The following is a 56490-nucleotide window of genomic DNA, read 5'->3' on the forward strand; positions in this document are numbered from 1 at the left end:
GCACGACCGACTCGTGGGTGCTCTGGAACCTGACCGGCGGGCTCGAGGGCGGCGTGCACGCGACCGACGTCACCAACGCCAGCCGCACCATGTTCATGGACCTGGAGACCCTCCAGTGGGACGACGACATCCTCGCCGCGTTCGACGTGCCCCGCTCGATGCTGCCCGAGATCCGCTCCTCCTCCGAGGTCTACGGCATCGTCAATGAGCACAGTCTGCTCCGCGAGGTGCCGATCGCGGGCATCCTCGGTGACCAGCAGGCCGCGACCTTCGGCCAGGCCGCATTCGACCAGGGCGAGGCGAAGAACACCTACGGCACCGGTAACTTCCTCATCTTCAACACCGGCACCGAGATCGTGCACTCCAAGAACGGCCTGCTCACCACGGTCGGCTACAAGCTCGGCGACGCGGAAACCCACTATGCGCTGGAGGGATCGATCGCCGTCACCGGGGCACTCGTGCAGTGGCTGCGCGACAACCTCGGCATCGTCGGCTCGGCCGCCGAGGTCGAGGCGCTTGCGCTCTCGGTCAAGGACAACGGCGGCGCCTACTTCGTGCCCGCGTTCTCCGGCCTGTTCGCGCCGTACTGGCGCTCGGATGCCCGCGGCGCCCTGGTCGGCCTGACCCGCTTCGTGAATAAGGGCCACATCGCCCGTGCCGCGCTCGAGGCGATCGCCTATCAGACCCGAGAGGTGCTGGACGCGGTCAACGCCGACTCCGGGGTTCCGCTGACCGAGCTCAAGGTCGACGGCGGTGCCTCGGCCAACGGCCTGCTGATGCAGTTCCAGGCCGACATCCTCGGCGTATCCGTCGTGCGGCCGGTCGTGGCGGAGACCACCGCACTCGGCGCCGCCTACGCGGCCGGCCTCGCGGTCGGCTTCTGGAGCAGCCTCGACGAGCTCCGCGCCAACTGGCAGGAGGACTCCCGCTGGGAGCCGCAGATGGATGTTGCCGAGCGCGACCGCCTGCTGCGCAACTGGAAGAAGGCCGTCACCAAGTCCCTCGACTGGGTCGACGAAGACGTCGTCTAGTCCACCACCTGCACCACCTGCACCACCTGCACCACCTGCACCACCTGCACCACCTGCACCACCTGCACCACCTGCACCACCTGCACCACCTGCACCACCTGCACCACCTGCACCACCTGCTTTGCGGAAACCCGGCGCCCACCTCAGGCCGCCGGGTTTTCGTCATCCGCCCCCGCCGCTGCTCCACCATGGCCTCTCGACCTCTGTGGCTAACTCAGGAGATCCCGCTCAGCGGCGTCAACCTGGCGCGAACCAGTGCGACGGGGGTGGGTCCTGAGCCGCCGTTCTCCTGAGTTAGCCACCGCGCTGCGCTCGATTGCTGTTGTGCACATTTCCCGCGGATCTGTATTGTCCACAGTTTGCGTTCCCGCAGGGTGGCGGCTCGCTGGGTCTACGACACTTCCCGCCATGACCTGGACCGACTACTTCCGTGAGAACGACGTGCGTATCGCCGAGACGAAGGCGCTGGTGGCAGCCGGGGCAAATTGGCGCGCTCTGCGCGCTGCCACGGGGAGCGGTTCGCTGGTCCGAGCGAGGCGGGGGCACTATGCCTTGCCAGACATTGACCGGCACATCCTCGCAGCCGTGCGCCTGGGAGGACGGCTCGCGTGTGTCTCCGCTGCCGCTCAGTGCGGGGCCTTCGTGCTCGACAACACTTTCACCCACATCGTTCTTGTCCCGAACGCGTCGAGGCTGCGTGCGCCGCACAACCGATTCCAGTTGCTCAACGACCAGAACCGCGACGGTGCGCAACTGCATTGGGGCAAGTTGATCGAGCCGGATTCCGGCACTGAGTACAGCATCGGTCTGGCCGATGCGTTGGTGCAGATCGTCCGGTGCCAGGAACCTCGATTCGCGCTCGCGTCCATTGACAACGCGTTGCACCAACGGCTCATCAAACCGGAGGCCGTTCCAGCGATCTTCGCGGCGTTGCCCGCAAGCATCCAATACCTGCGTCCGCTCATTGACCGGCGCAGTGAGTCAGGACAGGAGACTGTGCTTCGGTTCATCGTGCAGAAGGCCGGATACGACGTCGAGATCCAGGTGACGGTTGACGGTGTCGGCCGCGTCGATATGGTCGTGGAGGGATGCCTCGTCGTCGAGGCGGACAGCCGACGATTCCACGAGGGGTGGGAGGCGCAGGCGCGCGACCGTACACGAGATTGCGACCTGGCGATGAGGGGTTACCTGAGTCTCCGCGTCCTCTACCGCGACATCATGTACCGTCCGGACCGTGTCGTGGCGGCCATTGGCGGCCTACTTGCGGCAAGTAGCCGGTATCGTACGGTCATCCTCTGACCGGTCACCGGCCAGAGGGGCCGAGGTCGGGCTCCGGGAGCGGGGTAACTCAGGAGATCCAGCCCAAGGCGACTTTCGGCGTCCAGCAGTTCTGCGGTTCGCCCGAGTGGGGGGCTCGCGTCTCCTGAGTTAGCCACCACGCGCGAGGAGGGTGCGGGAGGTGAGGGCGGCGGGCAGCCCGGCCAGGCCGGTGATCCGGAGCACGCCGAGACGGGCGGCGTCGGCGGCATCCGCCGGGTCCACCGCGGCGTCCCGCCGGTCGAGCCAGATCGCGGTGAGGCCGGCGGCCGCCGCTCCAATCGCGTCGGTCCGGAGTCGGTCGCCGACATAGGCCGCCTCGCCGGGCCTGACCCCGAAGACCGTGCAGGCGTGCTCGAAGATGCGGCGGTCGGGTTTGGCCACGCCGAACGCAGCTGAGGTGATGACCCGTTCCAGCCGGCCGTCGAGGCCCGTGCGCTCGAGCTTGGGCTGCTGGTGCGAGCCCTCACCATTGGTGATCAGCCCGAAACGGATGCCCGGGAACTCACCCTCGAGGGTTGCCAGACAGGGCAGGACGTCATCGTGCAGCCGCCAACTCGCCCGGTAGTGCTCGAAGTAGGTGCCGAACCAGTCCGCCGCCTCCTGGTCGGTCAGGGGAACCCCGTGCGCCGCAGCGAAGTCACGGGCCCGCTCCCGCCGCTGGCCGGGGAAGTCCAGTCGCCCGGCGAGGTAGGAGTGGTAGTGCCTCTCCTCCAGCTCCTGCCAGAGCGCGACCGCGCGGGCCGTGTCGACGCCGTCGAACGGGCCACCCAGGGCCGCAAGATACCGCAGGATTCCGTCGGCGACCGCGCCGCGATGCGCGAACAGCGTGTCGTCCAGGTCGAAGAGGACGACGGAGGGCGCGACGGATGGGGTGACCGAGGGGATGCTCCTGGGCGCGGCCATGACTCAGCCGGCAACCACGTCGGCGGGCCAGCCGGCCTTCGGCTGACGGTCGTCGGCGGAGCGGAGGCGCCCGGTCCAGGCCGAGGGAAACGACCCGTCGCGGTGCGGGTGGTCGGCGGGCGCCTCACCGAGGAAACTGAAGCCCGTCTTCCGGGCGGTGCGCGCCGAGGCGATGTTCCCCGGAACGCACTGCCAGTTGATGGCGTCGACGACGCCGGTGGAGAACGCCCAGTCAGCGACGAGTCGCTGCGCCTCCGGGAGGTAACCGTGGCCGCGGTGTGGTGTGCCCAGCCAGTAGCCGATGGAGGCGGTGGGGATGCGAAGCCCGATCACCCCGATCAACGCGGGGGATTCCGGTACGCGAACCGCCCAGGCATATTCCTGATCCGATGCCCACGCCGCCGGCACATACTCCGAAATGAATGAATCCGCGTACTCGCGACGGTACGGCCACGGCACGGTGAGATACCGCTCGAACACAGGGTCCTGACAGTACTCGAACACAGCCTCGGCGTCATCGGCGGTCGGCTGGTCCAACCGCACCAGCGGTGACGACAGTCCGATCGGGTTCATGATCAGGCGCGGGGGATGAGTCCGACGCGGTCGAACGCGCGGGCGAGGGTGACGTTGGCGACACCGGCGGCGCGGTCGGCGTTGTGGGCGAGCAGGCGGTCGAGTTCGGCCGGGTCGCCCAGCAGCTCGAGCACGCGCGCCCGGATCGGGCCGAAGGTGCCCGTGACGACCTCGGCGAGCCCCTTCTTGAGGTCCCCGTAACCGCGGCCGGCATACTCGTCTTCGAGGGACTGGATCGAGCGCTCGGCCATGGTCGAGTAAATCGTGAGGAGGTTGGTGACCCCCGGCTTGTTCTCCCGGTCGAAGACGACGCCGCCGTCGGCGTCCGTCACCGCCCGCATGATCTTCTTCGCCGTGACCGACGGTTCGTCCAGCAACCAGATCACCCCGGCGTGCGACTCGGCCGACTTCGACATCTTTGCGGTGGGGTTCTGCAGGTCGAAGATCTTCGCCGTCTCCTTCTGGATGTCTGCCTCCGGAATCACGAAGGTATCGCCGAAGCGCGAGTTGAACCGCGCCGCGATGTCGCGGGTGAGCTCGACGTGTTGGCGCTGGTCCTCGCCGACGGGCACGACGACCGTGTCGTAGAGCAGGATGTCCGCGGCCATCAGGATCGGGTAGGCGAACAGCCCGACCGTGGTGCCGTCGGAGCCCTGCTTGGCGGACTTGTCCTTGAACTGGGTCATCCGGCTGGCCTCGCCGAACCCGGTGATGGTGTTGAGCACCCAGGCCAGCTGGGCGTGCGCGGCAACATGCGACTGCACGTACAGGGTCGCCGCTGACGGGTCGATCCCGCTCGCAATGTACTGCGCCGCGGTGCGCCGGGTGTTCTCGCGCAGCTTCACCGGGTCCTGAGCCACGGTGAGGGCGTGCAGGTCGACGATCGAGAAGTATGCGTCGTGGGTCTGCTGCAGCGCCTTCCAGCTCAGCAGGGCGCCGATGTAGTTTCCGATCTGGAGGGAGTCCGCGGAGGGCTGCATTCCGGAATAGAGGCGGGGCTTGTTCATGGGATCTTTCGTGGCGTGGGGCCGCCGGGGGTGCCGGCGGCGCAGGAGAAGAAGGTGGGTTAGACGAGGTAGTCGACGACAACCGGCGTGTGGTCCGACCAGCGCTGGTCATAGGCGTCGGCCCGGTCGACGGCGTAGCTGGTGACGGATGCGGCGAGGGTCGGCGTCGCGAGCTGGTAGTCGATGCGCCACCCGGTGTCATTGTCGAAGGCCTGCCCCCGCCACGACCACCAGGTGAACGGCCCGTCGACCTCGCCGGCAAACTTGCGGCCCACGTCGACCCAGCCGAGGCCGGCGCCGTCGTTGTAGCCCGGTGCGTCCTCTGCGCCGAGGATCCGGTCGAAATAGGCGCGTTCCTCGGGGAGGAAGCCGGCGCGCTTCACGTTGCCGCGCCAGTTCTTGATGTCGAGCCTGCGGTGGCCCACATTCAGGTCGCCGAGCACGACGGCCCGCTCGCTGTGGGCGGCCAGCTCGGGTAGCCGGTCGAGCATCGCGTCCAGGAAGCGGTACTTCTCGACCTGCTTCGGGGTGTCGACCTCGCCGGAGTGCACGTAGGTGCTCACGACCGTGACGATCTTGCCATTGACCTCATAGTCGGCCTCGAGCCAGCGGCCGGCGCTGTCGAAGTCGGGCGCGCCGAGCTCGACCCGATGGATGGACGCCGTGGAGCGGCTGGCCAGCGCCACGCCGGCCCGCCCCTTCATGCTCGCCGCGTCGTGCAGGATGCTCCACTCCGGCCCGAGCAGGTTCTCGAGGTCTTCGGTCGACGCGCGCACCTCCTGGATGGCGAGGATGTCGACGTCCCGCTGGGCGAGCCACTCACCCATCCCCTTGCGGAAGGCGGCACGCACCCCGTTCGTGTTGATGCTGGCGATGCGAAGCGGCTGGGCCGGGGAGGGGGAATCAGGCGTGGACGGCATGGTCCAAGTCTAGGTTGGGCGGGCGGCTTCTCCCGCTGGCCTGGCGGTTTCGTACCGTGAGGCCGCCCGCTCAGCGTTGCGCAGCCGGCGCGCGACCGTCCACCGGTGCCGCCAGTGGGCGTGGTCAAGGGCATTGCGGGCATCACGCAGCTCCGCCAGCGCGGCAATCCGGCGGGCCTCTTCCTCCCGCTCCGCCTGTTCGACTGCGGCCCGCTTCGTGTCGATCGGCACCGGCGGGATACCGGCGTCTTCCATGCCGACCGAGATCCAGGAGGCCGTGAGCAGGATCACAGTGTTCATCAGGTTGAACCAGATCAGGAGCCCGATGATCACGGCGAAGGTGGCCAGCAGCGGGTTCGATCCGGTCCGGCCGAGCAGCGTTCCGCCGAGCACCTTGAGGGCACCCAGAGCGATCCCGCCGAGGGTGGCCCCGAGGATCAGCTCCCGGCGCGGGATGTACACCCGCGAGAGCACCCTGAACAGGGTCGCGAGGGTGGCCGTGTCGATCACCAGAACGACGAACAGCCCGATCGTGCGCGCGCCGGCGTTGAACCAGAAGGACTCCCGGGAGACGCCGAGCAGGCCCAGGATCGCGCCGAGCGCCTCCGTGCTGGCCAGGGAGATCAGCGCCGACACGATCAAGGCGACGCCGAAGAGGATGCCGAGGCCCAGTTCCCGAAGCTTGACGAGCACGAAAAAGGTGGCGTCCCTGGGCATCCGGAAGATGGTGCGCACGGCCTGGGTGGTTGTGGAGAGCCAGCCCAGGGTGGTCCAGAGCAGGCCGACGAGGGCCACGGCGCCGGTCCAGGTCAGCACGCCGGCACCGGCGAGCTGCTGAGGGTCGATCACGCCGGCAGTGCCGATGAGACCAGGGACGGACTGGTTGATGATGTCGATCAGGGCGCTCCTGACCTGCTCGTTCGAGCCCAGCACGAGCCCGGCGATGGAGAACACCACCCAGATTGCCGCGAAGATCGCGAAGATCGCCTGGTAGGTCATGCCGGCGGCGAGGATGCCCCCGCCGGTCTCGGCGAAGTGGGTGACGGCGCGCACCGGCCGCCAGGCCATGGCGCGCCGGGCCAGGAGGGTTACCTGCTTCACGGGGGCGTGGCTCTTCACGGCTCCAGCCTAACCACTGCCCCACGGCCGGTCGCGCACCCCCTGTTCGGGGTGCAATCTCAAAATGAGGCGCTCTCAGGTCTTGCGACCTGGGCCCACGGTCTGGCACTATTTCAGTGTTGACCCAAACAGAGTCGGCCATCCACCACCCGAGGCTGGATGGCGAGCGCGCCACCCGCGGTGCAGGTGGACCCAGGCGCAGACGGGCGGGCAGCGTGCGATGGCAGGACGGTTCCGTCCTCGGTCGAAACGGCCGGGCGAGACCTCACCCAGCCGGTGGCGTCGAAACCCGAGTCGATGCCACCGGCTACCTCGATCTGCGTGTTACTTGAGGCCGCGCACCATGGCCTGTTTGACCTCGGAAATGGCCTGGGTGACCTGGATTCCACGCGGGCACGCCTCGGTGCAGTTGAAGGTGGTGCGGCAGCGCCACACCCCCTCCTTGTCGTTGAGGATGTCGAGGCGGACCGCTGCGTTGTCGTCGCGCGAGTCGAAGATGAAACGGTGCGCGTTGACGATCGCGGCCGGTCCGAAGTACTGCCCGTCGGTCCAGAACACGGGGCAGCTCGACGTGCAGGCCGCGCAGAGGATGCACTTGGTGGTGTCGTCGAAGCGTGCGCGTTCGGCGACGGTCTGGATGCGCTCCTTGCCGTCCTTCGGCTTCTGCTGGGAGACCAGGAAGGGTTGCACGGCCCGGAACGACTCGAAGAACGGCTCCATGTCCACGATCAGGTCCTTCTCGAGCGGCAGACCCTTGATCGCCTCCACGTATACCGGCTTGGTGATGTCGAGGTCCTTGATCAGCGTCTTGCAGGCGAGACGGTTGCGGCCGTTGATGCGCATGGCATCCGAGCCGCAGACGCCGTGCGCGCAGGAACGGCGGAAGCTGAGGCTGCCGTCCTGCTCCCACTTGATCTTGTGCAGCGCGTCGAGCACCCGGTCGGTCGGGTACATCTGCACGTCGAAGTCATCCCAGTGCGGCTCGTCGTCGACCTCCGGGTTGAACCGGCGGATGATCAGCGTGACGGTGAAGGACTGGATCTCCTCGGGCACAGCGGGTGGGGTTGCCGTTGCGGTACTCACTCAGTACTTCCTTTCCATCGGCTGGTAGCGCGTAATGGTGACGGGCTTCCAGTCGAGCGCAATGTGGTCGGCCGCGTCGGCCGAGAGAGGGTCACCGGTGAGGTACGCCATGGTGTGCACGAGGTAGTTCTCGTCGTCGCGCAGTGGGAAGTCGTCGCGCATGTGGCCGCCGCGGCTCTCTTTCCGGTTGCGGGCCGAGTAGACGACCACCTCGGCCAGGTCGAGCAGGAAGCCGAGTTCGACGGCCTCGAGCAGGTCGGTGTTGAACCGGCGGCCTTTGTCCTGCACGCCGATGTTCTTGTAGCGCTCGCGCAGGCCGTGGATGACGTTGGTGACGTCGGAGAGCGACTCGTCGGTGCGGAAGACCTGCGCCTTCGCGTCCATGGTCTCCTGCAGTTCCCTGCGGAGCACCGCGATGCGCTCGGTCCCGGTCGACGAACGGATGCCCTCGAGCAGCCCGCGCACGGCCTTCGCCGGGTCGGCGGGCAGCGGCACGAACTCGGCCGTCTTGACGTACTCGACCGCGTTGTTCCCGGCGCGCTTGCCGAACACGTTGATGTCCAGCAGCGAGTTGGTGCCGAGCCGGTTGGAGCCGTGCACGGACACGCAGGCACATTCGCCGGCCGCGTAGAGGCCGGGCACGACGGTGGTGTTGTTGCGCAACACCTCCGCGTTGACGTTGGTCGGGATGCCGCCCATCGCGTAGTGTGCGGTCGGCATCACCGGAACCGGCTCGGTGACCGGGTCGACGCCGAGGTAGGTGCGGGCGAACTCGGTGATGTCGGGGAGCTTGGTCTCCAGGACCTCGGCGCCCAGGTGGGTGCAGTCGAGGTACAGGTAGTCCTTGTTCGGTCCGGCGCCGCGGCCCTCCGCGACCTCCTTGACCATGCAGCGCGCGATGATGTCGCGCGGGGCGAGGTCCTTGATCGTCGGGGCGTAGCGTTCCATGAACCGTTCGCCGGCGGCGTTGCGGAGGATGGCACCCTCGCCGCGGGCGCCCTCGGTCAGCAGGATGCCGAGCCCGGCGAGGCCGGTCGGGTGGAACTGGAAGAACTCCATGTCCTCGAGCGGCAGGCCCTTGCGCCAGATGATGCCGACGCCGTCACCGGTGAGGGTGTGGGCGTTCGAGGTGGTCTTGTAGATCTTGCCGAACCCGCCGGTGGCGAAGATGAACGCCTTCGCCTGGAAGACGTGCAGCTCGCCGCTGGAGAGATCGTAGGCGACGACGCCGGAGGGCTGGTCGACGCCGTCCACCTCGGTCATCACAAGGTCGAGCACGTAGAACTCGTTGAAGAAGTTGATGCCCAGCTTGACACAGTTCTGGTAAAGGGTCTGCAGGATCATGTGGCCGGTGCGGTCGGCGGCGTAGCAGGCCCGGCGAACGGGCGCCTTGCCGTGGTCGCTGGTGTGGCCGCCGAAACGGCGCTGGTCGATCTTGCCCTCCGGCGTGCGGTTGAAGGGCAGGCCCATGTTCTCCAGGTCGATGACCGCGTCGATGGCTTCCTTGGCGAGGATCTCTGCCGCGTCCTGGTCGACGAGGTAGTCACCGCCCTTGACGGTGTCGAACGTGTGCCATTCCCAGTTGTCTTCTTCGACGTTGGCGAGGGCCGCGGCCATCCCGCCCTGTGCCGCGCCCGTGTGGGAGCGGGTCGGGTAGAGCTTGGAGATCACGGCGGTGCTGGCGCCGGGGCCGGCTTCGATGGCGGCGCGCATGCCTGCCCCACCCGCTCCCACGATCACGATGTCGAACTGGTGGTAGTGAACGCCATCAACGATGGTGGACTCCGTGGGTGCTGTTGTGGGTGCATCCGTCATGGTGTGTGTGTGCAGCTCCTAGTTGGCCGAGCAGAACGAGGGAAGAAGGTTGGCCGGTGATCCGGCCGGGCAGGCGTCGAAGGTATAGATGACGAGCGTGCCGAGCACGATCAGGATGACCACGGCGGCGAGGATCGACGACTTGAGGATGCCGCGGGTCAGCTGCGTCGTCGCATAATCGTTGACCAGGGTGCGCATGCCGTTGCCGCCGTGGATCAGGGCGAGCCAGAGCATCAGCACGTCCCAGGTCTGCCAGAACGGGTTCGCGAGCTTGCCGGCGACGAAGGCGAAGTTGAGGGCGTCGACGCCCTTGCCGATCATCAGGTTGACGAAGAGATGGCCGAAGATGAGCACGACCAGCACGACGCCGGAGACGCGCATGTAGATCCAGCCCCACTTCTCCCAGTTGACGCCGCGTTTCTGCGGCGAACGGGAGTACGGGCTGCGGGGAGCGTCGATGGTGGATGTCATGAGAGTCTCCCGCCTATTTGTTGAACACGTTGTAGAGGTGGCGAGGTACGAAGCCCAGCATCGTGACGACCCAGAGGCCGATCACGACGTAGAACATGACCTTCTGGTACTTCGCGTTCCAAAAGTCGATCAGGATGATCCGGATCCCGTTGAACGCGTGGAACACGATCGCCGCGACGAGCGCGGTCTCACCGAGGCCCATGATCGGGGTCTGGTAGCTGGAGATCACCCCGTTGTAGGCCTCCGGGCTGACGCGCACGAGCGCGGTGTCCAGAATGTGGACCAGCAGAAAGAAGAAGATCGCCACACCGGTGATGCGGTGCAGGACCCATGACCACATGCCCTCGCGGCCCCGGTACAGGGTGCCGGCGGGGCGAAGTGATGTCGTCTTCTGCTGGGATGCAAGTGTCGCTGCCGATTGCTGTGGCATGACCAACCCTCCCTGGCTGATAGCGGCCACGACGATGTCAGGCCGACGGTGCGCAGAACGCATGTGAGACCATCCTAAGTCTCTCTGCGCCGAGATATTATCCCCGCGGACGGCTAACGCTGCATTGACAGCGGAACCGACACCGTGGCCCGCACCGCGGAGCGTTCGTCGACGACCTGATCGTAGTAATCGAGCAGGGTTCCGCACACGTTCTCCCAGGATCGGCCGAGCACGCCGCGGCGTCCGGCCTCGCCCATCCGGTGGCGCAGCTGCGCGTCTGCGGCGAGCCGGGAGACGCAGCGGCGCAGGTCCCGTTCGTCGTCCGGGGTGAACAGGAGGCCGTTCTCGCCGTGCTCCACCAGGTCGATCGGACCGCCGGCGTGCGGGGCTACGACGGGCAGGCCGGCGGCGTGCGCCTCCTGGATGGTCTGGCCGAAGGTTTCCTCGGTGCCGGCGTGGACAAAAATGTCAAAGCTCGCGTAGGCCGCGGCCAGCTCCGGCCCGGCGAGCCTGCCCAGCCAGGTCACCGGCATCCCGGCGAGTTCCCGTCGGATCGACGGCACGGACGGCCCGTCGCCGACCAGGGCCAGGCGGATGCCGGGCACGCCGCGCAGCGCCCGGAACCGTTCGACCTGCTTCTCCGGCGCCATCCGGCCGACGTAGCCGACGACGACCTCGCCGTTCGGGGCCAGCCGCCGGCGCAGGGCGGCGACCGCCGGGTCGCCGCGGCGATTCGGGTGGTAACCGACCAGGTCCACTCCGCGGGTCCAGCGGGCCAGCCGCCGCACGCCCACCCGGCGGAGGTCGTGCATCGACGCCGTCGACGGCACCAGGGTGAGGTCGGCACCCTCGTGCACCCACTTCACGAAACGCCAGGCCGCGTTGGCCGCCTGGCCGAGCTTGTTCCGGCGGGCGTAGCCGGCCACATCCGTCTGGAACACGGCGACGCTGGGGATGCCCTGGCGGTTCGCCGCGGCGATACCCTGAGCGCCGAGCAGGAACGGTGACGCGGCGTGCAACACGTCAGGGCCGAACTCCGCGAGCAGCCGGTGCACGTGCGGGCTGGGCATCCCCACCGGAAACTGACGGTAGGACAGGGCCGGCACGCTGTGCACGGGGAAGCCCGCATACTCCGCGGGGGCGCCGGAGGGGGCGATCAGCATGGCCTCGTGGCCGGTGCGCGCCAGGTGCTCGAGCACCTTGCAGACGCTGGTGGTGACTCCGCTGACGGTGGGCAGGAAACTTTCGGTGATGAGCGCAACCCTCATGCCGCGAGCGTAGGCAGCCGCGGCGTCCGGCCGGTGAATGCACGGTGAACGGCAACGTGCGGGCGGTAGTCTGGCCGGATGCCAGCTACTTCGGACGCCCTCGCTCGTTTCTACAGCGTGATCCCGGCGGGCGGGATCGGCTCGCGCTTGTGGCCGCTGTCGCGCGCCGACGCCCCCAAGTTCCTGCACGATCTGACCGGGTCAGGGCAGACCCTGCTGCGCGACACCTGGGACCGGCTGGCGCCGCTCTCCGGCGACCAGCGAATCATGGTGGTGACCGGACGCGCCCATCGCGCCGCCGTCGAGGCCCAGCTCCCCGAGCTGGCCGACCACAATGTGGTGCTGGAAAGCGAGCCGCGGGAGTCCACCGCTGCGATCGGCCTGGCCGCCGCGATCCTCGAGAAGCGCGAGCCCGGCGTGATCATCGGCTCCTTCGCCGCCGACCACGTGATCAAGGGCCCAATCCTGTTCCGCCAGGCCGTTGCCGAGGCCGTCGCCGCCGCGGATGCCGGCTACATCGTCACCATCGGCATCCGTCCCACCGAACCCGCCATCGGCTTCGGCTATATCAAGACCTCCGGTGCGCTCGAGATCGTGGGCGCCGACAGTGCGCTGTCGGTTGATTCCTTCGTGGAGAAGCCCGATCTGGCCACCGCTCGCGGATACCTGAAGAACGGGCATTACCTCTGGAATGCCGGAATGTTCATCGCGCGGGCCGATCGCCTGCTCGAGGAAATCGGCGCCGCCGAGCCTGAGCTGCTCGCCGGCCTGCTCGAACTCGCCGAGGTCTGGGACACCCCGCGCCGCGGCGCGATCGTCGACCGGGTCTGGCCACGGCTGAAGAAGATCGCGATCGACTACTCGGTCGCCGAGCCCGTCGCGGCCAGAGGCAAGCTCGCAGTGATCCCCGGCCAGTTCGACTGGGACGACGTGGGTGACTTCGCCTCGATCGCGAAGATCCACGCGAACGGCCGCAAGCGCGACCTCGCCATCCTCGGCGAGGGAGCCCGCGTGCTCGCCGACTCGTCGAGCGGAATCGTCGTCAGCCACACCGGGCGCATGATCGCCCTGATCGGAGTGGAGGACATCGTCGTGGTCGACACGCCGGACGCCCTGCTTGTGACGACCAGCGCGAACGCGCAGAAGGTCAAGGCCGTCGTCGACGCATTGAAGCTCTCCGGAAGCACCGACGTCCTCTGACCGGGACCCGGTGGTGAGGTCGGCGAACGCTGGATAATACTCCCGATGCGACACTCATTCGCGCCGCGGCGGCTGCACGAATGTCGCGGCTTGGTAACCATTCGGTTGCAGCCTGATTTTGCTCATCTGAGCAGTGAAACATTCGGTAACGTGTAGTCCAACACAGCCCCTGCGGACCCGCGCCGGGCGACCATAGGAGGTCAATCTTGACAATCACGAAACGTAGGGCCGCTCTTAGCGGTCTTGCCACGCTCGGCGTTGTGGCCCTGCTCGCGGCCTGCGCCCCGGCACCGACCGGCGGCGGATCTTCCGGCTCGGCCGCGGCGTCCAACTATCGGCCGTGCATCGTCTCCGACTTCGGCGGGTTCGACGACAAGTCATTCAACCAGTCCAGCTTCGACGGGATGACCCAGGCCGCCGACGAGCTCGGGATTAAGTTCAAGCAGGCCGAGTCCAAGTCGGAAGACCAGTACGCCAGCAACACCAGCAGCATGGTCGACCAGGGCTGCAACTTTGTGCTCACCGTCGGCTTCGCCCTCGCCAACGCCACCCGCGACGCGGCCAAGACGAGCCCCAAGACCCACTTCGCCCTGATTGACTCCGCCCTCTCGAACGATGACTTCAGTCCGCTCAAGCTTGACAACGTGAAGCCGGTCCTCTACGACACCGCGCAGGCCGCGTTCCTGGCCGGCTACCTCGCCGCCGGCACCAGCAAGAGCGGAATCGTCGGAACCTACGGCGGACTCCAGTTCCCGTCCGTCACCATCTTCATGGACGGCTTCGCCGACGGCGTCAAATACTACAACGACCAGAAGGGCAAGGCCGTCAAGGTTCTCGGCTGGGACAAGGCCGCGCAGACCGGTCTCTTCGCCGGCAGCTTCGACGACATCAACCAGGGCAAGGCGCTCAGCACCGGTCTGATCGACCAGGGCGCCGACATCATCCTGCCGGTTGCGGGACCGCTGTTCCAGGGTACCGCGCAGGCCATCCAGGACTCAGGCAAGGACGTCGCCATCATCGGCGTCGACAGCGACCTGTTCGAGACCACGCCCGAATTCAAGGCCCTGTACCTCACCTCGGTGCTCAAGCAGATGGCCGCCGCCACCAAGCAGATCGTCGTCGACGACTCGAAGGGTGACTTCACGGCCGCCCCGTACGTGGGCACGCTCGAGAACAAGGGCGTCGACATCGCCCCGTTGCACGACTGGGAATCCAAGGTTGACCCCGCGCTCGTGAAAGAGGTCGACGCTCTCAAGGCCGACATCATCAGCGGCAAGCTCAAGGTCGAGTCGCCCTCCACCCCGAAATAACACCACCAGCACCACGATGCGGGGAGGCCAGCGACACGCTGGCCTCCCCGTTTCGCTTGAAAAGCGCCGATCAATTACTCAGACGAGCAGACCGGGCCAACATATGAGCAAATCGGTTTGGAAACACCATCATTCGCGCAGGTGCCATCTCAGATGCACGCCCACTCAATAGAATCGGGATCATGAAGCTCGAACTTCGCGGCATTACGAAGAAATTCGGTGCCCTGGTCGCGAACGACCACATCAACCTCACCGTCGAGGCCGGCGAAATCCATGCGCTGTTGGGCGAGAACGGCGCTGGCAAGTCAACCCTCATGAACGTGCTCTACGGGCTGTACCGAGCCGAAGAGGGCGAGATTCTGCTTGACGACGTCGTTCAGCACTTTGCTGGGCCAGGCGACGCGATGGCCGCGGGGATCGGCATGGTGCACCAGCACTTCATGCTCATCCCGGTGTTCACCGTCGCCGAAAACGTCATGCTCGGACACGAAGACACCAAGACCGGCGGGCGCCTCGATCTGGTGGCGGCCCGCAAGCGCGTCCGCGAGATCTCCGACCGGTTCGGCTTCGACGTCGACCCCGACGCCCTCGTCGAAGACCTCCCCGTGGGAGTGCAGCAGCGGGTCGAGATCATCAAAGCCGTCTCTCGCGACGCGAAGGTGCTCGTCTTCGACGAGCCGACCGCTGTGCTCACCCCGCAAGAGACCGACGAGCTCATGGTCATCATGAGGCAGCTCAAGGACGCCGGCACCTCCATCGTCTTCATCACGCACAAACTGCGGGAGGTGCGCGCCGTCGCCGACCGGATCACCGTCATCCGCCTCGGCGCCGTGGTCGGCGAAGCGTCCCCGACGGCGACAAACGTGGAACTGGCCACCATGATGGTGGGCCGCGCGGTCGACCTCACCGTGGACAAAGCCCCGGCAATTCCCGGTGACGCCGCCCTCGTCGTGGCGAACCTCAACGTGCTCGACGCGCACGGCCAGGTCCTGGTCAACAACGTCAGCTTCGAAGTACACAAGGGCGAGATCCTCGCCATCGCGGGGGTCCAAGGCAACGGCCAGACCGAACTCACCGAGGCGCTGATGGGCCTGCAGCCGCGGGTCTCCGGAGAGATCACCCTCGACGGCAAGTCGCTGCGCGGCCACTCCGTGCGCCAGGTGCTCGAGGCCGGAGTCGGCTTCGTCCCCGAGGACCGCACCGAGGACGGGCTGGTCGGCGAGTTCACCATCGCCGAGAACCTCATGCTCGACCGTTCCAACGACGAACCATTCGTAAGGCGGTGGAACGTGCAGCGCGCACTTCTCGCGAAGTTCGCGGTGGAGAAGGTCAAGGAATTCGACGTGCGTTCACAGGGCATCGAGACTCCCGTGGGGCGCCTGTCCGGCGGCAACCAGCAGAAGGTCGTCCTCGCCCGGGAGCTCAGCCGCGACCTGCGCCTCTTCGTCGCGGCACAGCCCACCCGCGGCCTCGACGTCGGGTCGATCGAATTCGTGCACGAACGCATCGTGGCAACCCGGGATTCCGGCACGCCGGTGGTCGTGATCTCGACCGAACTCGATGAGGTCGCGGCCCTCGCCGACCGGATCATGGTCATGTACCGCGGGCGCATCGTCGGCATCGTGCCCGGCGACACCCCTCGCGCCGTCCTGGGATTGATGATGGCGGGCGAAGCACCCGCCGGAGAAGGAGCCGCAGCGTGAGCACCACACAGGGTCAGGGGACCGCTACCGACACGGCAACCTCGCCGGCCGGCCAGCCCTCCCGCTGGGACCGGATGTTCCGTGAGATCACCACCGGCAGCGCCATCATCTCCGTGTTGGCCGTCGTGCTGGCGCTGGTCGTCGGCGCGGTCATGATCGCCTTCACCAACAAGGATGTCCAGGCGAGCGCCGGTTACTTCTTCTCCAGGCCCGGCGACACGCTGGCCGCGATCTGGAACGCGGTGTCCGGGGCGTACTCGGCACTCTTCCAGGGTTCGGTCTACAACTTCCGTCGACCGAGTTTCGCCGCAGGGATCAAGCCCCTCACCGAGACGCTCACCTTCGCGACCCCGCTGATCATGGCCGGCCTCGGCGTGGCGCTCGGCTTCCGGGTGGGCATGTTCAATATCGGCGGGCGCGGCCAGATGCTGATCGCGGCCGCGCTCGGCGGCTGGGTCGGCTTCGCTGTCGACCTGCCCTACGGGCTGCACTTGATCGTCGCACTCGTCGTCGGCATCCTCGGGGGTGCCCTCTGGGGTGGCGTCGTGGGCCTGCTCAAGGCCCGCACCGGTGCCCATGAGGTGATCACAACCATCATGCTCAACTACGTGGCGTTCTACCTCGTCAGCTACCTGCTCCGCGACGGCTTCCTGCAGACCCCAGGGTCGAACAACCCGAAGAGCCCGGCCACCAAGGTGACGGCGGTCTTCCCCGACCTGCTCGGCCCGAACTACATCCTGCACTTCGGCTTCATCCTGGCCATCCTCGCCACGATCTTCACCTGGTGGCTGCTCGCGCGCTCCAACCTCGGCTTCCAGTTCCGGGCCGTGGGGCTCAATCCGCACGCGGCCAAGGTGGCGGGCATCAGCGTCAAGCGCATGTATGTCTACGCGATGATGCTCTCGGGTGGGCTGGTCGGCCTGGCCGGGATCAACCAGGTCCTGGGCACGACCACCAGCGGCTTCGGCGCCGGGCTCGACTCCGGCATCGGCTTCGACGCCATCACGGTGGCGCTGCTCGGCCGGTCCAAGCCCTGGGGGGTCTTCTGGGCCGGCATCCTGTTCGGCGCCTTCAAGGCCGGCGGGTTCTCGATGCAGGCCGCAGAGGGCGTGCCGATCGACATCGTGCTCGTCGTGCAGTCCCTGATCGTGCTCTTCATCGCCGCCCCGCCGCTCGTCCGGGCGATCTTCCGCCTGCCGGTGCCGGGCACCACCCGTCGCAAGACCCAGGTCAACGTTTCCCAGGAGGTGGCAGCGAAATGAGCACCGTCGCTCCGGTCGTCCAGCCCGCACAACCCACCACGCCGGAAGGCCCCGATTTCGAGTTCGTGAAGAGCTGGAAGGTGACGATCTCCCTGTCGATCTTCACCGTGCTCGGATTCCTGCTCCTGGTGGTCTTCGGCCGGGACGGCACCAGCATCATGCGGTTGTCCACGTCGAGCGACCTGATCCAGCTGCCCGACGTCGAACTGCCCACCCGGCTGACCGGCATTGTGATCTCCGTCCTGCTGCTCCTGATCACCGCTGTGAGCGTCTGGCTGGTGCGGGCCAAGGCCAGGGCGCCGATCTGGCTCATCTGCGTCTACGCCGTGCTCGTCCTGATCGGCTTCCTGGCCTGGGCCGCGGCCGACAAATCCATCCCGGTGCCGGGGCTGCTGTTCGGGTCGCTCAGCCTGGCGGTTCCCCTCATCTTCGGCGCCCTCGGCGGCGTGATCTCCGAGCGGGTCGGCGTGGTCAACATCGCCATCGAGGGCCAGCTGCTGGCCGGTGCGTTCACCTCAGCGATGGTCGCATCGCTCACCCACCAGCCGCTCCTCGGTCTCCTGGCCGCGATGCTGGCCGGCGTGCTCGTGTCCATGGTGCTGGCCGCGTTCGCGATCAAGTATTTCGTCGACCAGGTCATCGTCGGCGTCGTGCTCAACGTGCTCGTGATCGGCCTGACCGGTTTCCTTTACTCGCAAGTGATGGCGCCGAACGCGGCCCTCCTGAACCAGCCACCCCGGTTCGAACGGATCAACATTCCGCTCCTGAGCGAGATCCCGATCATCGGTCCGGTGTTCTTCCGGCAGACGCTGATCGTCTACATCATGTATGTGGCCGTCGCCGTGGTCTATTACGGGATCTTCCACACGAAGTGGGGACTGCGCCTGCGAAGCGTCGGTGAGCACCCGCAGGCGGCCGACACCGTTGGCATCAACGTCGCCTCGACGAGGTTCTGGAACGTGTCCATCGCCGGCGCGATCGTCGGCCTCGGCGGCGCATACTTCACCCTCGGCTCGGTCGGCGCGTTCGGCAAGGAAATGACAGCCGGGGCCGGGTTCATTGCGCTGGCCGCCGTGATCTTCGGCCGGTGGGACCCGATCCGGGCCACCCTCGCCGCCCTGCTGTTCGGTTTCGCCAGCAACCTGCAGAACGTACTCAGCATCATCGGATCCCCGGTGCCGAGCGAGTTCATGCTCATGCTGCCCTACCTCGTCACGATCTTCGCCGTCGCCGGCCTGGTCGGCCAGTCCAGGGGGCCTGCCGCCAGCGGCAAGCCCTACATCAAGTCGTGACCGGGTCCGCAGCGGCCCAGCAGCCCTTTACCGGCGACGTCGATTGGGGTGTTCTCCGTGAGGCCGCGGTTGAGGCAATGGGCAGCGCCTACGCGCCGTACTCGCACTTCCCGGTCGGCGCCGCTGCGCTCGTCAGCGACGGTCGGGTGATCACCGGCTGCAACGTCGAGAACGCGTCCTACGGCCTCACCCTCTGTGCGGAGTGTGCGCTCGTCTCCATGCTGCACCTCACCGGCGGTGGGCAGCTCGTGGCCTTCACCTGCGTCGACGGTGCCGGCGGCACCCTGATGCCCTGCGGCCGGTGCCGCCAGCTGCTCTACGAACACTCGGCCCCCGGCATGCTGCTGGACACCGTGTCGGGTGTGCGAACCATTGATGAGGTGCTGCCGGACGCCTTCGGGCCCAGGCAGCTCGCCGACTACCGGGAAGAGTGATCGTGAGCAACAGCCAGACCAGCATCGAGGCCTTCGACGCCGTGGACCTGATCCACACCAAGCGCGACCTCGGCGAGCTCAGCACCGCCCAGATCGACTGGCTGGTCGACGCGTACACGCGCGGCTATGTCGGTGACGAGCAGATGGCCGCGATGACCATGGCGATCTTCCTCAACGGAATGAACCGCCGGGAGATCAAAGACCTCACGATGGCGATGATCAACAGCGGTGAGCGGATGAGCTTCACCGGCCTCGGCAAGCCGACCACCGACAAGCACTCCACCGGCGGTGTCGGCGACAAGATCACCCTGCCGCTGATGCCGCTCGTCGCCGTGTTCGGCGCGGCCGTTCCCCAGCTCTCCGGTCGCGGTCTCGGCCACACCGGCGGAACCCTGGACAAGCTCGAGTCGATCCCGGGTTGGCGCGCCAGCCTGACCAACGAGGAGATGTTCGCGCAACTGCGGGACCACGGCGGCGTGATCTGCGCCGCAGGGCGCGGCCTGGCCCCGGCGGACGGCAAGCTCTACGCGCTCCGCGACATCACCGGCACGGTCGAGGCGATCCCCCTGATCGCATCCTCGATCATGTCGAAGAAGATCGCCGAGGGCACGAGCGCACTCGTGCTCGACGTGAAGTTCGGCTCCGGCGCCTTCCTCAAGGACATCGACCGGTCCCGCGAACTCGCCCGCACCATGGTGGCCCTCGGTGAAGACGCGGGCGTGGCGATGTCGGCGCTGCTCACCAACATGAACGTGCCGCTCGGTCACGCCATCGGCAACGCCAACGAGGTCCGCGAATCGGTGGAGGTGCTCGCCGGCGCCGGGCCGGCGGACGTCGTCGAACTCACCGTCGCCCTTGCCAGAGAGATGCTCGACCTGGTCGGGATCACCGGCGTCGATGTCGAGGCCGCGCTGAAGGACGGCCGCGCCATGGACAAGTGGCGGGAGGTCATCCGCGCCCAGGGCGGCGACCCGGATGCGACCCTGCCGGTCGCACGGGAGACCCATGTCGTCACCGCCGAACGAGACGGTGTTCTCGTGGAGCAACAGGCGTTGCCGTTCGGAATCGGCGCCTGGCGTCTCGGCGCCGGTCGCGCCCGCAAGCAGGATCCGGTGCAACACGCCGCCGGGATCGACCTGCACGCCAAGCCGGGCGACACCGTGCGGGCCGGCCAGCCCCTGTTCACGCTCAGCGCCGACGAGCCTGAGCGTTTCGCCCGTGCCCTCGAGGCCGTGGAAGGCGCCTACCGGATCGGCGACCCCGGCGAGCCCATCCAGGACGGCGGCCCCCTGATCGCCGAGCGCATCGGTCGCTGACCTGCCCCGCTCCGCCCCGCTCCGCCCCGCTCCGCCCTGTGCATGGCTCCTGCAGTTTCTGTTCCCGCGCGTCGGCTGCCTTGATTTTCCGGGGTCCCGGCAAATTGGCGCGGGAAATTGGCGCGGGAAATTGCAGGAGTCATGCGCGGGCCGGTTCGATCCACGGACTGTCAATCGGCCGGGGTTGACGAATCGAGGAGACTCCCAGCGTCGTGGCCGGTAGATTGGGAACGTGAACACGAGCCCAGAGGATTACCTGCTGCCCGGCGGCACCAGCATCAACGCGCTGCCGAAGATCTCCCTGCACGACCACCTCGACGGTGGGCTGCGCCCGGGCACCATCATCGAGCTGGCCGAGGCGATCGGGTTCACCCTGCCGACAACGGATGAGTCCGACCTCGGCAAGTGGTTCGCCGACCAGGCCAACTCCGGCTCCCTGGTCGAATACCTCAAGACTTTCGACATCACCTGCGCCGTCATGCAGACCGAGGAGGGCCTGACCAGGGTGGCCCGGGAATTCGTGGAGGACCTCGTCGCCGACGGCGTCATCTACGGCGAGGTGCGTTGGGCCCCCGAGCAGCACCTGACCCGGGGCCTCACCCTGGACCAGACGGTGCAGGCCGTGCAGGCCGGCATCGAGGCGGGCATCGCCGCCGCCGCCGAGGCAGGCCACAGCGTCAAGATCGGCCAGCTGATCACCGCCATGCGCCACGCCGACCGCAGCCTCGAAATTGCCGAATTGGCCGTACGCCAGCGCACCGCGGGCGTCGTCGGTTTTGACATCGCCGGCGCCGAACTGGGGTTCCCGGCCCACAACCACCGTGACGCGTTCGACTTCCTCGCCACGGCATTCATGCCGGTCACCGTGCACGCCGGCGAGGCCGACGGCCTGGAGAGCATCCGCGGCGCCCTCTTCGACGGACGCGCACTGCGGCTCGGCCACGGCGTTCGCATCGCCGAAGACATCGTCGTCGGCCGTCAGGACGCCGACGACAACACCTACGTGACCCTCGGCCCGGTGGCCCAGTGGGTGCGCGACCGGGAGATCGCCCTCGAGCTCAGCCCATCGTCAAACCTGCAGACCGGCGCGATCGCCGCCTGGGGCGACGACCTGCTCGACCACCCGTTCGACCTGCTGTACCAGCTCGGCTTCCGGGTTACCGTGAACACCGACAACCGGCTGATGAGCGCCACAACCCTGAGCAGGGAACTGGCCATGCTCAGCGACGCATTCGGCTACGACATCGACGACCTCGAGGTCTTCCAACTCAACGCCGCGCAGGCCACGTTCCTCCCGCTCGAGGAGCGCGAAGAGCTGGCCGACGCCATCGTCGCCGGCTTCGAAGGCGTCTGAAACACTAATGTCCACCAGATCGATACCGTGAAAGCTCCCATGCCACTGCCACCCCTTCCCGCCGACGCAATCGCGATCGGCGTCCACGTCGAGGACTGGCGAGGTGCGGTGGCCGCGGCCGGTGACGCCCTCGAACTGTCAGGGTCGACCTCGCCCGAGTACACGAAGCGCATGATCGGAGTGATCGACGAGTTCGGCGCCTACGTCGTCATCGCGCCGGGCCTCGCGCTGGCGCATGCCCGGCCCGGACCCGACGTTCACACCGAGGGACTGAGCGTCGTCACCCTGGCCGAGCCGGTGGCGTTCGGCCACCCGCACAACGACCCGGTCAGCGTCGTGCTCGGCCTGGCCGTCACCAGCGGCGACGAGCACGTGCTGCTCGTAGCCGAACTGGCCAACGTGTTCAACGACCCCCGAATCATCCCGGCGCTGGCGGCGGCGACGGATGTCGACAGCATCCGCGCCCTGCTCGGCGTCACCGCACCACCCGAGGAGCAGTAATGAAGATCGTCGCCCTGTGCGGAGTCGGAATCGGCACGTCCGCGATCCTCAAGGTCAACGCCGAGCGGGCCCTGGCGCGGCTGGACATCGAGGCGGATGTGACGGCCACGGACATCGCCGGTGTGCAGAGCGTCGGTTTGGACGCCCAAGTGATCCTCACCTCGTCGGAGCTGGTCGACGCCATCGGCAAGACCAACGCCGACATCGTCGTGATTGACAATTACTTCGACGTGGACGAGCTCACCGCGAAGCTGGAGACGGCGCTGGGCTGACCGGTTCCGGCAATCCTGAGCCGGGCGACACCGATACCCGAACCCGGAGGGCGGATTCCTGTCCAGGGAGTTCCCCGCCCAGGGTTCTGCCGGGCTAGCTGATCAGTTCGCGCATGCCCTGGTCGAGTTCGGCGAGGGCCGCCTCGGCGGCGGCCTTCCGCTCGGCGACGGTGCCGTCGGTGCTGCTCGTGTCCAGGTACACCTTCAGCTTGGGCTCGGTGCCGCTCGGGCGAACCATCACGCGGGAGCCGTCGACGAGCCTGATCCGGAGCACATCGCTCGGCGGCAGCCCGTTGGAGCCGGCCGACAGGTCGTCGACACGGTCGACCCGGATGCTGCCCACCGCTGACGGCGGGCTCTGGCGCAGGCGGGTCATCACGCGTTCGATCTCCGTGAGGTCGGTCACCCGCACCGAGATCTGGCCGGACGCGAAGTGGCCGAACCTGGCGCTGAACCGGTCGAGGTGGTCGGCGAGGGTGAGCCCGTCGGCCTTGAGGTCGCTGACCAGCGAGAGCATGGCCACGGCGGCGGAGATGCCGTCCTTGTCCCGCACGGTGCCGGGGTTGACGAGGTAGCCGAGGGCCTCCTCGTAGCCGAAGATCAGGTCGGGCGCGCGAGAGACCCACTTGAAGCCGGTGAGGGTGTCGGCGAACTTCAGCCCGTAGGCCGCGGCGACCGCCTGCAGGGCAGGAGAGGACACGATCGAGCAGGCGAGGGTGCCGTTGGCCCCGCCGTCGCCGGCCGCGTTCGTCGCGAGCTCGGCGGCGCGCCAGCCGAGGATGGCGCCGACCTCGTTCCCGCTCAGCCGGCGGTAGCCGGTGTCGGAGGACGGGTCGGGGATCGCGATCGCGAGCCGGTCGGCGTCGGGGTCGTTGGCGATGATGAGTTCGGCGCCGGCCTCCCGGGCGGTCTCGTAGGACAGGTCGAGGGCACCCGGCTCCTCCGGGTTCGGGAACACCACGGTGGGGAAATGGCCGTCAGGGGCGATCTGGGCGTCGACGAGCGTGGGCAGGTCGAAGCCCGCGGCCTCCAGCACGCGCCGGGTCGTGTCCCAGCCGACTCCGTGCAGGGCCGTGTACACCGTGTTCACCTGTGCGCGCGGGCGGTGGGCGAGGTCGGCGGTGGCGTCGATGTACGCCTGCACGACGGATTCGGGCGCCGTCTCGTAGGCGGCCCGGGGGAGGTCGGGCACGCGCTGCTCGGTCGCCACCCGCAGGATCTCGGCCGCGATGCGTGCGTCGTCGGGGGAGACGATCTGCGAGCCGTTGTCCGCACCGCCGAGGTAGACCTTGTAGCCGTTGTCGTTGGCCGGGTTGTGCGACGCGGTGACCATCACGCCGGCACTCGCGTCAAGGTGCCGCACCGCGAAGGCGAGCACGGGGGTGGGCAGCAGGCGGGGGAGCAGGATGGCCCGAACGCCGGCACCGGCCAGGATCGCCGCAGTGTCGGTGGCGAAGACATGGGAGTTCTTGCGTCCGTCGTAGCCGATCACGACCGACGGGGTCGATCCCGGCGACGCGGCGCCCCGGAGGTACGCGGCGAGGCCGGCGGCGGCCTGGGACACGAGCACGCGGTTCATCCGGTTCGAGCCGGCCGCGATGACGCCCCGGAGACCGGCCGTGCCGAAGGCGAGCCGTTCGTCGAAGCGGGTGTGCAACTCCCTGATCGCCGCCCCATCCCCATCGCCGGCGGCGCGCACCAGCAGGCGCAGCTCGGCCTGGGTTTCGGGGTCGGGGTCCTGGCTGAGCCAGTCGTTCGCCGTGTGAATGAGGATGGTGGCGGCGTCCGGGGCCGGTGGATCCGGATCGATGGTGTCGAGCACCATCGTGTCTGGGAGCACCGGTTCACGGGCTTCTCCGTCGACGCCGTGCCGGCCGCGGGCCTCGGGCGGCACCGCGGTGCCGCCCGGGCCGGAGGAGTCCCTGGTGTCGTCGAGGCTCACAGCGCGGCCACGATCCGGGCGAGCAACGCGCTGATCACGGGTTCGGCCAGCCGGCCGGCCTCGAGCACCTCGCCGTGGCTGAGCGGCTCCTTCTGGATCCCCGCAGCAAGGTTCGTGATCAGGGACAGCCCGAGAATCTCCATCCCGGACTGGCGCGCCGCGATCGCCTCGAGCGCGGTGGACATGCCGACGATGTGGCCGCCGATCGCCTTCGCCATCTGTACCTCGGCGGGGGTCTCGTAGTGCGGGCCGCGGAACTGGCAGTACACGCCCTCGTCGAGGGTGGGGTCGATCGTGCGGGCCAGGGCTCGCAGCCGGGCGGAATACAGGTCGGTGAGGTCGACGAACGTCGCGCCCTCGAGCGGCGAATCGGCGGTGAGGTTGATGTGGTCGCTGATCAGCACCGGGCTGCCCGGCGTCCAGGTCTCGCGGATGCCGCCGGCCCCGTTGGTGAGGATCATGGTCGACGCGCCCGTGGCGGCCGCGGTGCGCACGCTGTGCACGACCCGGCGCACGCCGTGGCCCTCGTAGTAGTGTGTGCGGGCGCCGATGATGAGGGCGCGCCTGCCGCTGGGCAGCAGCACCGAGCGCAGCATGCCGGCGTGGCCGGCCAGGGCAGGGGCGCTGAAGCCCGTGATCTCCTGCGCGGGGATCGTGTGCGTGGTTTCGCCGATCAGGTCGGCGGCCTTGCCCCAGCCGCTGCCCAGGGTGAGTGCGATGTCGTGCCGGGCGACACCGGTGCGGGCGGCGATCTCATCGGCCGCTCTGCGCGCGACGTCGAACGGATCGGTTTCTGGCGCGTCAAGCGGGTTGTCATCCATCTTCAGCATGCCACCACTCTAATTGCCCGGGCATTTCTGCGGCGATTGCCCATTCGATTTGGGGCCGATTTCGCTCTTCAGCGCACGCATCGGGCCGGCGTCCGAGTTTCGGGCCGGAATGTCGGCGAATTCGTGTTGCGGGGCGGACGACCGGGTTGGCGCGGGCCCAGGACGCGGTTTGGCAGCGGCGCCCGGGCGCGGGAGAATGAGAGAATGGCATACGATTTTGAACGAAAGCATCGCATCGCTATCCTCGGCGGAGGTCCCGGCGGTTATGAAGCGGCGCTGGCCGGCGCCCAGCAGGGTGCCGAGGTCACCCTCGTCGAGCGTGTCGGCGTCGGCGGCTCCGCCGTGATCACGGATGTCGTCCCCTCCAAGTCCCTCATCGCCACGGCCGAGGCCACCAATTCGATCGGCGACGCCACCGACCTGGGCGTGCAGTTGTTTGTGCGCGGCGACACGGGCAGGCCTGCCCGCCCCGAGGTGGCCATCAACCTGGCCGCCGTGAACAAGCGGCTGCTCGCCCTCGCCCGGCAGCAGTCCGAGGACATGAAGGCAACCCTGATGCGCGCCGGCGTGCATCTCGTCAGCGGACACGGCCGCCTCGACGGCACGAGCGGGGTCATCGTCTCCACCGCCGAGGACGGCTCCGGCACCGACTTCGACCGGATCGACGCCGACACGATCGTCGTCTCCGTCGGGGCGACCCCGCGCATCCTGCCCACCGCGGTCCCCGACGGCGAGCGCATCCTCAGCTGGACGGAGCTCTACAACCTGCGGGCCGTGCCGGAACACCTCATCGTGGTCGGCTCCGGTGTGACCGGCGCCGAGTTCGCCTCCGCCTACCGCGCCCTGGGCGCGAAGGTCACCCTGATCTCCAGCCGCGACCAGGTGCTTCCCGGCGAGGACGCCGACGCGGCGGCCGTGATCGAGAACGTGTTCAAGCGCAACGGGATGGTCGTGCTGAACAAGTCGCGCGCCTCGTCCGTCGTGCGCACGGACACCGGCGTGCTGGCCACCCTGGCCGACGGCCGAACCGTCGAGGGCAGCCACTGCCTGATCGCGGTCGGCTCGGTGCCGAACACCGCGGGGATCGGCCTCGAGGAGGCCGGCGTGCAACTCTCCGAATCCGGCCACATCCGGGTGAACCGGGTGGCGCGCACCTCCGTCCCGAACATCTACGCGGCCGGCGACTGCACGACCGAGCTGCCGCTGGCATCCGTCGCCTCGATGATGGGCCGCACCGCGGTCTTCCACGCGATGGGCGACGCGGTCAACCCGATCGAGATCCGCAACGTCGCGGCGAACATCTTCACCCAGCCGGAGATCGCCACGGTCGGCTGGACCCAGAAGCAGATCGAGGACGGCCTCACCCGCGGGAGCATCTACAAGCTGCCGCTCTCGTCGAACCCGCGGGCAAAGATGATGGGCATCAAGGACGGCTTCGTGAAGCTGTTCGCGACCACCACCACCGGCACCGTCATCGGCGGAGTGATCGTGGCGCCCAAGGCAAGCGAGCTCATCTTCCCACTTGCCCTCGCCGTCGAGCACCGGCTCACGGTCGACGAGGTGGCCCGCGCATTCCCGGTCTACCCGTCGCTGACGGGTTCGATCACGGATGCCGCCCGCGCCATGCACATCGTGCTCTAGCAGTCGCCGCGTACCTCCGGCGCAACCGCGTTCAGTTGCGGGAGAAGCACCCTCGTTTTCGCGGTTGAGGTGTTTTTTCCGTTATTCAGGCGGGGTGGTCGGTGACGGCCATCAGCAGGGAGCCGGAGGCGACCGTGGTGCCGACGAGCGCGTCGATGCTGCCGACCACTCCGTCCTTGTGGGCGGTGAGTGGTTGTTCCATCTTCATCGCCTCGAGCACGAGCAGCAGGTCACCCTTGACGACGACATCACCCTCGGCGACGGCCAGCTTGACCACGGTCGCCTGCATCGGCGCGTGCACGGCGTCACCGGTCGCGGTGCTCACGGCGTGGGCCCCGCTCCGCCGGCGCGGGGCCGGCCCCGCCGTGTTCTCGGACGCCGAGCCGGGGAGCAGACGCACGGGCAGGCTGACCTCGATCCGGCGGCCCTCGACCTCGACCACGACGTTGTGCCGTTTCGCCGGGCCGGTGGTCTCCTCGAGCGAACCGTTCCAGGGGTCGATGTCGTTGTCGAACTCGGTCTCGATCCAGCGGGTATAGATGGAGAAGGGCTCGCCGTTCAGCGGGGCGAACGCAGGGTCGCGCACGATCCGGCGATGGAAGGGGAGCACGGTGGGCAGCCCGGCAACTTCGAACTCGTCGAGGGCGCGGCGGGAGCGTTCGAGGGCCTCCTCGCGGGTGGCGCCGGTGATGATGAGTTTCGCGAGCAGGGAGTCGAACGAGCCGGAGATCACGTCGCCGGCCTGCACGCCGCTGTCGACGCGCACGCCGGGGCCGCCCGCGGGCTTGAACACGTGCACCGGGCCGGGTGCGGGCATGAAGCCACGGCCGGCATCCTCGCCGTTGATCCGGAACTCGAAGGAGTGGCCGGTGGGTACGGGGTCTGGGTAGTCCAGGGTTCCGCCCTCGGCGAGGCGGAACTGCTCGCGGACGAGGTCGATTCCGGTCACTTCCTCCGATACGGGGTGCTCGACCTGAAGCCGCGTGTTCACCTCGAGAAAGGAGACGGTGCCGTCCTGGCCGATCAGGAACTCGCAGGTTCCGGCGCCGACATAGCCGACCTCGGCGAGGATGGCCTTGGAGGCGCGATACATCTCGGTCTGCTGGGCGTCGGTCAGGAACGGTGCCGGCGCTTCCTCGACCAGCTTCTGGTGCCGGCGCTGGAGCGAGCAGTCGCGGGTGGAGATGACGACGACGTTGCCGTGGGCATCGGCGAGGCACTGGGTTTCCACATGGCGGGGCTTGTCCAGGTACTTCTCGACGAAGCACTCGCCGCGGCCGAACGCAGCGACGGCCTCTCGGGTGGCCGACTCGAAGAGTTCGGGCACCTCTTCACGGGTGCGGGCGACCTTGAGGCCGCGCCCGCCACCGCCGAAGGCGGCCTTGATCGCGACGGGCAGGCCGTGCAGGTCGACGAACTCGAGCACCTCGGCGGCGTCGACAACCGGGTTCAGGGTGCCGGGCGCCATCGGGGCGTTGACCTTCTCCGCGACATGGCGGGCGGAGACCTTGTCGCCGAGCTTGTCGATCGCCTCCGGTGACGGGCCGATCCAGATCAGCCCCGCGTTGATCACCGCCCGGGCGAAGTCGGCGTTCTCCGCGAGGAAACCGTAGCCGGGGTGCACGGCGTCGGCGCCGGACCGCCTGGCCACGGAGAGGATCTTCTCGATGACGAGATAGGTGTCCGCGCTGGTGGTGCCGTCGAGGCCGTAGGCCTCGTCGGCAAGGTGCGCGTGCACCGAATCACGATCCTGATCGGCGTAGACGGCAACCGAGAGAATGCCGCTGTCTTTCGCGGCTCGGATAACCCGGACGGCGATCTCGCCCCGGTTGGCGATGAGGACCTTCGTTATTCGCGACACAGTGCCCTAGCTTATGGTGCCCGCGCCACGGTCTTTTGGTTCTGTTCCACAAAAAGAACAGGGAGAAAGGTGCGGATGCCTACAATCCGGTCCGTGACAGGGGCACCGAGTCAGCTCGCCGGGCCGCGATTCCACAGGCTCGGCCAGGAATGGCCCAGCCGGGAGACGAGCCGGCGCAGGGTCGGCAGGGAGAGACCGACCACCGTGGACGGGTCACCGTCGATGTGCGTGATGAACGGCGCGCCGAGGCTGTCGATGGTGAACGCACCGGCGACGAACAGCGGTTCGCCGGTGGCGATGTACGCGTCGAGCTCCTCGTCGCCGATGTCATCGGCGAAGGTGACGTCAGCGACGGCGACGGCACCGACCGCCCGGCCGGGCAGCCCGTTCGAGTGCTCGATCAGCCAGTGGCCCGAATAGAGCTGCCCGGTGCGTCCGCGCTGCAGCTGCCAGCGCTGCCTGGCCTTCTCAGGGGTGTGCGGCTTGCCGTAGATGACCTCGTCGATCACGAACACCGAATCGCCGCCGAGAATGAGCCCGTCGCCGCCCGGCCCGGTCCGGCACAGGGCGGCCGAGACCGCCTCCGCCTTGGCGCGGGCGAGCAACTCGACCACCCGGTGCGGGGTGAGGGGCGCACCCTCCCGGTGAGCTGCCTCAGCGGCGACGGCATCCTCGTCGACGTCGGGGGCGATCGTGATCGGTTCGATCCCCGAGGAGCGCAGCAGCGCCAGGCGGGCCGGCGAGGTGGAGGCCAGATAGAGGCGCATGGTTCCTTCGTGCGACGGTAGAAGCGATGTGGGATGCTCGTGGGATGGGCACCAGCAATGAAAACCAGTCGATTCCGGGCGAGCAGTCCGTCGCAGTCGGCAGCGAACTCGAACTCGACGTCACCAACGTAGCCCATGGCGGTATCTTCGTCGCGCGGCACGAGGGCCGCGTGGTCTTCGTCAGCGACACCCTCCCGGGTGAGCGGGTGCGCGCCCGGCTGACCTCGGCCAGCCACAAGAGCTTCTGGCGTGCCGAGACCGTCGAAGTCCTGGACGCCGCCCCGGAGCGCCAGCCGCACATCTGGGCGTCCGCCGCCCTCGAGCGCGACCCGGACGATCGCGCCGGTGGCGCCGAGTTCGGGCACATCGAACTGGGACACCAGCGCGAACTGAAGCGACAGGTCCTCGCCGACGCCCTCAAACGCATGGCGGGGGTCGAGACGGATGTCACGGTCGAGCCGGTCCCGGTCGGCCCCAACGCTTCCCCGGGCGACGCCGCCGACGGCACCGGGTGGCGCACCCGGGTGCGCCTGCACATCGCCGAGGACGGCTCGGTCGGCCCGTACGCGGCCAGGAGCCACCGCGTCATCCCGGTCGGGGATCTGCCTCTCGCCGACCGACTGCTGGAGGCGGCCGCGCCGCTGGACCAGCTCTTCCGCGGGGCCGCATCCGTCGACGTCGTCGCGCCGAGCCTCGGCACCGTGCAAGTTCTCGTCGCCGAGCAGGACGCACAGGGCCGACGCCGACCCACGCCCCGCAACCTGATCCGCGAGGTCGTCGGCGAACGCGAGTTCAGACTCGATGCCGCCGGTTTCTGGCAGGTGCACGCGCGCGCGGCGGAGACCCTGTATAGCACGGTCCAGGACACCATCGACGCGGACTCGTTCGACCCGAAGGCCGCGAACCTCGACCTCTATGGCGGCGTCGGATTGCTCGCCGCGGCCGTCGGCGACCGATTCGGCAGCTCGGTGCGGATCACGTCGGTCGAGAGCGACGCCCAGGCCACCGATTTCGCCGCCGAGAACCTTGCTGAGTGGGTCGGCGCGAGCGTGCAGACGTCCAGGGTCGACCGGTTCCTGGCCGGCCTCGTGCGCGACTCGAGCGCCGCCGACCGGTCCAGGCAGCAGGCGGCCACGGTGGTGCTCGATCCGCCGCGCGCCGGGGCGGGCAAGGAAGTCATCGACCAGCTCGGCGCCCTCGGACCGCGCCAGATCGTCTACGTGGCGTGCGACCCGGTTGCGCTCGCGCGGGACATCGCCCTGCTTGCCGGGCACGGCTACGAACTCCGCGGGCTGCGGGCGTTCGACCTGTTCCCGAATACCCACCATGTCGAAGCCGTCGCGCTGCTCACCAGGTAGCTATCGTTGACCTGTACGACAAAGTGAGGACGTAGAAGCCCGTGACAGACCCGATTGCACCGCTGGAATCACCTGCCGGCCAGGACGCCGGCGTGCGCACGACCCTCGACCATCCGGTGCGGGTGGGCATCGCCGATGACCATGAGTCGGTCCGACTCGGCATCCAGGCCGCGTGTGAGAACGCCGGTTACGACGTGGTCTTCGCGGCTGCCACGGTGCAGGCGCTCGTGGACGGCATCGCAGGCCGGGCCGTCGACGTCATCGTGCTCGACCTGTCGCTCGGCGACGGCTCACTCGTCACGGACAACGTTCACAACGCCCAGAGCACCGGTGCCTCGGTGCTCGTGCACAGCATTGCCGACCGGGTCGCCCTGGTCAGGGAAGCACTCGCCGCCGGAGCCGCCGGAGTGATCCCGAAGTCCTCGCCGACGACGACCGTGATGGCGGCCGTCGCATCCGTCGCCCGTGGCGACGTGCTCAACAACCTCGAATGGGCGACTGCGATCGACGCCGACCGCGACTTCGCCAAGGCCCAGCTGGGCCGCCGGGAGCGGGACGTACTCCATCTCTACGCGTCTGGGCTGCCGCTCAAGATGGTCGCGATGCAGCTCGGCATCGCGCATTCCACCGCGCGGGAGTACCTCGACCGGATCCGGGTGAAGTACGTCGAGGTGGGCCGACCGGCGCCCACGAAGGTAGATCTGTTGCGCCGTGCGGTCGAAGACGGCATCCTTCCTGGGTTGGACCAGGACGGCGGGGATGGCCGCGGCTAAGTCCGCGGCCGCGCCTCCGCTCCGGTTTCCCCGGGCGGAACGCGGCAACCCGGACAAGAACGGGAGCGGCGGCACCGAGCCCCTGGGCCTCGATTCCGACCTCATCGCCGGACCCAAACAACCCCGCAATCCGATCAGCCGCACCCGGATCGAAACCGTCGTCTCCCGGTCCGTCGCCGGGGTCGGCGTGATCTTCTCGCTGCAGGCGCTTCCGATCATGCTCGCCCAGGTGCACCTGCGACTGCCGATCATGGCCATCGCCATGCCGCTTGCCCTGGCCGTGGGCATCGGTGCCGTCGTGATCGCGGCAGTCGCCAAGGTGGGCGTGCGCGCGACCACCGGCACGGTGGCCCTGGTCTACCTGGCCGCCCTCGTCAGCTGGCCGTTCCTGATGGTCGACCCCTCGGCCGTGCTCGACGGCAAACCGTGGCTGTGGTACATGTGCACCGTCGCAACCTCCTGTGCGGCCGTGGCGTTCCCGCTGGTCTGGGCCGTCATCTACACCTTCCTCGCCCCGATCGCCTACGGCATCGTGCGCACGCAGCCGTCCGGCGGCGGCGCAGACGTGCTCCTCGGCTCGCTCGACACCGCCTACGCGACCATCCTCGGCCAGGTCATCCTGATCATCATCTTCACGCTGCGCCAGACGGCGGCGGCGGTAGACGCCGCCCAGACCAATGCGCTGCACCAGTACGCGACGGCCGTCAGGCAGCACGCCACGGAGGTCGAGCGAGTGCAGGTCGACTCGATCGTGCACGACAGCGTCCTCGCCACCTTCCTCGCGGCCGCGGCGGCCGGCAGCCCCAAGGCGGCCCAGCTGGCCTCCGGGATGGCTTCCGACGCGCTCACCCGTCTCAACGATGCGGCCATGGTCCCTGCCGGGGACGACAGCCTGGTGCCGTTAAACGCCCTCACCGTGCGCATCCGCGAGGCCGCCGACAAGTTCACCGCGCCATTCACCTTCGTCGAATGTGAGATGGACACGCTCAGCCTGCCGGTGCACGCGAGCGACGCACTGTTTGCGGCGAGCGTGCAGGCCATGGTCAACAGCGTCCAGCACGCCGGCGATGGCATCGTCGAACCAAGCCGCACTCTCAGCATGCGGGCGAACGCCCAGGGCGGTTGCACCATCGAGATCGCGGATACCGGAGTCGGCTTCGACCCGGAGCAGGTGCCGAGCGAACGGCTGGGCCTGCGGATCTCGATCCAGGAACGGGTCGCCAGTGCGGGCGGTTCGGCGCGGATCTACTCCGAGATCGGCCGGGGGACCACGATCACCATCGAGTGGCCGGCCGACGAGTGGCCGGCCGACAACGCGGAGGTGCCCGTGTGATCACCGTGCCCCGCGGCCTCGTGCTCGCCCTCGCCGCCCTGTTCTCCACCTACCACGTGGTGCTCGGCTTCTACTCGCTCAACCAGCCGCGCACGCCCGGCCCGGCCATCCTCGCGATCGCCGCGTACATCGTGGCGACGGTGTTCAGCCTGTGGCCCACCAGCCCGATGCGGATGCCGCTCTGGCTTGCCTTCTTCAACGTCGCCGTCTGCGTGGCCCTGCCCCTGCTTGTCGGCAGCCAGCTCGACGGTTCGGTCTTCAACGATTACGCCACCTGGGATGTCGCCGCCGTCGGCACGCTGATGACGATCACGGCCACGCGGCGCCGACCGGCGCTCGCCTGGATCGGAACCGCGGCCCTGATCGTGCACACCATCGTCTGGGCCGGCCCGGCCGCCCTCGGCTCGATGGGCGTGATCGGCAGCGCCGTCTGGGTGGCCATCGCGGTCATCCTCGCCCGCGCCCTCGCCAAGGCCGGGCGGGACGCCAGACAGTACGCTCTGGCCGAACGCGAGGCCACCGACTGGCAGGCGGCCCAGGAGGCACACCTCTACGAGCGTCAGGTCCGGCTGGCGCAGACGATCCGCCTGGCGGCGCCCATGCTGCGCCGGATCATCGTCCGGGGCGGTGTGCTCAACGTCGAGGAGCGGCAGGAATGCCGTTACCTCGAGGCGGCGGTGCGGGACGAGATCCGCGGGCGCAAGCTGCTCAACGAGGCGGTTCGTGAGCAGGTCATGGCGGCCAGACGGCGTGGGGCGATCGTGACCCTGCTCGACGAAGGCGGCATCGACGACCTCCGCGGCCCGGAACTGGAAACCGTGCTCAACACGCTCGCGGCCGCGATCGGCACCACCACCGCTGACTCGATCATCGCGCGAACGGCCGGGGATGGTTCGGCGACGGCGGTGACCGTGGTCGGCCTCAGCAGCGCCGACGCCCGGCTCAGCGCGCTCGGTCAGGAATCCCCGGAGCCCGAGGTCGACCTGTGGCTCGAGATCCCGCGCAGTCCGGTGCCGGCCGACGCTCCGGCGGCCCGCTGACGGGTTCGCCTCGGTGATAGAGCTTGTCGCGGTGATTGAGCTTGTCGAAATCAGGCCACCCGGACATGCGGAAGGGGACCAACCGTGAGGCTGGTCCCCTTCCGACTTTCGTGCCAGGGCGACAACCCGAATGTCACCCTGACTCGCCGCCAAAATTCGCCTGCTTACCCTAGTCGACGAATTTTGGTGGTGCAACTCTGTGAGCGACACCTAGCAATTTCTATACTCATCGACCCGGTTCGATTAGAAAAGTCGGCATTTAGGGGGACCGGCCTTACGGGGGGTCTTCCCGGTCAGGCCGAGAAACCCCGCCACTCGCCCTGTCCGGCGTGCACGGCCGACCGGATGGCCCGCTGGCTGACCTGCCAGGCGCTCTGGCTGCCCTCAGGAGCCCGGCGCAGGTTGTCCGTCTCCTCGCGCAGCAGACCGCGGAGCACGGCCGATACGGCGGCCGCCTCGGTGGGGGTGACGCCCCGGGTGAGGAACAGGAGTTCCTCGGCCGGGTCTGGGGTGGGTGTCGTGGTCTTGGTCATGGCGCCGCCTACAGCGGGATGTTCCCGTGCTTCTTGGGCGGCAGGCTGGCGCGCTTGGTGCGCAGCGCGCGCAGGGCCTTCGTGATGGCAACCCTGGTCGTCGCCGGCTCGATGATGCCGTCCAGCTCGCCGCGCTCGGCCGCGAGGAACGGGCTGGCGACGTTGTAGGTGTATTCGTTGGCCAGCCGGGTGCGCACGGCCGCGACATCCTCATCGGCGGCCTCCGCCTTCTTGATCTCGGCCCGGTAGAGGATGTTCACGGCGCCCTGGCCGCCCATCACGGCGATCTCGGCGGTCGGCCAGGCGAGGTTGATGTCCGCGCCGAGCTGCTTGGAGCCCATCACGATGTAGGCGCCGCCGTAGGCCTTCCGCAGGATGACCGTGACCAGCGGGACGGTCGCCTCGGCGTAGGCGTAGAGCAGCTTGGCGCCGCGGCGGATGATGCCGGTCCACTCCTGGTCGGTGCCCGGCAGGAAGCCGGGCACGTCGACCAGCGTGAGGATCGGGATCGAGAACGCGTCGCAGAAGCGCACGAACCGGGCGGCCTTCTCGCCGGCCGGGATGTTGAGCGTGCCGGCCATGGCGCTGGGCTGGTTGGCGACGATGCCGATCGAACGCCCCTCGACCCGGGCGAAACCGACGACGATGTTCGGGGCGAACAGCGGCTGCGTCTCCAGGAAGTCGCCGTGATCGACGATGTACTCGATCACTGTCTTGACGTCGTAGGGCTGGTTGGGAGAGTCGGGGATGATCGTGTTCAGCTTCAGGTCGGCATCCGTCGTCTCCAGCTCGATATCGCTGTCGAAGACGGGCAGTTCGGCCAGGTTGTTGTCCGGCAGGAAGCTCAGCAGGGTGCGGGCGTAGTCGAGCGCGTCGGGTTCGTCGCTGGCCAGATAGTGCGCCACCCCGGAGACCGTGTTGTGGGTGAGCGCGCCGCCGAGTTCCTCCATGCCGACGTCTTCGCCGGTGACGGTTTTGATCACGTCGGGGCCGGTGACGAACATCTGGCTGGTCTTGTCGACCATGATCACGAAGTCGGTCAGGGCGGGGGAGTACACGGCGCCGCCGGCCGCCGGGCCGCAGATGATCGAGATCTGGGGGATGACGCCGGACGCGGCCGTGTTGCGGCGGAAGATCTCGCCGTACTTGCCGAGGGCCACGACGCCCTCCTGGATGCGGGCCCCGCCGGAGTCGAGGATGCCGATGATCGGCACGCCGGTCTTCAGGGCGAGGTCCATCACCTTGATGATCTTCTCGCCGGCAACCTCGCCGAGCGAACCGCCGAAGATGGTGAAGTCCTGCGAGTAGACGCAGACCTGGCGCCCGTGGATGGTGCCGGTTCCGGTGACGACGGCGTCGCCGTACGGCCGTTTCTTCTCCATGCCGAAGGCGTGCGTGCGGTGCCGTACGAATTCGTCGAGTTCGACGAACGAGCCCTGGTCGAGCAGCAGGTCGATTCGTTCCCGGGCCGTCATCTTGCCCTTGGCGTGCTGTTTTTCGATCGCCGCCTCTCCGCTGGCGGTCACGGCTTCGTGATAACGCACCTTGAGGTCGGCGAGCTTTCCAGCCGTCGTGTACAGGTCGGGGCCCGCGAGGGGCGAGTTCTCAGTCACCGGTTCACTCTACCGGCCAACGGTTGTCCTCGACCGTTGACGAATCTGTACAAAGATGGGCCGGTTAGCTGGTTGGTTCCGCCCTCTTCCACTGGCATAACTCCTGCAAATCGGCCCCAAACCCGCCGAAATAGTCAATTCCGGCCGGATTCGGGAGAATTGCAGGAGTTATGCACGGGAAGAGGTTCGCATGGAGTTTCCGCTCAGCCGGGTCACCGGGGCACGGTTCGAGTATCTGGCCCAGGCCGGCTCGACCAACGATGTGCTCGTCGCCCACGCGACAGGGGCGGATGCCGCGGCCTGGCCCGACCTGTCGGTGGTCGTCACCGACAACCAGACCCGGGGACGCGGCCGATTGGGGCGCACCTGGCTCGCCCCCACCGGCAAGTCGCTGGCCATCTCCGTGCTGCTCCGCCCGGTGCACGACGGGGCCCCGCTCCCGGTCGACCACTTCGGTTGGTTCCCGCTGCTCGCCGGCACCGCGATGACCCGCGCCGTGCGCGAGGTGGTCGATGCGAGCGTGCCGGTCGCCGCGCCCGATCCCGACGACGGGAGCCCGGTGCACGAGGTCACCCTGAAATGGCCCAACGACGTGCTGATCGACGGCTACAAGGTGTCCGGCATCCTGTCCGAACTGCTGCCCGACGCCAGGGGGCTCGTCATCGGTACCGGCCTGAACGTGTCCCTCGACGAGCACGACCTGCCCACGCTCACATCCACCTCCCTGATGCTGGTCACCGGGTCGGCTCCCGACCCCGACGCCGTGCTCGCGCGGTACCTGACCGAGCTATGGGCTCTCACCGAGGCGTTCGTGACCGCGGGAGGTGACCCGGTGCGGAGCGGACTGCTCGCGGCCGTGCGGGAGGTTTGCGGAACGCTGGGTTCCCGGGTGCGCGTGCAACTGCCCGGCGGGGACGACCTGGTTGGAACCGCCATCGACCTCGATCGGGACGGCCGCCTCATCGTCGAGAACCAGGCAAACGGAGAGCTGCAGGCTGTCGCCGCCGGCGATGTGACCCACCTGAGGTATTAATGGGGTATGACGAAAGCAGCGGTGAACGGCCAGGACGAGGCGCCGAACTCGATCGAGCGCGTCGTCGCCGGGCTCCGGCCGCATGCCAGGGTCCTGTTCTGGCCGACCGTCGTGCTCGTCACGGTCTTCGGTGCCACCGGCTATTTCTACGGGTCGATGCCCGAGCCGTGGCAGAACACGGCCCTCGCCGCCGGTGCCGTCGCCGTTGTCGTCCTGCTCTGGCTGTTGCCGCTGGCAACCTGGCTGAACCGGCGCTACACGATCACCACTCGACGGATCATCTTCCGCCGGGGATTCTTCGTGCGCACCCGTCAGGAACTGCTGCACAGCCGCGGTTACGACGTGACCGTGCGCAAAACCTGGCTGCAGTCGCTCAGCGGGTCAGGCGACGTGCTCATCAACGCCGGTCTGGAGCATCCGCTCGTGCTCGCGGATGTGCCGAACGCCGACCTGGTCCAGCAGGTGTTGCATGACCTGATGGAGCAGTCTCAGACCCTGATCGGGTCGAGGCGGCAAGTGCAGTCAGCGCTCGCTGACCAGGCGCCCGTGTGGCACGGTCGCTAGGCTGCCGGTGACGGGTGCGGGCACCGGGCTGCGGCGATGCGGGGCGAAGACCCAGTACCGGTAGAGCACGAACCGGAAGATCGCGCCGAGCAGCAGACCGATCACGTTCGAGGAGATGTTGTCGGCGACGACGCTGGTGTGGCCGAGAATGTAATGGCTGAGCCAGAGGCAGGCCAGCCCGATGCCCATGCCGACCAGGCTGACGGCGAAGAACTCGATCCCCTCGCGCAGGGTCTGCTCCTGCCGGTTCTTGCCGAAGGTCCAATACCGGTTGCCGACCCAGTTGGCGAAGATGGCCAGGATGGTGGAGACAACCTTGGCGTAGATCGGCCCGGCATGCACGAGCTGCGGGTCGAACACCGTGGTGCGGAGCAGATTGAAAACGGTCACATCGACGGCGAAGCCGACGAGTCCGACCGCGCCGAACTTGCCGACCTGGACCATGAAGGCCATCAGTCGTGCTGGATTCGTCGTTGTTGTCGGCATACGTCCGTCCGCTCGATGGGTGAGGATAGAAGGGCAGGATTAGAAGTCTACGGCGCAGCCCAGCCCCCAGCCTGAGAGAAGCCGTATCGAAGAATGAACGCTCGCACAGGAATTGGTGAACAGATGAATACGACTGTCGGCGTTATCGGCGGCGGCCAGCTGGCCAGGATGATGATTCCGGCAGCGGTCAATCTCGGCATCGACATCCGGGTGCTGGCCGAGAACGAGGGGATGTCTGCCGGGCTGGCCGCGTTCGCGGTCGGCGACTACCGCGACCGAGAGGTCGTCCTCGCCTTCGCCGAGACCGTCGACGTGGTCACCTTCGACCACGAACACGTTCCGCAGGAGATCCTCCGCGAACTCGTTGCCCGGGGCGTCGCCGTGCACCCTGGACCCGACGCGCTCGCCTACGCGCAGGACAAGCTGCTGATGCGGGAACGCCTGACCGAGCTGGGACTGCCGGTGCCGGACTGGGCACGGGTGGAGAACTCCGCCGAACTGGGCGTCTTCCTCGCCGGGCACGGTGGCCGCGCGGTCGTCAAGACCGCCCGCGGCGGCTACGACGGCAAGGGCGTGCGGCTCGTCTCGCACGAGCACGGCGCCGACGACTGGTTCCCCGCCCTCGCCGAAGACGGCAATGACGGCGCGCTGCTGGTGGAAGAACTCGTCGATTTCCGGCGGGAGCTGGCCCAGCAGATTGCCAGGCGCCCCTCCGGTGAGATCGCGGTGTGGCCCGTCGTTGAGACCGTGCAGAAAGATGGGGTGTGTGCGGAGGTGATCGCGCCCGCGCCCCTGTCCGCCGGTCGGCTCGCCGAGCGGGCCGCCGACATCGCCGTCAAGGTGGCCGACGGTATCGGCGTGACCGGGATGCTCGCCGTCGAGCTCTTCGAGACGACGGACGGGCGGCTCCTGATCAACGAACTGGCGATGCGCCCGCACAACAGCGGCCACTGGTCGATCGAGGGGTCGACGACGAGCCAGTTCGAGCAGCACCTTCGCGCGGTGCTCGACCTGCCGCTCGGTGCGACCACGACCAGGGACCCGTGGTCGGTGATGGTGAACATCATCGGCGGACCGGTGGGAGGGACACTGTTCGAGCGGTATCCCGCGGCCCTCGCGGAGCATCCGTCGGCGAAGGTGCACAACTACGGCAAGGATCCGCGGCCCGGCCGGAAGGTCGGCCACGTGACCGTCGGAGGGTCCGATCTGGACGAAGTCGTGTACGAGGCGCGAGCCACTGCGGCGGTTTTTCAGGACTGAGCCATAAGATCGACTCCGTGCCAGAGAACTCCCTACCCCAGCCCGCCCCGTCGGAGATCTCCGTGACCCCGCTTGTCGGCGTGGTCATGGGCTCCGATTCCGACTGGCCGGTGATGAGCGACGCCGCGCAGCTGCTGCGCGACTTCGGGGTGCCCTGCGAGGTGCAAGTGGTCTCCGCTCACCGCACGCCGGAGAAGATGATCGCCTACGGCAAGAGCGCGCACGAGCGGGGGCTGCGGGTGATCATCGCCGGAGCCGGCGGTGCGGCGCATCTGCCTGGCATGCTGGCCGCCGTGACCACCCTTCCCGTCGTCGGTGTGCCGGTTCCCCTCGGCAGGCTCGACGGCCTTGACTCCCTCCTGTCGATCGTGCAGATGCCGGCCGGAGTCCCCGTCGCTACCGTGTCGATCGGCGGCGCGCGCAACGCGGGCCTGATCGCCGTGAAGATCCTGGCAACCCACGATGACTCCCTCCGGGTGAAACTCGAGGACTACGCCGAGATGCTCGCCGCGCAGGTCGAGAAGAAGAATTCGGACCTCCAAGCCAAACTATGACGAGTGCAAGCAGCCCGATCCGGCACCCGAATGTCGGCTCAGAACGGATCATGACCACGCGGGCCTGGTGGCTCGTCCTGCTCAATTTCGTGCTGCCCGGCTCGGTGCAGGTGCTGGCCGGCAGCCGCCGCCTCGGACGGTTCGGCCTCCGGGCCACGTTCACCCTCCTCTTCCTCGCCGTCGCCGCCGGCGTGGTCTACCTGCTCTGGCCCGAGGTGATCCTCACCGCGCTGACGAACACAATCGGGCTGTGGGCCGCCGCCGCGCTCCTCGTTTTCTACGCCGTGGTCTGGTCCATCCTCACCATGGACACGCTGCGCCTCGTTCGCCTGGTCAAGGCGGGCCCGAAGGCCCGGCCGCTGATCGCCGCGTTCGCGACCGTGCTCATGGTCGGCGTCGTCGGCACCGCCGGCTACGGCGCCTACGTCGCCACCACCGCCAGCGACTTCCTCTCCTCCGTCTTCATCGCCGGGCCGACCGAACCCCCGGTCAACGGCCGGTACAACATCATGCTGCTCGGCGGCGACGCCGGCCCCGACCGCGCTGGGCTGCGGCCTGACAGCATCTCGGTGGTCAGCATCGATGCCGCGAGCGGCCAGGCCAGCATGATCGGGCTGCCCCGCAACCTCGTGGACGTCCCGTTCTCCCCCGGGCCACTTGCCGATCTGTACCCGAAGGGGTACGGCGCCATCGACGGCTGCGAGGTCGACGCCTGCATGCTCAACTCCATCTACACCGAGGTCGAGCTGAAGAGTCCGAAGATGTACCCGAAGGCGATCACCGCGGGTAGCGAGCCGGGTATCGAGGGAATGCGGGATGCCGCGCAGGGCGTGACCGGGCTGACCATCCAGTATTACGTCCTGATCGACATGCAGGGCTTCGCCCAGCTGGTGGACGCCCTCGGCGGGGTCGACATCACCGTGGACCACCGGGTGCCCGTGCACACCGACGACACCTTCACCGAGGTGTTGTTCTGGTTCGAGCCCGGCCGGCAGCACATGGACGGCTACCACGCGCTCTGGTACGCCCGCTCCCGCCACGGCACCAGCGACTACGACCGGATGGTGCGCCAGCGGCAAATGCAGGAGGCCATCCTGGCCCAGGCGAGCCCGGCGAACGTGCTCACCAAGTTCCAGGCCGTGGCGAAGGCCGGGTCCCAGGTGGTCAAGACGGACATCCCCCAGGGCATGCTCGGCTACTTCGTGAACCTCGCCTCGAAGTCGAAGGCCCTGCCGATCAAGTCGGTCGAGCTGATCCCGGACAACAACGTCGACCCGGAGAACCCCGACTACGGCGTGATTCGCGACCTGATCGCGACCTCCCTCGCCCCGCCGCCGTCGGCGACCCCGGTGCCGTAGCAGCCCGGTCTCGTCAGGACCGAGCCGCGGCGGCTACAGGTCGGCGTGCAACTGCCAGACCCGCTCCGCGGCGTCGCGCCAGCTGAAGGCCCTGGCCCGGTCGCTGCCGACGATGCTCAGCCGGCTCGCCAGGGCCTGATCGCCCAGGATTCGGTTCAGTGCGGCGCCGAGACGTTCGGGATAGCCGCGAGCATCCTCCCGCTCCACGACCAGTCCGGCCTCTCCGCCGGCCTCGACCAGCGCAGGCGCGTCGGAATGGATCACCGGAGTGCCCAGATGGAAGGCCTGGATGATCGGGAGGGCGAAGCCCTCCTCGAGGCTCGGGAAGACGAGCACTGACGCCCGGGCGATGACCACGGCGAGCTGCTCGTCGGTGAGGCCGATCATCGACCGCACCCGGCCGGGCGCGAGGCCGGCCTCGTCGGCGACCGACGACAGGTCCAGCTCGCCCCACGAATCGGGCCCGACGACGATGAGCGGCAGGTCGGGGGCGGCGGGCAGGCCGAGAGCGGTGATCAGGGCAGTGACGCCCTTGCGGGGCTCCAGGGTGCCCACGGTCACGATGTACTCCGACGGCAGCGCCAGCGCGGCGGCAAGCGCCTCGGTGGCGGACGAGTTCGAGGGTAGGCGGAAACCGCTGCCGACGCCGCCGCCGATGACCCGGATGCGATCGCCGAGGTCTACGATCTCGCCGAGCTGGGTGGCGACCGCGTGGCTGGGCACCACGACAGCGTCGGCGTGCTTGCGGGCGCGCTTGAGCATGGCCTTGGTCCAGGCGACGGTCGTCGGTGTCAGGGCCTCCGGATGTGTCCACGCCAGAACGTCGTGCACGGTCACCGCGATCTGGGTGCCGTCCTCGACGATGCTGTGTTTTCGCAGGGGGGCGAGGAGCGCCGGGGCGTGGATCATCCCGGAGCCGGAGGACCCCGCGAGGCCCAGCTGCCAAGCCGCCGCGAGTTCGCGCCGGGGGAGCGTCGTCTTGTGCAGGCTCGCCAGTCCGGGCAGTGCAGCTTCGAGCTCGGCGTAGTGCTCGGCCGAGCTCGCCGAAACGATACCCTCAACCTCGCAGTTCGCCGGCGCAGTTGCGATGAGTGCCCGGGTCAGTTCCTCGGTGTAACGCCCGACCCCTCCGGGGACGGGTGCGACCATCTGGTCGACGATTACCCGCAGTGTGGTCATTTCTCCTCGAAGATCCCCTGGGCCGTGGCGTCGGCGAGGGCCTCGCGCCAGTCCCGCATCGGCGCGAGCCCGGCGGACCGCCAGGTGTCGTGCCCGAGCACGGAATACGCCGGGCGCGGGGCCGGCCGAACGAACAGCGAGCTGTCGGTGGGCGTAACCCGGGCCGGATCGAGGCCCGCGCCGGCGAACACCGCCTGGGCGAAACCGAACCAACTGGTCACGCCCGAGTTGGTACCGTGGTAAATACCGGCGGGCGCCTTCGAGTCGAGCAGCGCCACGATCTGCTTGGCCAGGTCAGCGGTCCAGGTGGGCTGGCCCACCTGGTCGTCGACGACGCTGAGAGTGTCCCGCGCCGCGGCGAGCTTCAGCATGGTCTTCGGGAAATTCGGTCCGTGCTCGCCGTAGAGCCACGCGGTGCGCACGATATAGCTGCCGGTCGGGTGCGTGGAGAGCACGAAGGCCTCCCCGGCCGCCTTGGTGCGGCCGTAGGCCGAGAGAGGGTCGATCGGGGTGTCCTCGCCGTAGGGCTCGGTCGCATTCCCGTCGAACACATAGTCAGTGGAGATCTGCACCAGTCTGGCGCCGGTTGCGGCGGCGGCCAGCGCCAGATTGTGCGGGCCGGTCGCGTTGATCGCGTAGGCGGCGTCCTCGTTGGTCTCGGCGTCGTCGACCTTCGTGTACGCGGCCGCGTTGATGATCGCGTCGTAGCCATCGACGGCTTCGAGCACGGCGCTCAGGTCGGTGATGTCCAGATCGGCGTGACCGAGCGCGGTCACGTCGCGGCCGGCCAGGGCGACCTGCAGGTCGCGGCCCAGCATCCCGGCCGCTCCGGTGATCAGATACTTCATGTGTTCCCCTAAATCGGTACTGCTAAACGGATGCTGCTAAACGGTGACAATTTCCGGCCCACCCAAGTCTGCCAGGACGGCAAAATCCGCGTCCTGGGTGAACACGGGCAAGTGGTGTGCGAGGGCGGTCGCGGCGATCCACAATTCGTTCACGTTTATCCGTCTCCCATTCTCGCGAAGTTTCTGTCGCAGCCGCGCCCAGTGTGCCGCGACTTCGCCATCCACGTTCAGCACCTGGGCAACAGAGACGGTTTCAAGTGTCAAGAGCCGCGACGCGCGCGAGTCGGCGTCGGTAGCCGCGTGAACGCCCGCGAGGAGTTCACCGAGGGTGACGGCGCTGACGAACTGTTCGATCGGAAGTATTTCAATGCTGCGGAGGCGGTTCGTCTCCAGCCCGACGAACACGCTGGTGTCGATCAGGCCGCGGGTAGCGGTCACGTGATGGGACCCAGGTCGTCGGTCGTCTCGTCGGGCTCTTCGTGTTCGCAGTACTCCGCGATGGGATCTCCGGGCCGCCGCACGAGCCTGAGCATGTCTTCTCGTGTCAGGAATGGCTTCTTCGGTGTCACGATAGGGGTGAGCGTCGCCACCGGCACGCCGTTGGAGGTGATCGTCACCTCTTCACCATTTCGGGCACGCTCGATGATCTCCGCGGTGTGATTGCGGAGGTCGCGAATCGGAACAAAACTCATGGCACCAGTGTAGCCGCGTGTAGCACGCTGTAGGCGAGAGGGACCAACCTGCCCGGCCCGCCCAATCACGGTCTAGCCGAGCTCTGCACGGGCCTTGAGCGGCTCCCACCAGGCGCGGTTCTCGCGGTACCACTGCACCACATCCGCGAGGCCCTGCTCGAAGGGCACCAGGGGGGCGTAGCCGAGCTCGGCCTGGATCTTGGAAATGTCAACCGAGTAGCGCAGGTCGTGGCCGAGCCGGTCGGCGACCCGGTCGACGTAAGACCAGTCCTTGCCGGTCGAGTCGAGCAGCAGCTGGGTCAGCTCCAGGTTGGTCAGTTCGGTGCCGCCGCCGATGTTGTAGATCTCGCCGGCGCGGCCGCCGACCAGCACCATCGCGATGGCGCGGGTGTGGTCGTCCACATGCAGCCAGTCACGGATGTTGTTGCCCTCGCCGTAGAGGGGAACGTGCTTGTCGTCGATCAGGTTCGTGACGAACAGCGGGATCACCTTCTCCGGGAAGTGGTACGGTCCATAGTTGTTCGAGCAGCGGGTGATCGAGATGTTCAGGCCGTGCGTTCGGTGGTAGCTGCGGGCGAGCAGGTCGCTGCCGGCTTTCGACGCCGAGTACGGCGAGTTGGGCTCAAGCGCGCGCTCTTCATCCCACGAGCCCTCGGCGATGGAGCCGTAGACCTCGTCGGTGGACACGTGCACGAAACGCGCGAGATTGTGGCGCAGCGCCGCGTCCAGCAGCTGCTGGGTGCCGAGCACGTTCGTCTCGACGAAGATCGAGGCGTCGCGCACCGAGCGGTCCACGTGGGACTCCGCGGCGAAGTGCACGACGGCGTCGAGCGAGGGGAAGAGCGTGTCGAGCAGTGCGGCGTCGCGGATGTCCCCGTGCACGAACGAGTAGCGGGGGCTCTCTGCAATGGGTGCCAGGTTTTCGAGGTTTCCCGAGTAGGTGAGCGCGTCGAGAACGACGACCTCGGCGCCCTCGAGACCGGGGTAGGCGTCTTCGAGGGTGCGTCGAACAAAGTTGGAGCCGATGAACCCGGCGCCGCCGGTGACAAGAATCTTCATATGGAGGTTACCCATTCCGTTCGCTGAAAGTGCCCCCGCGAGTCTACCGGGAAGCGCTTGGGAAGCGGCCGACCGCGGCAGGCTCAGCCTGCACGCGTCGCCTTTCAGAATTCAGAAGGAGTGGACTGATAACCTCGAACTGAGAAATGGCCAGCGGGGCGCAGGAGGACTCAAACATGAACGAATTCCGGTCTGGCCTCGATTCTCTGGACGGCACGCTCCGACCGTCCGAATCCTGGATCAGCGACTCCTCGTACTGGATTCCGCGCCACTTCGTTGAGTCAGCCTGGCTAGAGCATGCGCCGTTCGCCTTTTGGTTGGTCGACGCGATCCGACCGGCCGTCATTGCCGAGCTCGGCACGCACAACGGCTTCTCTTATTTTGTTTTCTGCGAATCGATCTCCCGCTTGGGCCTCCAGACCCGGGCCTTCGCGCTTGACAGCTGGGAAGGCGATGATCAGGCGGGGTTCTATGGCTCCGAAGTGTACGACAGTGTGCGCACCATCAATGAAGCCGACTACTCAGCCTTCTCGACGCTGTTGCGTGGCTACTTCGACGACAACCTTGCCTCGATTCCGGACGGATCCATCGACCTCCTCCATATCGACGGTCGCCACGGATACGACGATGTTCGCCACGACTTCGAGGCCTGGCGCCCAAAGCTCTCTGACTCTGGTGTGGTGATCTTTCACGACATCGCAGAACACCAAGAGGGCTTCGGAGTGTGGCAGTTGTGGCACGAACTCGCCGCGGAGTACCCGTCGTTCGCCTTCGATCACGGTCACGGCCTTGGAGTACTGGCGGTGGGCAGTAACGTCCCACCACACCTGCGTGCCTTCCTCAGCACAGGTGCCGAAAACGCCTCTCAGATCAAGGAGTTTTATCTGGCGCGCGGCCGAGCTGTCGCCGAGTTGTCTCGCGCGAGCGTCCAGGCTGCAGAAGTACCCGCATTGCAGGCAGAGGTTTCCGCATTGCGGGATGAACTCCAGAATGCTGGGCTGCGAGTCGAGGAAAATGAACGGGAGATCGCACTTCACGACATCGAAAGGTTGGGGCTTGTGGACCAGGTCAACAGCCTTCACAACAGCATCAGTTGGAGGCTTACCCGTCCGCTACGGTTCGCGAGTGATGTGGTTCACCGTCGCCGTGGCTGATCCACTCTCGCTTGCGATTCGTCTGGAACCCCGTTGGTAGACTGCCCAACGTGAAGATTCGCGAACTCTCCATCCCTGATTCCTACGAAATCACTCCGACGCAGTTCGGTGACGATCGTGGGGTTTTCCTCGAGTGGTACCGCTTCGACCACCTCGAAGAGAAGATCGGGCACCGCCTCGACATCGCACAGGCCAACACGTCGGTGTCCAGGAGCGGCTCCGTGCGCGGCATCCATTTCGCCGACATCCCGCCCAGCCAGGCCAAGTACGTCATGGTGGCCCACGGTGCGGTCCTCGACTACGTCATCGATATCCGGGTCGGCTCGCCGACCTTCGGCCAGTGGGACAGCGTGCTGCTCGACGACACTGACCGGCGCGCGGTCTACATCGCCGAGGGCCTCGGTCACTGCTTCGTGGCGCTCACCGATAACGCCACTGTCAGCTATCTGGTCACCGCGCCCTTCAACCCGGGCCGTGAGCACGGCATCAATCCGCTCGACGCCGACATCGGCCTCGTCTTCCCGCCCGAGGCCGGCGAGTTGCTGTTGTCGCCCAAGGACACGGATGCGCCGGGCCTTGCCGAAGCCGCCGCGAGCGGGCTGCTGCCCACCTGGGCCGATGCCCGGGCGTTCTACAACTCCCTGAACAAAGGAATGTAACAATGCGCGGAATCATCCTCGCCGGCGGCTCGGGCACGCGCCTGTGGCCGATCACCAAGGGCATTTCCAAGCAGCTCATGCCGATCTACGACAAGCCGATGATCTACTACCCCCTATCTACGCTGATGATGGCGGGCATCAAGGAGGTCCTCGTCATCACGACTCCCGAGTACGACGATCAGTTCCGGGCGCTGCTGGGCGACGGATCGGACATCGGCATCCGGATAGAATACGCGGTGCAGCCGTCGCCGGACGGCCTGGCCCAGGCGTTCATCATCGGCGAGGACTTCATCGGCGACGACAGCGTCGCCCTCGTGCTTGGCGACAACATCTTCCACGGCGCCGGGCTGGGTTCCGCGCTCCGGGGCAACGCGGACCTCGTGGGAGCGCGCATCTTCGCCTACCACGTCAGCAATCCCAAGGCCTACGGCGTCGTCGAATTCGACGAGAACGGAACCGCCATCTCCATCGAGGAGAAGCCGGCCAAGCCCAAGAGCAACTACGCCGTTCCCGGTCTCTACTTCTACGACAACTCGGTCATCGAGATCGCCAAGTCGATCGAGCCGAGCGAGCGTGGAGAACTGGAGATCAGCACCGTAAACGAGCGGTACCTGGCCGACGGTAAACTGCAGGTGCAGGTTCTCGACCGCGGCACGGCCTGGCTGGACACCGGAACGTTCAAGTCGATGATGCAGGCGTCTGAGTACGTGCGCGTGATCGAGGACCGGCAGGGCTTCAAGGTCGGCTGCATCGAGGAGATCGCCTGGCGCGCGGGCTGGATCGACTCCAAGCAACTCGCCGTTCTTGCTGCCCCGTTGCAGAAGAGTGGCTACGGCAAATACCTGGCGGCGCTGGTCGCCTCCTAGCGACTTCCGTATATGTACTAGCACCCGTAAGGTCCCAGTTTCAGGAGGTGCCTGCCTTCGTTGAAGCTTTCCGCAATATGGGAAGACATGACCCACGAGCCAGTCGTGGTGGCGTTTGGATTTTTTGCTGCCAGACACCCGAATTCGGCCGCCGTCCGGCTTCTGATTGCCCGCTCCATGGCCAGGCAGGCCAGGGCGGACCGGCGGCGGGGCGCGGACCGTGAGTTATTGTCAGTGACGCGGTGGAATCGTCGCTAGTATTGAGTCACCATTCGGGGGGCGTGGGAGCGAAAGGATCACCCAGATTCTTGTCCCGTGCTACCCCGAAGGCCAGCGTGCTTCTCGTCGGCGCCTATGAGCGTGATAACTTCGGCGATCTGTTGTTCTACCAACTCACCAAGGACTACCTCGGCACGCGCAACAGCGCCGCTGGCTCCGTTATCGGAGCGGATATGACTTCTCTCCTTGGCACTCGCGTGTATCCGTACACTGATCTGCTCTCTGCTCTCTGCTCGGGCCTGGGATGCGGTCTGGGTCGTAGGCGGAGAGGTGGGTGGCGTGGACGTTGAGGGCGCCCTCACTATGTCCCTCGACGATGTTGAGGGACCAATATTCGATCAAGCGGGCGCTGCGGGGCGGAACGCCATCGCGCGGTACCTCTCCGGGGCACCGGCAGGTTTCCCCGCATATCTGCCGATTCTTGAAAAGTTCGCCCTCAACGCGACAACGCCTCTCGTGCTGAACTCGGTCGGCCTGGGGAACCTCAACCCGGAGGCCGTGACATCAAGTGCGGAAGCCGCCAGGGGTCGGCAATCCGGAGTGCCGTTGCGGTCATGGCTCGCGACGAATCCTCGCACAAGATGGCGACGACCATCGGGGCCGCGTCGGTCTTGTCTCCGGACATGGTCCACTCGATCAGTGTTCGGCATCCAGATCTCGCAGCTCCAACGCGAGGGTGCGAGCCCTACTTTCTATTCCAGGCGAACGCGCAATTGATCGCGCGGGTTGGAGAAGAGCGCATCGCACGATCCCTCGCAGTGATCGCGGCTGCGACCAAGTGGAGACCGGCATTCTTCGGCGCCGGCACGGCACGCCACCATGACCGTGCCGATCTGTATGACGGCATCACGGCCATACTCCGGGCCTTTGCGCCGACAGTTCGCCCCATGGGCATCACGACCCGCAACCCGATGAGCCTGGCTTCCTATATCGCCGGCTCGCAACTCTGGGTCGGTTCATCGCTGCATGGACGAATCATTGCCAGCTCCTTCGCGCTCCCGAGGGTCAGCTTGGAGAATCTCAAGGTCGCGAGCTACGCCGCCACCTGGGATCCCGACTTTCCTGTCAACGTCGCTTTTGACAGGCTGGCCGAGAGCGTCGCAGAGGCCGTCACTGCTGCCGGAAGCGCGAACAGCGCAGACGTGTCACGGCACATTGCGAGCGTCGCTGATGAGTCGACCGCGGCTCTCGTGAGGGATTTCCTATGAGTTCAGCAGACCTCGAAGGCATCCTTCAGTTTCAGCTGGACCGTCAGAGACGCACCATGCTTGAAGAAGTCGACTTGCATGAGAGGCGCTACCGGGGACTCTCTCTAGAGATTCTGCGCCTGACCGCACAGATCGCAGAGGAACAGGAGAGGACGCGTGATGCCCAGGCTGAGATCGATAACTTGCGAATAATGTAGGACAGACTGCAGGTGGTCAATGAGCGGATGCTGGCGAGCAGGTCGTGGCGGATCACAAAGCCGTTGAGAATGATCGTCGACCTGGCGAGACCGAAGGCTTGTTCCTAACGGGCGCGCCGTTCCTCGAGTTGCGCCCTGATCTCAAGCCCAATTCCGACAATGACGCGCACCGGCCACAGGATCGGTCCATGGTACTTTCTGAATAAAAACCTCTTGGCGCTGTCGTGATGTGCCCGTGCCATTCGGGCCGATTCCCCGCCTTGAGTGGAGTGGGCGCCTGTGTGCACGACGACCGCCGCAGGTTCGTAGACGTTGCGCAGCCCGCGTCTTCCGATGCGATAGCCCAGATCGACATCTTCGAAGTACATGAAGTACGTCTCGTCGAAGCCGTTCAGCTCGTCCAGCACGGACCTACGAACCATTAGGAACGCGCCGGAAAGCCATCCAGCGTCTCGACGCACGAGATTGGAGTTCGTCTCCTTGCGGTACAGCCGGGTCCAGGGATTTGTCGGCCAGATGTTGGCGAAGAGGGCGTGGCCGACACCGGAGCGAAGCGACGGGATGGTCCGGGCCGACGGATAGACCAGACCGTCGGAAGACAGAATACGGGGGCCGACGGAAGCGATTGCTAGATCGTGTCCAACCGCCTCAAGGAGGGTGTCAATTGTACCGCTATTGACAGTTACGTCCGGATTGCTCACCACCACCCACTCAATTTCGGGAGGCAGGCTCTTGACAACTTCATTAATCGCGTGGCCGTAGCCGCGATTGGAAGACATCGGCTGGTATAGCGCGCCCGCAGCGGCCGAGATGACCTCCACGGCGCTCACCCCCTTCGTCGCCTTATTGTCGGCGACGACGACGTGGAGCGGTACGGATGAGGCGCCCGGCAACGAGGACAGAAACGGCCCGAGTACAGCCTCCGAGCCGTAACTCACGGTCACAACTGCGACGTGGGCGGCGCCGGGCGGGGGAGTGAGTGGGATGGACATACGTCCCCTCATCATAGTTCTAGGCTAGATTTGTCTGCGGCCATCCCGACCGGCCAACCAGTGAGGCTACATGCGATACATGAATGAGGTTCTCGCGTCCCGAGAGCTCCTGGCCAATCTCACCCTGCGTGAGATCCGCGGCCAGTACAAGCGCACAATCTTTGGCCAACTCTGGTCTCTGGTGAACCCGCTCGCCACGATGTTGGTCTACACGATCGTGTTCGCGTTCATTCTTCGGGTCACGCCTCCTCCCGGCAACCCCAGCGGGCTGAACATCTTCGCCGTGTGGTTGCTGTGTGGACTCCTGCCGTGGGCATTCTTCGCGAATGTCGTACAGCAGGGCATGGGTTCGATAATTTCGAACGCCGGACTGGTCCAGAAGGTCTATTTCTCGCGCATAGTCTTACCGCTGTCGAAGGTCGGCTCGGTCGGGTACAACTGGCTCTTTGAAATGGGCGTGCTCGTTGTTGTGCTCGCACTCTGTGGCTCGTTCGTCTGGCCGTGGATCCCGATCGTGATCATTGTCATGGTGCTGTTGGCGATATTCGCCGCAGGTCTGTCGCTGATGCTCTCGGTCGCCAACGTGCACTTCCGGGACACACAGTACTTCGTCTCAATTCTGATGCAGATCTGGATGTACCTCACGCCGATCATCTACCCGATCAGCCTCGTCGAGGACCAATCCAAGGCACATGGCGGGCTGTTCGGAACCTCAATCACGATCCTTGACATTTACCGCTTGAATCCGCTCGAGCGGTTCGTCGCTGTCTTCCGCCAGTTGCTCTATGACAACACGTGGCCAAATCCACAAGACCTCCTGCTCTGTGCAATCTGGGCATTTGCCGCGTTGACTATCGGCCTTTGGGTATTCCGCAAGAGCGAGAAGGGGCTGGCCGAGGCGCTATGAGTGACATTGCTGTGCAGGTCGACCACGTTAGTAAGAAGTTCCGCCTGTACCACGAACGGAATCAGTCCATCAAGTCCGCGATCATGCGCGGTCGCCGATCGGTGCACGAAGACTTCTGGGCGCTCAAGGACGTGAGCTTCGAAGTGCCCACGGGGTCGACGTTTGGGCTCATCGGAAGCAACGGTTCAGGCAAGTCAACGCTTCTCAAATGCCTTGCGAAAATTTACTATCCGGAAAAGGGAACGATCTCGTATCAGGGAAGAATCGCTGCTCTCCTTGAGGTCGGATCCGGCTTTCACCCGGAGCTTTCAGGGCGCGAGAACGTATTCCTCAACGGATCCATTCTTGGCATGTCCAAAAAAGAGGTGACCGGCAAGTTCGACGAAATCGTCGATTTCTCGGGCGTCGAACAATTCATTGACCAGCCCGTTAAGAACTATTCCTCGGGCATGTACGTTCGGCTCGGTTTTGCCATCGCGATCAATGTCGACCCAGACGTCCTGGTCGTCGACGAGGTTCTCTCGGTTGGTGATGCAGAATTTCAGGAGAAATGCAGTCAGAAGTTTGTCGACTTCAAGGAAGCCGGCAAAACGGTCATCCTCGTCAGTCACTCCATGGAGTCTGTTCGCGAGATGTGTGACCATGCCGCGTGGCTTAGCCACGGCGAGTTGATCCAAGTCGGTAAAGCAGACACGACAATCGCGTCCTACCTCGAATCGCTTCATGGGGGTGCTCAACTCTAGAGGGAGACTATCCCGGGGGCGGAAACGCTTCCGTCCATGTTCTGCAGTCGGCTGGAGTGGCACGAGGTGCCAGTCTCCCCGCAAGAAATAGCGAGGTGTGCTTATGAAGAAACGACGTGCAGGTGTCGTATCGGTCGTTCTAGTCAACTTTCGAGGCGCTGAGGACACGGTCGAGTGTGTGCGAGGTCTGCTGGACCTGGACTGGCCGAACGATCTCCTCGAGATCGTCGTCGTTGAGAATGGTTCAGGCGACGACAGCCTCGCAAAGCTCCAGGAGATCCTGGACAGCGTCGTTCTGATCGAGTCCGATGAGAACCTCGGCTTCACCGGGGGTTGCAACCTCGGTGTCGCTAAATCGACAGGTGAGTTCGTCGCCTTCCTCAACAACGATGCCAAGCCGGACAAGGGATGGATCAAGGAAGCCATTGCCACGTTCGCGACTGGCGCCAGGATCGGGGCGGTTGCCAGCAAGGTTCTCGATTGGGAAGGCGAACGCGTCGACTATGTCGATGCATCCGTGACCTGGTACGGCATGGGGTACAAGCCCCATGCAGGCGAGACCGACCGCGGCGACTGGGATGTCGAGAAAGACGTCTTGTTTGGAACGGGAGCGGCGATGTTCATCCGTGCTTCCGTGTTCGAGGAGCTCGGCGGTTTCGATGACAGCTTCTTCATGTTCTATGACGATGTTGATCTGGGATGGCGACTAAACCTTCTCGGCTACCGCTTCAGATTCCAACCGAAATCCCTGGCTTTCCACAAGCACCACGCCTCGATGAACAAGTTCGGCAACTTCCGAGAGACTTACCTTCTCGAACGCAACGCGCTGTACACGCTGTACAAGAACCTCGATGACGAATCGCTTGCGCAAGTCTTTCCTGGCGCATTGCTTCTCGCGACGCGGCGCGCTGTGGCTCGCGGCGGCCTTGACTCCACTTCACTTGATATTCGCGTTCCTGGAAACGACGAGGAGTCCACGGCGCCGATCTCAAAACAGACGATGGCCGGGATCTACGCGATCGATCAGTTTGTCGAGCTGCTCCCCGAAATGGAGGTCGCACGACTTAGAGTGCAGGCCGCACGGACGGTTTCCGACCGGCAGCTCAAGCGCCTATTCGGAAAAACCGACGAACCGGCCTACCCCATCGAGAGCTACCTGCGCGGCTACGAGAAGATCGTGGACAACCTCGGACAGCTCAACGTCGAGGGTCGCCGCCATATTCTCGTAATCACCGGAGACCCCGTCGGATACCGGATGGCCGGCCCGGCCATCCGAGCATGGAATATTGCCAAGCTCCTGTCCGGCGAACACGACGTGCGGCTCGTCAGCATGTCTAAGGCCGTCGCGCTTGACGACGTGGTGGAGGTCGGCGTGATTTCGCATCATCACCCGAGTTCGGTTGATGTCCACGAGGAGTGGGCCGATGTCATCATCGTGCAGGGTCATGCCCTGGCGCTCTTCCCCAGCCTCGAGACGTCAAAGAAGATACTGGTGGTCGACGTGTACGACCCGCTTCACCTGGAGCAGCTCGAGCAAGGCCGAGGACAGAGCCTCAAGGTCTGGGACAAACAAGTCGCCGAAGCCACGGACGCACTCAACCACCAACTGCTGCTTGGAGACTTCTTCCTCTGTGCGAGTGAACGGCAGCGACACTTCTGGCTAGGGCAGCTTTCCGCACTCGGCCGAGTGAACCCCTACACGTACTCACGCGACAACGACCTGGATACGCTCATCGCAGTCGCACCCTTTGGTATTCCCGGGGAAGATCCAGTCCAGCGCAAACCCGCTATGAGGGGGGTCGTGCCTGGAATTGGCGTTGAAGACAAAGTCATTATCTGGGGCGGTGGCATCTACAACTGGTTCGACCCCAACACCCTCATCAAGGCCGTGGCGCAACTCGCTGTTACTCATCCCGATATTCGGCTGTTCTTCATGGGTGTCAAGCATCCAAATCCGGCTGTACCTGAGATGGAAGCAGTTTCCAATGCTCGTGCACTGGCTGATCAGCTGGACCTGACCGGTAAGCACGTCTTCTTCAACGAGGCTTGGGTGCCTTATGACGACCGGCAGGACTACCTCCTCGAGGCAGATCTCGGAGTCTCAACTCACTTCCAACACGTCGAAACCACGTTCTCTTTCCGAACCCGAATCCTGGACTACCTCTGGGCAGGACTACCTATCGTCACAACGGATGGCGACTCATTCGGGAGTCTGGTTGCTCAGGAATCGCTGGGGGCGTCAGTGCCTGAGCGCGATCAGAATGCACTCGCCGCGGCCATCGAAACCTTCCTCTATGACGATGAAGCCGTGCAGGCTGCCCGTGTAAATGTCAGTCGGGTGCGGCAATCGTTCACCTGGGAAAAAGCGCTTGCCCCGCTGGTTGAATTTTGCCGCGCGCCTCAGGCTGCAGCGGACAAACAGGTCGCCGCAAAGAGCAAACGTAAGCGCGGAAAGCAGAATTCAGCGGGGATAAGAAAACTCACACCCACCCGTCATACTGGCTTGCGACGAGACCTCGGTCGGGTGGCGTACTACCTTCAGCAGGGTGGCCCCGGCGCTGTGGTCGAACGCGTGCGGGCGCGACAAGAACGGAAGAAATCCGCGGAGGGGTGACGGTCTGAGGAGACCGCGTGCAGCCCGCAGACGTGCGCAAGCGACCGGACCGGTCGGTAGACTCCGAAGACGTGACGAAGAGCAATGAGGTTGACAAGATGAATGCCGAAGACACCGCGCGGCAAGTATGCAGCGACGCAGAGTGCGCCGAAATTCGCCACGAGCGAAACCTGCTTGTGGCAAGCCTTAGAGACTCGACTCATGCGCAGCTCATCAGTCGGGACATGGAGCTTGGCCTCCGCGCGGAACTGATGCAGGCCAAGATTGACATTGAGGATGCAAGGGCGCGAGGTGCCCACGATCTCGCAATGACACGACGATCGACGACGTGGCGAATTGGGCGTCTGATAATGAAACCGGTCGGCGCCGCAAAACGGGCTCTCCGACGTTTCAGGAAGTGAATGCCATGCATTCTCCATTGTTTTCGATCCTGACGCCGGTTTACGAGACACCGCTCGGCGTGCTCCAAGAAACTATTGACTCCGTCGTTGGACAGACTTTCATGGACTGGGAGTTGGTGTTTGTCGACGACTGTTCGCCCAATCCCGAGGTTCGCAATGTCCTTCGGAAAGCGGCTGCCCTTGACAATCGAATTCGTGTCCTGGAACGGGAATCCAACGGTGGCATTGTCGAGGCGTCCAATGACGCGATTGGTGCGGCTCGTGGTTCGTTCATTGCGCTTCTCGATCACGACGACCTGATCGCCCCTCAAGCCCTGCAACGCATGGCGGCGGCCGTTCGCAAGAATCCTGATGCTGACTACCTCTATTCGGATGAGGACAAGATCAGGGCCAATGGGAGCAAGTTCGATCAGTTCGACAAGCCGGACTGGTCGCCGGAACGCCTGCGTGGACAAATGTATACCGGGCACCTCTCGGTGCTCCGAACGGACCTTGTGCGCGCAGTGGGCGGCTTTCACGCCCAATTCGAGGGCTCCCAGGACCATGACCTTGTCCTTCGCGTGGCTGAACATGCGCGGCAGATTGTGCACATCCCTGAAGTGCTCTACCACTGGCGGGTAATCGAAGGCTCGACGGCGGAGACCGCTGACAATAAACCGTATGCGTGGGATGCCGGCGTGCGTGCGGTGAACGCTCACCTGGAGCGTGTCGGCATCGTCGGCACTGCGTTCCGTGGCCCGGTTCCGGGTACATATCGCGTCAAGAGGGAACCAGAGCTTGACCGTTCGGTGAGCATCATCATCCCGACCCGCGGCACGGCCGGTGAGGTCTGGGGCGGACAACGAGTGTTTCTGATCGACGCAGTGCGTTCGATCCTCGCCACGACGCGGCACCGTGACGTTGAGGTTGTAGTCGTGTATGACGCGGATACTCCGGAGGAGGTCTTGGCGGCGCTTACAGAACTTGTCGGTGACCGGCTGACGCTCGTTCCTTTCGTCGGCCCGTTCAACTTCAGCCGTAAATGCAACGAAGGCTATCTTTCGGCACGCGGTGAAGTGCTCCTCTTCCTCAACGACGATATTGAGGTCATCAGCGACGAAGTGATCGGCCAGATGCTGGCGCCGCTGAACGAACCAGGGGTCGGGATGACGGGGGCCATGCT

General features: G+C 66.4%; 54 protein-coding genes (1 of these 54 only partly in view). 31 read left to right on the forward strand and 23 right to left on the reverse strand.

The annotated features are described in order from the left end of the window. Positions 1-1031: FGGY family carbohydrate kinase (locus tag E3O19_RS03140; RefSeq protein WP_134565169.1), on the forward strand; the 1031-nt coding region annotated here is incomplete at its 5' end. Positions 1032-1439: 408 nt separating this feature from the next. Beyond that, a complete protein-coding gene (locus E3O19_RS03145) occupies positions 1440-2330 on the forward strand; it encodes an endonuclease domain-containing protein (protein WP_134565170.1) in 891 nt (296 codons plus the stop codon). Positions 2331-2459: 129 nt separating this feature from the next. On the opposite strand, the gene E3O19_RS03150 is transcribed toward E3O19_RS03145, so the two are convergent. The 10 genes from E3O19_RS03150 to E3O19_RS03195 all read right to left on the reverse strand — a co-directional run bounded on the left by E3O19_RS03150 (position 2460) and on the right by E3O19_RS03195 (position 11940). Then, positions 2460-3254 carry an HAD family hydrolase gene (locus tag E3O19_RS03150; protein WP_134565171.1) on the reverse strand — a complete coding sequence of 265 codons (795 nt, stop codon included), beginning with the start codon at positions 3252-3254 and terminating at the stop codon, positions 2460-2462. Between the two features lie 3 nt (positions 3255-3257). Then, a complete protein-coding gene (locus E3O19_RS03155) occupies positions 3258-3827 on the reverse strand; it encodes a GNAT family N-acetyltransferase (RefSeq protein WP_134565172.1) in 570 nt (189 codons plus the stop codon). A gap of 2 nt (positions 3828-3829) precedes the next feature. Then, a complete protein-coding gene (gene trpS / locus E3O19_RS03160; RefSeq protein WP_134565173.1) occupies positions 3830-4834 on the reverse strand; it encodes a tryptophan--tRNA ligase in 1005 nt (334 codons plus the stop codon). Between the two features lie 59 nt (positions 4835-4893). Further along, entirely contained in the window at positions 4894-5754 is an 861-nt protein-coding gene (locus tag E3O19_RS03165) for an exodeoxyribonuclease III (RefSeq protein ID WP_134565174.1), read from the reverse strand. A 9-nt stretch (positions 5755-5763) separates the two neighbouring features. Further along, the gene (locus E3O19_RS03170) at positions 5764-6873 is read right to left on the reverse strand and encodes a YihY/virulence factor BrkB family protein (RefSeq protein WP_134565176.1); all 1110 of its coding nucleotides are present in this window, start codon (positions 6871-6873) and stop codon (positions 5764-5766) included. Positions 6874-7197: 324 nt separating this feature from the next. Continuing rightward, positions 7198-7956 (reverse strand): succinate dehydrogenase iron-sulfur subunit, encoded by a 759-nt coding sequence (locus tag E3O19_RS03175; protein ID WP_134565180.1) that lies wholly within the window; start codon positions 7954-7956, stop codon positions 7198-7200. Next, a complete protein-coding gene (sdhA, locus tag E3O19_RS03180) occupies positions 7957-9771 on the reverse strand; it encodes a succinate dehydrogenase flavoprotein subunit (protein WP_134565182.1) in 1815 nt (604 codons plus the stop codon). It abuts the gene before it with no gap. Between the two features lie 18 nt (positions 9772-9789). After that, the gene (locus tag E3O19_RS03185) at positions 9790-10242 is read right to left on the reverse strand and encodes a succinate dehydrogenase hydrophobic membrane anchor subunit (protein WP_134565183.1); all 453 of its coding nucleotides are present in this window, start codon (positions 10240-10242) and stop codon (positions 9790-9792) included. 13 nt (positions 10243-10255) lie between these two features. Next, positions 10256-10672 (reverse strand): succinate dehydrogenase, cytochrome b556 subunit, encoded by a 417-nt coding sequence (gene sdhC / locus E3O19_RS03190; protein WP_134565185.1) that lies wholly within the window; start codon positions 10670-10672, stop codon positions 10256-10258. A 113-nt stretch (positions 10673-10785) separates the two neighbouring features. Continuing rightward, entirely contained in the window at positions 10786-11940 is a 1155-nt protein-coding gene (locus E3O19_RS03195) for a glycosyltransferase family 4 protein (RefSeq protein WP_134565186.1), read from the reverse strand. 78 nt (positions 11941-12018) lie between these two features. On the opposite strand from E3O19_RS03195, the gene E3O19_RS03200 reads away from it, so the two are divergent. The 10 genes from E3O19_RS03200 to E3O19_RS03245 all read left to right on the forward strand — a co-directional run bounded on the left by E3O19_RS03200 (position 12019) and on the right by E3O19_RS03245 (position 22584). Beyond that, positions 12019-13140, forward strand: a complete 1122-nt coding sequence (locus tag E3O19_RS03200) for a mannose-1-phosphate guanylyltransferase (RefSeq protein WP_134565188.1) — start codon at positions 12019-12021, stop codon at positions 13138-13140. A gap of 206 nt (positions 13141-13346) precedes the next feature. Beyond that, on the forward strand, positions 13347-14450 hold the full coding sequence (locus tag E3O19_RS03205; RefSeq protein WP_134565189.1) for a BMP family lipoprotein: 1104 nt from the start codon (positions 13347-13349) through the stop codon (positions 14448-14450). 182 nt (positions 14451-14632) lie between these two features. Beyond that, a complete protein-coding gene (locus E3O19_RS03210; RefSeq protein ID WP_134565191.1) occupies positions 14633-16153 on the forward strand; it encodes an ABC transporter ATP-binding protein in 1521 nt (506 codons plus the stop codon). Beyond that, positions 16150-17415 (forward strand): ABC transporter permease, encoded by a 1266-nt coding sequence (locus E3O19_RS03215; RefSeq protein WP_241981161.1) that lies wholly within the window; start codon positions 16150-16152, stop codon positions 17413-17415. The genes E3O19_RS03210 and E3O19_RS03215 overlap by 4 nt, the downstream gene beginning before the upstream one ends. After that, entirely contained in the window at positions 17412-18707 is a 1296-nt protein-coding gene (locus tag E3O19_RS03220) for an ABC transporter permease (protein WP_134565193.1), read from the forward strand. Before E3O19_RS03215 ends, E3O19_RS03220 begins: the two co-directional genes overlap by 4 nt. Next, positions 18704-19141 carry a cytidine deaminase gene (locus tag E3O19_RS03225; protein ID WP_134565194.1) on the forward strand — a complete coding sequence of 146 codons (438 nt, stop codon included), beginning with the start codon at positions 18704-18706 and terminating at the stop codon, positions 19139-19141. The genes E3O19_RS03220 and E3O19_RS03225 overlap by 4 nt, the downstream gene beginning before the upstream one ends. 2 nt (positions 19142-19143) lie before the next feature. Beyond that, positions 19144-20457: a thymidine phosphorylase gene (locus E3O19_RS03230; protein ID WP_134565196.1), complete on the forward strand. Its 1314-nt coding sequence runs from the start codon at positions 19144-19146 to the stop codon at positions 20455-20457. A 232-nt stretch (positions 20458-20689) separates the two neighbouring features. Next, the gene (locus E3O19_RS03235) at positions 20690-21811 is read left to right on the forward strand and encodes an adenosine deaminase (protein WP_134565198.1); all 1122 of its coding nucleotides are present in this window, start codon (positions 20690-20692) and stop codon (positions 21809-21811) included. 39 nt (positions 21812-21850) lie between these two features. Continuing rightward, positions 21851-22312, forward strand: coding sequence for a PTS sugar transporter subunit IIA (locus E3O19_RS03240; RefSeq protein ID WP_134565200.1), 462 nt, complete (start codon positions 21851-21853; stop codon positions 22310-22312). Further along, a complete protein-coding gene (locus tag E3O19_RS03245) occupies positions 22312-22584 on the forward strand; it encodes a PTS sugar transporter subunit IIB (RefSeq protein WP_134565202.1) in 273 nt (90 codons plus the stop codon). Before E3O19_RS03240 ends, E3O19_RS03245 begins: the two co-directional genes overlap by 1 nt. Positions 22585-22678: 94 nt before the next feature. Here E3O19_RS03245 and E3O19_RS03250 read toward each other — a convergent pair whose 3' ends face one another. Both E3O19_RS03250 and E3O19_RS03255 read right to left on the reverse strand, forming a co-directional pair. Next, positions 22679-24409 (reverse strand): phospho-sugar mutase, encoded by a 1731-nt coding sequence (locus E3O19_RS03250; RefSeq protein WP_134565334.1) that lies wholly within the window; start codon positions 24407-24409, stop codon positions 22679-22681. 113 nt (positions 24410-24522) lie between these two features. Beyond that, entirely contained in the window at positions 24523-25356 is an 834-nt protein-coding gene (locus E3O19_RS03255; RefSeq protein WP_134565204.1) for a purine-nucleoside phosphorylase, read from the reverse strand. Positions 25357-25560: 204 nt separating this feature from the next. Between E3O19_RS03255 and E3O19_RS03260 the strand changes: the two genes are divergently transcribed. Then, positions 25561-26997: an NAD(P)H-quinone dehydrogenase gene (locus E3O19_RS03260; RefSeq protein ID WP_134565206.1), complete on the forward strand. Its 1437-nt coding sequence runs from the start codon at positions 25561-25563 to the stop codon at positions 26995-26997. Between the two features lie 85 nt (positions 26998-27082). Here E3O19_RS03260 and E3O19_RS03265 read toward each other — a convergent pair whose 3' ends face one another. Both E3O19_RS03265 and E3O19_RS03270 read right to left on the reverse strand, forming a co-directional pair. Continuing rightward, a complete protein-coding gene (locus E3O19_RS03265; protein WP_134565207.1) occupies positions 27083-28858 on the reverse strand; it encodes an acetyl/propionyl/methylcrotonyl-CoA carboxylase subunit alpha in 1776 nt (591 codons plus the stop codon). A gap of 110 nt (positions 28859-28968) precedes the next feature. Next, positions 28969-29625 (reverse strand): Maf family protein, encoded by a 657-nt coding sequence (locus tag E3O19_RS03270; RefSeq protein WP_134565209.1) that lies wholly within the window; start codon positions 29623-29625, stop codon positions 28969-28971. 44 nt (positions 29626-29669) lie between these two features. Here E3O19_RS03270 and E3O19_RS03275 point away from each other — a divergent pair, with 44 nt between their 5' ends. The 4 genes from E3O19_RS03275 (at position 29670) to E3O19_RS03290 (ending at position 34129) form a co-directional block, all read left to right on the forward strand. Continuing rightward, positions 29670-30983 (forward strand): class I SAM-dependent RNA methyltransferase, encoded by a 1314-nt coding sequence (locus E3O19_RS03275; RefSeq protein WP_134565211.1) that lies wholly within the window; start codon positions 29670-29672, stop codon positions 30981-30983. A gap of 92 nt (positions 30984-31075) precedes the next feature. Further along, the gene (locus tag E3O19_RS03280; protein ID WP_174776888.1) at positions 31076-31756 is read left to right on the forward strand and encodes a response regulator transcription factor; all 681 of its coding nucleotides are present in this window, start codon (positions 31076-31078) and stop codon (positions 31754-31756) included. Continuing rightward, entirely contained in the window at positions 31743-33089 is a 1347-nt protein-coding gene (locus E3O19_RS03285; protein WP_134565213.1) for a sensor histidine kinase, read from the forward strand. Before E3O19_RS03280 ends, E3O19_RS03285 begins: the two co-directional genes overlap by 14 nt. Then, complete coding sequence (locus E3O19_RS03290; protein ID WP_134565215.1) at positions 33086-34129, forward strand: hypothetical protein; 1044 nt, start codon at positions 33086-33088, stop codon at positions 34127-34129. Before E3O19_RS03285 ends, E3O19_RS03290 begins: the two co-directional genes overlap by 4 nt. A gap of 293 nt (positions 34130-34422) precedes the next feature. On the opposite strand, the gene E3O19_RS03295 is transcribed toward E3O19_RS03290, so the two are convergent. Then, the gene (locus tag E3O19_RS03295) at positions 34423-34662 is read right to left on the reverse strand and encodes a hypothetical protein (protein ID WP_134565217.1); all 240 of its coding nucleotides are present in this window, start codon (positions 34660-34662) and stop codon (positions 34423-34425) included. Between the two features lie 8 nt (positions 34663-34670). Continuing rightward, positions 34671-36275, reverse strand: coding sequence for an acyl-CoA carboxylase subunit beta (locus E3O19_RS03300; RefSeq protein WP_134565218.1), 1605 nt, complete (start codon positions 36273-36275; stop codon positions 34671-34673). 190 nt (positions 36276-36465) lie between these two features. On the opposite strand from E3O19_RS03300, the gene E3O19_RS03305 reads away from it, so the two are divergent. Both E3O19_RS03305 and E3O19_RS03310 read left to right on the forward strand, forming a co-directional pair. Then, positions 36466-37308 (forward strand): biotin--[acetyl-CoA-carboxylase] ligase, encoded by an 843-nt coding sequence (locus E3O19_RS03305; RefSeq protein ID WP_134565220.1) that lies wholly within the window; start codon positions 36466-36468, stop codon positions 37306-37308. 6 nt (positions 37309-37314) lie between these two features. Further along, the gene (locus tag E3O19_RS03310; protein ID WP_134565222.1) at positions 37315-37872 is read left to right on the forward strand and encodes a PH domain-containing protein; all 558 of its coding nucleotides are present in this window, start codon (positions 37315-37317) and stop codon (positions 37870-37872) included. On the opposite strand, the gene E3O19_RS03315 is transcribed toward E3O19_RS03310, so the two are convergent. Then, the gene (locus E3O19_RS03315) at positions 37831-38358 is read right to left on the reverse strand and encodes a GtrA family protein (RefSeq protein ID WP_134565224.1); all 528 of its coding nucleotides are present in this window, start codon (positions 38356-38358) and stop codon (positions 37831-37833) included. The genes E3O19_RS03310 and E3O19_RS03315 overlap by 42 nt on opposite strands. Before the next feature lie 123 nt (positions 38359-38481). Between E3O19_RS03315 and E3O19_RS03320 the strand changes: the two genes are divergently transcribed. The 3 genes from E3O19_RS03320 to E3O19_RS03330 all read left to right on the forward strand — a co-directional run bounded on the left by E3O19_RS03320 (position 38482) and on the right by E3O19_RS03330 (position 41530). Continuing rightward, positions 38482-39618: a 5-(carboxyamino)imidazole ribonucleotide synthase gene (locus E3O19_RS03320; RefSeq protein WP_134565225.1), complete on the forward strand. Its 1137-nt coding sequence runs from the start codon at positions 38482-38484 to the stop codon at positions 39616-39618. An 86-nt stretch (positions 39619-39704) separates the two neighbouring features. Next, complete coding sequence (gene purE / locus E3O19_RS03325) at positions 39705-40172, forward strand: 5-(carboxyamino)imidazole ribonucleotide mutase (protein ID WP_134565338.1); 468 nt, start codon at positions 39705-39707, stop codon at positions 40170-40172. 50 nt (positions 40173-40222) lie between these two features. Then, the gene (locus tag E3O19_RS03330; RefSeq protein ID WP_241981162.1) at positions 40223-41530 is read left to right on the forward strand and encodes an LCP family glycopolymer transferase; all 1308 of its coding nucleotides are present in this window, start codon (positions 40223-40225) and stop codon (positions 41528-41530) included. 33 nt (positions 41531-41563) lie between these two features. On the opposite strand, the gene E3O19_RS03335 is transcribed toward E3O19_RS03330, so the two are convergent. The 5 genes from E3O19_RS03335 to rfbB all read right to left on the reverse strand — a co-directional run bounded on the left by E3O19_RS03335 (position 41564) and on the right by rfbB (position 45308). Beyond that, complete coding sequence (locus E3O19_RS03335) at positions 41564-42709, reverse strand: glycosyltransferase family 4 protein (protein WP_134565229.1); 1146 nt, start codon at positions 42707-42709, stop codon at positions 41564-41566. Beyond that, complete coding sequence (rfbD, locus tag E3O19_RS03340) at positions 42706-43557, reverse strand: dTDP-4-dehydrorhamnose reductase (protein ID WP_134565231.1); 852 nt, start codon at positions 43555-43557, stop codon at positions 42706-42708. The genes E3O19_RS03335 and rfbD overlap by 4 nt, the downstream gene beginning before the upstream one ends. Before the next feature lie 36 nt (positions 43558-43593). Beyond that, entirely contained in the window at positions 43594-43995 is a 402-nt protein-coding gene (locus tag E3O19_RS03345) for a type II toxin-antitoxin system VapC family toxin (protein ID WP_174776886.1), read from the reverse strand. After that, entirely contained in the window at positions 43992-44249 is a 258-nt protein-coding gene (locus tag E3O19_RS03350; RefSeq protein ID WP_134565233.1) for a type II toxin-antitoxin system Phd/YefM family antitoxin, read from the reverse strand. The genes E3O19_RS03345 and E3O19_RS03350 overlap by 4 nt, the downstream gene beginning before the upstream one ends. Positions 44250-44321: 72 nt before the next feature. After that, positions 44322-45308 (reverse strand): dTDP-glucose 4,6-dehydratase, encoded by a 987-nt coding sequence (gene rfbB, locus E3O19_RS03355; RefSeq protein ID WP_134565235.1) that lies wholly within the window; start codon positions 45306-45308, stop codon positions 44322-44324. A 176-nt stretch (positions 45309-45484) separates the two neighbouring features. Here rfbB and E3O19_RS03360 point away from each other — a divergent pair, with 176 nt between their 5' ends. From E3O19_RS03360 to E3O19_RS03380, 5 genes are all read left to right on the forward strand, one after another. Then, entirely contained in the window at positions 45485-46462 is a 978-nt protein-coding gene (locus tag E3O19_RS03360) for a class I SAM-dependent methyltransferase (protein ID WP_166804440.1), read from the forward strand. A 50-nt stretch (positions 46463-46512) separates the two neighbouring features. Next, the gene (locus tag E3O19_RS03365) at positions 46513-47121 is read left to right on the forward strand and encodes a dTDP-4-dehydrorhamnose 3,5-epimerase family protein (protein WP_134565239.1); all 609 of its coding nucleotides are present in this window, start codon (positions 46513-46515) and stop codon (positions 47119-47121) included. 2 nt (positions 47122-47123) lie between these two features. Further along, the gene (rfbA, locus tag E3O19_RS03370) at positions 47124-47987 is read left to right on the forward strand and encodes a glucose-1-phosphate thymidylyltransferase RfbA (protein ID WP_134565241.1); all 864 of its coding nucleotides are present in this window, start codon (positions 47124-47126) and stop codon (positions 47985-47987) included. An 812-nt stretch (positions 47988-48799) separates the two neighbouring features. Next, entirely contained in the window at positions 48800-49474 is a 675-nt protein-coding gene (locus tag E3O19_RS03375) for a polysaccharide pyruvyl transferase family protein (protein WP_277613004.1), read from the forward strand. Beyond that, complete coding sequence (locus E3O19_RS03380; RefSeq protein ID WP_134565244.1) at positions 49471-49671, forward strand: hypothetical protein; 201 nt, start codon at positions 49471-49473, stop codon at positions 49669-49671. Before E3O19_RS03375 ends, E3O19_RS03380 begins: the two co-directional genes overlap by 4 nt. Positions 49672-49775: 104 nt before the next feature. Here E3O19_RS03380 and E3O19_RS03385 read toward each other — a convergent pair whose 3' ends face one another. Continuing rightward, entirely contained in the window at positions 49776-50663 is an 888-nt protein-coding gene (locus E3O19_RS03385) for a glycosyltransferase (protein WP_166804441.1), read from the reverse strand. 79 nt (positions 50664-50742) lie between these two features. Between E3O19_RS03385 and E3O19_RS03390 the strand changes: the two genes are divergently transcribed. From E3O19_RS03390 to E3O19_RS03405, 4 genes are all read left to right on the forward strand, one after another. Further along, positions 50743-51570: an ABC transporter permease gene (locus E3O19_RS03390; RefSeq protein ID WP_241981163.1), complete on the forward strand. Its 828-nt coding sequence runs from the start codon at positions 50743-50745 to the stop codon at positions 51568-51570. Continuing rightward, positions 51567-52313 carry an ABC transporter ATP-binding protein gene (locus tag E3O19_RS03395; RefSeq protein ID WP_134565249.1) on the forward strand — a complete coding sequence of 249 codons (747 nt, stop codon included), beginning with the start codon at positions 51567-51569 and terminating at the stop codon, positions 52311-52313. The genes E3O19_RS03390 and E3O19_RS03395 overlap by 4 nt, the downstream gene beginning before the upstream one ends. A gap of 103 nt (positions 52314-52416) precedes the next feature. Further along, the gene (locus tag E3O19_RS03400) at positions 52417-54927 is read left to right on the forward strand and encodes a glycosyltransferase (RefSeq protein WP_134565251.1); all 2511 of its coding nucleotides are present in this window, start codon (positions 52417-52419) and stop codon (positions 54925-54927) included. Positions 54928-55255: 328 nt separating this feature from the next. Further along, on the forward strand, positions 55256-56490 hold the 5' portion of the coding sequence (locus tag E3O19_RS03405; protein ID WP_241981164.1) for a glycosyltransferase family 2 protein. The gene runs 394 nt beyond the window's last position; 1235 of the gene's 1629 nt are visible here — the first part of the coding sequence; its start codon is at positions 55256-55258; the stop codon falls past the right edge of the window.

Origin of the sequence: Cryobacterium algoritolerans (assembly GCF_004402785.1) — a bacterium.
Lineage (GTDB): Bacteria > Actinomycetota > Actinomycetes > Actinomycetales > Microbacteriaceae > Cryobacterium > Cryobacterium algoritolerans.

Bases quoted from the DNA above. Each gene is read 5' to 3' on its own strand.
- E3O19_RS03260 (WP_134565206.1), top strand. From the start codon at position 25,561: ATGGCATACGATTTTGAACGAAAGCATCGCATCGCTATCCTCGGCGGA.
- E3O19_RS03305 (WP_134565220.1), top strand. From the start codon at position 36,466: ATGGAGTTTCCGCTCAGCCGGGTCACCGGGGCACGGTTCGAGTATCTG.
- E3O19_RS03245 (WP_134565202.1), top strand. From the start codon at position 22,312: ATGAAGATCGTCGCCCTGTGCGGAGTCGGAATCGGCACGTCCGCGATC.
- E3O19_RS03380 (WP_134565244.1), top strand. From the start codon at position 49,471: ATGAGTTCAGCAGACCTCGAAGGCATCCTTCAGTTTCAGCTGGACCGT.
- E3O19_RS03385 (WP_166804441.1), bottom strand. From the start codon at position 50,663: ATGTCCATCCCACTCACTCCCCCGCCCGGCGCCGCCCACGTCGCAGTT.
- E3O19_RS03155 (WP_134565172.1), bottom strand. From the start codon at position 3,827: ATGAACCCGATCGGACTGTCGTCACCGCTGGTGCGGTTGGACCAGCCG.
- E3O19_RS03270 (WP_134565209.1), bottom strand. From the start codon at position 29,625: ATGCGCCTCTATCTGGCCTCCACCTCGCCGGCCCGCCTGGCGCTGCTG.
- E3O19_RS03240 (WP_134565200.1), top strand. From the start codon at position 21,851: ATGCCACTGCCACCCCTTCCCGCCGACGCAATCGCGATCGGCGTCCAC.
- E3O19_RS03250 (WP_134565334.1), bottom strand. From the start codon at position 24,409: ATGGTGCTCGACACCATCGATCCGGATCCACCGGCCCCGGACGCCGCC.
- E3O19_RS03195 (WP_134565186.1), bottom strand. From the start codon at position 11,940: ATGAGGGTTGCGCTCATCACCGAAAGTTTCCTGCCCACCGTCAGCGGA.
- E3O19_RS03220 (WP_134565193.1), top strand. From the start codon at position 17,412: ATGAGCACCGTCGCTCCGGTCGTCCAGCCCGCACAACCCACCACGCCG.
- E3O19_RS03400 (WP_134565251.1), top strand. From the start codon at position 52,417: ATGAAGAAACGACGTGCAGGTGTCGTATCGGTCGTTCTAGTCAACTTT.
- trpS (WP_134565173.1), bottom strand. From the start codon at position 4,834: ATGAACAAGCCCCGCCTCTATTCCGGAATGCAGCCCTCCGCGGACTCC.
- E3O19_RS03315 (WP_134565224.1), bottom strand. From the start codon at position 38,358: ATGCCGACAACAACGACGAATCCAGCACGACTGATGGCCTTCATGGTC.
- E3O19_RS03350 (WP_134565233.1), bottom strand. From the start codon at position 44,249: ATGAGTTTTGTTCCGATTCGCGACCTCCGCAATCACACCGCGGAGATC.
- E3O19_RS03165 (WP_134565174.1), bottom strand. From the start codon at position 5,754: ATGCCGTCCACGCCTGATTCCCCCTCCCCGGCCCAGCCGCTTCGCATC.
- E3O19_RS03275 (WP_134565211.1), top strand. From the start codon at position 29,670: ATGGGCACCAGCAATGAAAACCAGTCGATTCCGGGCGAGCAGTCCGTC.
- sdhC (WP_134565185.1), bottom strand. From the start codon at position 10,672: ATGCCACAGCAATCGGCAGCGACACTTGCATCCCAGCAGAAGACGACA.
- E3O19_RS03330 (WP_241981162.1), top strand. From the start codon at position 40,223: ATGACCACGCGGGCCTGGTGGCTCGTCCTGCTCAATTTCGTGCTGCCC.
- E3O19_RS03285 (WP_134565213.1), top strand. From the start codon at position 31,743: ATGGCCGCGGCTAAGTCCGCGGCCGCGCCTCCGCTCCGGTTTCCCCGG.
- sdhA (WP_134565182.1), bottom strand. From the start codon at position 9,771: ATGACGGATGCACCCACAACAGCACCCACGGAGTCCACCATCGTTGAT.
- E3O19_RS03360 (WP_166804440.1), top strand. From the start codon at position 45,485: ATGAACGAATTCCGGTCTGGCCTCGATTCTCTGGACGGCACGCTCCGA.
- E3O19_RS03310 (WP_134565222.1), top strand. From the start codon at position 37,315: ATGACGAAAGCAGCGGTGAACGGCCAGGACGAGGCGCCGAACTCGATC.
- E3O19_RS03145 (WP_134565170.1), top strand. From the start codon at position 1,440: ATGACCTGGACCGACTACTTCCGTGAGAACGACGTGCGTATCGCCGAG.
- rfbA (WP_134565241.1), top strand. From the start codon at position 47,124: ATGCGCGGAATCATCCTCGCCGGCGGCTCGGGCACGCGCCTGTGGCCG.
- E3O19_RS03335 (WP_134565229.1), bottom strand. From the start codon at position 42,709: ATGACCACACTGCGGGTAATCGTCGACCAGATGGTCGCACCCGTCCCC.
- purE (WP_134565338.1), top strand. From the start codon at position 39,705: ATGGGCTCCGATTCCGACTGGCCGGTGATGAGCGACGCCGCGCAGCTG.
- rfbB (WP_134565235.1), bottom strand. From the start codon at position 45,308: ATGAAGATTCTTGTCACCGGCGGCGCCGGGTTCATCGGCTCCAACTTT.
- E3O19_RS03320 (WP_134565225.1), top strand. From the start codon at position 38,482: ATGAATACGACTGTCGGCGTTATCGGCGGCGGCCAGCTGGCCAGGATG.
- E3O19_RS03295 (WP_134565217.1), bottom strand. From the start codon at position 34,662: ATGACCAAGACCACGACACCCACCCCAGACCCGGCCGAGGAACTCCTG.
- E3O19_RS03150 (WP_134565171.1), bottom strand. From the start codon at position 3,254: ATGGCCGCGCCCAGGAGCATCCCCTCGGTCACCCCATCCGTCGCGCCC.
- E3O19_RS03255 (WP_134565204.1), bottom strand. From the start codon at position 25,356: ATGCTGAAGATGGATGACAACCCGCTTGACGCGCCAGAAACCGATCCG.
- E3O19_RS03185 (WP_134565183.1), bottom strand. From the start codon at position 10,242: ATGACATCCACCATCGACGCTCCCCGCAGCCCGTACTCCCGTTCGCCG.
- rfbD (WP_134565231.1), bottom strand. From the start codon at position 43,557: ATGAAGTATCTGATCACCGGAGCGGCCGGGATGCTGGGCCGCGACCTG.
- E3O19_RS03390 (WP_241981163.1), top strand. From the start codon at position 50,743: ATGAATGAGGTTCTCGCGTCCCGAGAGCTCCTGGCCAATCTCACCCTG.
- E3O19_RS03395 (WP_134565249.1), top strand. From the start codon at position 51,567: ATGAGTGACATTGCTGTGCAGGTCGACCACGTTAGTAAGAAGTTCCGC.
- E3O19_RS03210 (WP_134565191.1), top strand. From the start codon at position 14,633: ATGAAGCTCGAACTTCGCGGCATTACGAAGAAATTCGGTGCCCTGGTC.
- E3O19_RS03200 (WP_134565188.1), top strand. From the start codon at position 12,019: ATGCCAGCTACTTCGGACGCCCTCGCTCGTTTCTACAGCGTGATCCCG.